The sequence below is a fragment of the Thioalkalivibrio thiocyanoxidans ARh2 genome, from assembly GCF_000385215.1.
Classification (GTDB): Bacteria; Pseudomonadota; Gammaproteobacteria; order Ectothiorhodospirales; family Ectothiorhodospiraceae; genus Thioalkalivibrio; species Thioalkalivibrio thiocyanoxidans.
In genome coordinates, this window is sequence record NZ_ARQK01000046.1 from 1 (window position 1) to 55,318 (window position 55,318).

Here is a 55,318-nt window from a genome sequence, read left to right on the forward strand (position 1 = left end):
ATGGATGGAGGCAAGGTATTCCGACATCCTGGGCACGCGCGGCCTGCGGCCCTGGCGTGCCGCGCCCGCCAGCGGGCGCCAAGACCCATCGTAGGATGTGATGAGCGCAGCGAATCGCATCAGGATTAACCCCGACGTCGGAGCGGTGCGTTTCGCTGCGCTCAACGGCACCCTACGGCATACGGGATAGCCAGAAGCGCTGGAACACGACTGGTTTTGACCTTCCCTCCCGATATGAGCCCCTTGTGGAGGGCGTGACAGGCCGGGAGAAGGCGCTGACTGTCTGAGCGGAGCGACAGCGCAGCGAGTTTCAGCGCCGCCGGCCTGGCGCGTCCGGAGCAAGGTCCCCGGGCGAATCCCGGGCGTGTTTCTTGGTTATTTCTTTGCACGAGCAAAGAAGTAACTCGGGGTGCGCTCGCGAGTGAGCGCTTGGCGGGCGGCGGACCGAAACCACCGTAAACACTGAAAGACGAACCAGGCCCAGCCCTAGAGCGCAGGGCGCGACGAAGCGCGGTCAGTCGTGGGCGGCGGCGGGCGGCAGCTGGATGAAATGCTCGCGGTAGACGCGGAGTTCGTCGATGGAGTCGCGGATGTCCTGCAGCGCCTGGTGCGAGGCGTTCTTCTGCAGCTTCGAGAGAACGTCCGGTGCCCAGCGCCGGGCCAGCTCCTTGAGCGTGGAGACGTCCAGGTTGCGGTAGTGGAAATAGGCCTCAAGCTCCGGCATCAGGCGCGCCATGAAACGCCGATCCTGGCAGATGGAGTTCCCGCACATCGGCGAGGCCCCCTTCGGAACATAGTCGGACAGGAAGTCGATGGTCTCGCGCTCGGCGGCGGCCGCATCCGTACTGCTGTGACGGATGCGCTCGATCAGGCCGGAGGCCCCATGCGTGCTCCGATTCCATTCGTCCATCGCATCCAGCACATCCGGCGGCTGGTAGATCGCGAGGACCGGCCCCTCCGCCAGGATATTCAGCTCCTTGTCGGTGATGATGGTCGCTACCTCGATGATGCGGTCGTTCTGGGGATCCAGCCCGGTCATCTCGAGGTCGATCCAGATCAGGTTTTCGGCGCTCGCTGCCATGCCCGCTCCTTTCCTGTGCGCTCGAAGTCTATCATCATGGTTCAGGTCGACGCTGACGGTATTGCGCAGCCATGCCATTCGATCGGCGTCTTCCCGGGGCCCTGCGGGCCCGCTGGACCCATCCCCACAGAGGAGGGAATCATGCGACTGATCACCACAAGCCTTGCCGCCCTGACACTGGGACTCGGACTGCCCCTGGGTACCGTGCAGGCGGATGACATCCAGAAGGGCAACAACCTGCATCAGGACAACTGCATCAGCTGTCATGCCGACATGGTCGGTGGCGACGGTACCGACCTGTACACGCGCGACAATCGGATTGTCGGCGACTACGACCACCTCGTGCGGCAGGTGAACAACTGCAACGCGCAACTGGGCACCAACTGGTTTGACGACGAGATCAACGCGGTGGTGGCCTACCTCAATTCGGAGTACTACCAGTTCGATGAGTGATCTAAAGACCAAGCACTGCCAGGCCTGCGAAGGATTTACCGAGCCGATGTCACGCGAGAGCGCCGAGCGCGGCCTCGGCCAGCTGGACGGCCACTGGGGCATCGACGAGGCCGGCCACAGCATCCAGCGAAGCTTCAAGTTCAAGAACTTCCACGAGACCATGGCATTCGTGAACGCGGTGGCCTGGATCGCACATGTCGAGGACCACCACCCGGACATGGCGGTGGGCTACAACCGCTGCTCGGTGCAGTTCTCGACCCACGCGGTGGGCGGTCTGACGGAAAACGACTTTATCTGCGCCGCCCGCATCGATGCGTTGTTCGACTAGCCCGCTGACTGGCACGAAACCGGCACCGACCGGTCCGCACTCTTGAGCCGGACCGGTCGGGTTCATGCCCGGCACAACCAGATGGCCGACATCGCGGCGCCGGAGGACGCGGAGCCGCGCCGAATCCGCCTGCACCGGCGCCTGAAGGATCTCGCCTGTGGTGATCGCGTGGAGCTGGACGCGGCCGGCGAGCAGGTTCAGCGGCGCCTGCCCCGGGATAACACCCTAGTGCGCCAGGACGGCTTTGGCCGACGCAAGGTCATCGCGGCCAACATCGACACCGTCTGGATCGTGATCGCACCCTCTCCAATGCCGGCGCGCTACCTGATCGACCGCTTCCTGGTCGCGGTGTACAACCTGCCGGCACGGCCACGGATCCTGGTGAACAAGCAGGACACGGGACCTGCCGCGCCCTCGGAGTGGCTGGCCCCCTACGCCCATCTGGACCTGGATCCCCTGCATGTCAGTGCCCGCAGCGGCTACGGACTGGACGCCCTGGCCGAGGCCGCCCGGGGGCATACCAACATCCTGATCGGGCAGTCGGGTGTGGGCAAGTCCTCGCTGATCGCCGCGCTGCTGGAGCGCCATGGCAGCGGCGAGATCAAGCTTCCGGAAACAGGGGATCTCGGCGCATCCGGCGAGGGCCGCCACACGACGGTCACGGCGCAGTGGTATCCACTGACGGGGGGTGGTGCCTGGATCGACTCGCCGGGCGTGCGCGACTTTACGCCGGAACTGGAATCCATCGACGCGCTGGTGCGCGGGTTTCCGGATATCGAGGCGCTTGGCGAGGGTTGCCGTTTCCGCAACTGCCGCCACCAGACCGAACCCGACTGCGCGGTACGGGACGCCGTTGATCAAGGCCCCCTGCCTGCTGCACGGCTCGATGCCTGGAATGCGCTATTGGAGACGCTGGAGAAACACTGATTCTCCGAGCAACCCCGGCAGAACGACTAGAACGTCAGTCCCATCTCCACGCCGACCACCGAGGATGACGGGTCGCGGGTGCTCTCGAAATCGAGGCGGTCGGACATCCAGTCGCTCGAGGTATTCAGCGAGTAGTCGTCGTAGTACAGGCTCAGCGACAGTTCGGACTGGTTCTGCAGACGCAGACGGCTGTCGATGCTGAGATAACCCGCGCTACGACCGAGCTCGCGATGACGGGTCCCGTAGCCAAAACCCAGTGCATCATCCTCGCCCGCCAGCGACTGGCGCACGCCGACCCGGAACTGGCTGTCAAAGCGGCCGGACGCAAAGGTCGGCCCAAAGCTGAAGTCGGTGAAATAGGCCGTGGACTCGCTCTCCGGGCCCAGGTCGGACCATCCCGGACGGGTCTCCATGCCCAGCCCCAGATTCAGGCCATAGCCGAATCCGGCACCCAGCTCCTGGTGATAGGCCCCTTCCACCTCGAACAGGCGGCTGGAGAGAACGCCCATACCGGACTCCTCACCGGGCAGGCCACCGGTGGTCTCGGTGCGCAGCGTCAGCTGATAGCGCCAGTCGCGACTCGCCGAGGCGGGCTCCGGGTCGGTCATCGGCAGGACGTTCGGCGCAGAGCGGCCCGCACCACCGACCGGCTCCATGCCCACCGGGTCCACCACGGTCCCGCGCTCGGATTCGTACTCGGCTTCATCGACACGATCCGGGTCGCCAAGCGTCGACTCGGTACTCGTGGGGGTATACGTCAGGGAATAACGGTCATCGGCGTGCGCCACGCTGGTCGCGGCGAAGCCGAACCACACGGCCAGCGCTAGCGGTGCCAGCGCGTACGGCACGCGAGCAGGCACCAGCCTCGGGCTGTTGCCTCGCGCTGCTTGCCTGGCTTCACCGTGATGATTCCGTCGCGTCACGCCGTATCGTCCGTGTTGTGTTCTCTCGATCAGCCCGGGGGCCAGCTCAGCGCGCGACCGCCCAGTACGTGCATGTGTACATGGTAGACCGTCTGGCCGCCGTCTTGGTTGCAGTTCATCACGGTTCGATAACCGTTTTCCGCAAATTCGCGATCGCGTGCGATCTGTGCCGCAACATGCGCCATGTGCCCAATGACCGGCGCCGTCTCGGCGGTGAGTTCGTTCAGGGTGGCGATGTGCTGTTTCGGGATCACCAGCACATGCGTCGGGGCCTGGGGATTCAGGTCTTCGAAGGCCAGAACCTGGTCGTCCTCGAACACGACCTTCGCCGGGATCTCCCCCGCGACGATCTTGCAAAAGATGCAGTCGGCCATCTTCTTCTCCTAAACGACGCGCGGATTTATATCAGGGAATGGTAATGGATTCAACGCGCCAACGGCGCAGGCGGCTCAGTACTCGCGACGCCCGGACAGGGCATGCGCAAGGGTGCCCGCATCGATGTACTCGAGCTCGCCGCCGGTAGGGATCCCCTGCGCGATGCGCGTGGCACGAATGCCGTGACGCGCGGCCATTTCGGCCAGGTAGTGCGCGGTGACCTCGCCCTCGACCGAGGTATTGGTCGCCAGGATCAGCTCGCGCACGCCATCCTCCTGCAGACGCGCTTCCAGCCGATCCAGCCCCAGCTCTTCGGGGCCAATACCGTCCAGCGGCGACAGCCGGCCCAGCAGGACATGGAAGCGGCCGGTGAAGTCGGTCGCCGACTCGATGGCCATCACATCGCCCGGACTCTCGACCACGCAGACCACGCCCGGGTCGCGCTCGGGATCGGCGCAACGAGAACAGACCTCGGCCGTGGTCAGCGTTCGGCACACCTGGCAGTGCCCGACGCGCTCGACCGCCTGATCGACTGCGCGCGCCAGCCGGCGCGCACCGTCACGGTCACGCTCCAGCAAGTGCAGCGCCATGCGCCGCGCGGATTTGGCACCGACGCCCGGCAGGCATCGCAGCGCCTGCACCAGCTCGTCGAGTTCAGCGTCCATTCGGGATCGGGACAGACGCGGTCAGAACGGCAGCTTCATCCCGGCCGGCAGGCCCATGCCCTGGGTCAGGCTGCCCATGCGTTCCTGGGTGGTGGACTCGACCTTCTGCACGGCGTCATTGATGGCCGCGGCCACCAGGTCCTCGATCATGTCGCGGTCGTCATCCAGCAGGCTGGGGTCGATCTTGACCCGACGCACCGCGTACTTGCCGGTCATGACAACGCTGACCAGACCGCCACCCGCCTGGCCCTCGATCTCCATCTCGGCCAGTTCGGCCTGCACCTTCTGCATGTCTTCCTGCATCTTCTGGGCCTGTTTCATCAGGCCACCCATGCCACCTTTCATCATGTTTTCACTCTCCTGCCCCACGCCACGCGCGGGGGTCAATCGTTCAATTTAGTGCGCCGCAGGCGGCGCCTCGCCCGACGGGGAGTCGCCCCCACAGTCCTCACGAATGCGCACCGTGCCCAGTTCGGCCCCGAAGGCCTCGCCCAGGGCCTGTACCACCGGGTCCTCGCGCATCATCGTCTCGGCGCTAGCCTGACGCTCGGCTGCGTCTGCCGCAAGCCGCGCGGCGGGCGTGGCCTCCGATGGCTGTGTCTGGTCGACAATCTCCAGCCGGACCGAGTGCCCGAGGCGTTCTTCCAGGGCCTCCTTCAGGCGCACCCGGGTCCGCTCGGTATACAGCGTACCCGGGGCCAGGGCGATCACGACGCCTTCGTCATCCAGCTTCTTCAACTCGCCGTGCCGCGCGAGTTCGCGCACCGTCCCGGTCGGCAGGCCTTCCGTAAAGCGATACCAGTCAAAGGCCCCGGAATCCGGCTCCCGGACCACGGACGGCGCAGCGGCCGCTGGCGCCGGGGACGTGGCGGGCTCGGCGTCCCGGGGCGATTGCGCAGCGGTCGGCCCGATAGCCGGGCCGGGTTCCGGCTCGCGCACCTGTTCCTGTACCCGTTCGCGCGACGATTCTGGCACGGGGGGCGGAGTCGGTCGCGCCCCCGTGGTGTCCGGCCGCGCCGCGGCCGAATCCCCACCCTGGCCGGATCGCGGCGCGGCCAGGGTCCCGCCCGGGCGCTCGTTGGGGACAGCGCCCTCACCGGGCGCTTCCGGCCGAAAGGCCAGCAGGCGCAGCAGGGTCATTTCCACCCCCATCTGCGCATCCGGCGCCCAGGGCAGATCGCGGGCACCGTGGATCAGGATCTGGTAGGTCAGCTGCACGCTCTCCGGATCCACCCGTGCGGCGGTCTCGCGCGCCCAGAGTCGGGCAGCATCCTCGTCCGTATCCACGCCATCACCGCGAACCACCTGCTCCACCGCTACGCGATGCGCCAGGCCTGCGAGCTCGTCCAGCAGGCGAGCCCAGTCGGGGCCCAATTCCTTGAGTTCCTGCAGCCCCCGCATCAGGCCCGGTCCGTCGCCGGCAAATACCGCATCCAGCAGCCCGGTCAGGCGGGTTCGCGGCAGCAGGCCCAGCATGTCGCAGGCATCGGCCTCGGTCAGGCGATCGCCACCGTAGGCGATGGCCTGGTCGGTCAGGCTCAGCGCATCGCGCATGGAGCCCTCGGCCGCCTCGCCCAGACGCAGCAGTGCGCCCGGTTCGGCCTGCAGGCCTTCGGCCTCGAGGATGCGCGTCAGGTGCTCGGCAATCAGCGCCGGCGGCATCGGCTTGAGGTTGAACTGCAGGCAGCGTGACAGCACGGTGACCGGCAGCTTCTGCGGATCCGTGGTGGCGAGCAGGAATTTGACGTGATCCGGCGGCTCCTCCAGCGTTTTCAACAATGCGTTGAAACTCTTCTCGGAGAGCATGTGTACCTCGTCAATCAGGTACACCTTGAACCGGCCTGCGGTCGGCGCATACGAGACGTTGTCCAGCAGCTCGCGGGTATCGTCCACCCGGGTGCGCGACGCGGCATCGACCTCGATGAGATCCAGATGCCGGCCCTCCGCGATCTCGACACAGGAGCGGCATTCACCGCAGGGGGTCGGCGTGACGCCTGATTCGCAGTTCAGGCAGCGCGCGAGGATGCGGGCGATCGTGGTCTTGCCCACGCCGCGCGTCCCGGCAAACAGGTAGGCATGGTGCAGACGATCCCCGCTCAGGGCATTGGCCAGGGCACGTACCACATGCGGTTGCCCGACCAGGTCCTCGAAACGACCGGGACGCCATTTGCGGGCCAGAACCTGGTGACTCATGCCTCCCCCGTCAGTGCAGTCTTGCGCGTGCCCGCGTGCGGGGCCATCACCGCAGGAATCGGGGCCGCAGGGAAAAGGTGGTGGCCCGCACCCGCCACACCCCGGCGCCCGACGCAGCTGCTACCGTTGCTCCCTTCCGGGCCTGGCGGGGTTCACAGCCTGTCGTCGCGAGGGGACTGATACGGACCACCATAACGCGGTCCACGAATCGAGATGAACTCGAAATCGGGATCGCAAGCTTCCGGGTTTGTCCGGGTTACGTCAAGCACACAAAATAGTCTTAACCTAATGACGCAATAGAAACATAAAACTGGATCAATCGAAGGCCAGCCCTTACCTTGATCCCCGTAGTCGGGAACTACCCCGACCGAACAGAAATCTGCATCCCTGACTGACGACAAGATTAAGAAGGAGGACCCCCTATGGAACTCGAGAATCGTGAAGGCCAGCGCGTACCGGAAGTCACCTTCCGCTGCCGCAAGGACAACGACTGGAACGACGTGCGCTCGGAAGACCTGTTCAAGGGTCGCAACGTGGTCGTCTTTGCCCTGCCGGGCGCGTTCACCCCGACCTGCTCCTCGGCCCACGTGCCGCGCTACAACGAGCTGGCGCCGGTGTTCAAGAAGCACGGCATCGACGAGATCGTCTGCATCTCGGTCAATGACGGCTTCGTGATGGAGGCCTGGCAGGCCGACCAGCAGGCCGACCGCGTGACCTTCATCGCCGACGGCAACGGCGAGTTCACCGAGCAGATGGGCATGCTGGTCGACAAGAGCGACCTCGGCTTCGGCTGGCGCTCCTGGCGCTACTCCATGCTGGTGCGCGACGGCGTGATCGAGAAGCAGTTCATCGAACCGGACGAGCCGGGCGACCCCTTCGTGGTCTCCGATGCCGACACCATGCTCGCCCATGTCGCGCCGGATGCGGCCTGCCCCGAAGACGTGGTCGTCTTCACCAAGCCGGGCTGCCCGTACTGCGCCAGCGCCAAGGAGATGCTGGAGAACGCCGGTCTCGACTATGAAGAGATCGTACTGGGTCGCGACGCCAGCCTGCGCAGCCTGCGCGCCGCCACCGGTGCGATGACCGTGCCGCAGGTGTTCGTCGGCGGCCACCGCATCGGCGGCTCGGACGATCTGCAGGAGTGGATCTCCCGCGAAAAGCGGGCGGCGTAAGTCGTCTCTGCCCCTCGGGGCGGGTTCTGTCCCGCCCCGGGTGGTCACCCGGAACATGGGTGGCCATCCGTGTCCGGATGCCCGCACAGACGGACGTCCGGACACGGATGGCAGATCCTGGCGCCCGCGCGAAACGCGGCCGTCATGTAACACTTTCACCGAAACCTTCAAGGAATCGAAATGGAACACTACGACATCATCGTGATCGGCGGCGGCAGCGGCGGCCTGGCAGTGGCCGAGCGCGCCGCGCCGCACGGCGCACGCGTGGCCGTGTTCGATCCGAAACCGCTCGGCGGCACCTGCGTGAACGAAGGCTGCGTGCCGAAAAAGCTTACCTGGTATGCCGCAGAACACGCCGCTCAAGCCCGCGGGGCGCATGAATTCGGCGTGGATGTCGAGATCAAGGGCATCCGCTACGCCGATCTGGCGAACCAGCGCCAGGCCATGCTGAAGGACCTGAACCAGTTCTGGGCCGGGTACCTGGAAAAGCTGGACGTAACCCACATCCCCGAGCGGGCCCGACTGGCCGACAGGAACAAGGTGGTCACTGACAGCGGTACCGAATACACAGCCGAACGCATCGTGCTGGCCATGGGCGGCGCCCCGATCGTGCCGCCGCTGGACGGCGCCGAACTGGGTGCAACCTCGGACGACTTCTTCGAGTGGACCGAGTTGCCGGCCTCCATCGCGGTGATCGGCGCCGGCTACATCGGCCTGGAAATGGCCGGGATGCTTCACTCCCTGGGCGTGAAGACCGACGTGGTCGCGATGGAAGACCGCGTACTGGAGATGTTCGACCCGATGATCTCGCACGTACTGGACCAGCACATGGAGCACCAGGGCATGGGTCGCCATCTGGGCGTGAAGGTCGCCGGCCTGGGCGGCAAGCCCGGCGCGGTGACCGTCAAGCTCGAGGGTGGCCAGGAGCTGGGCCCGTACGAGAAGGTGCTGTGGGCGGTGGGCCGCAAGCCCGTCACCGGCGATATGGGACTCGAAGACGCCGGGGTCGAACTCGCCCCTGACGGCACCGTCCCGGTGGACGAGTGGCAGGCGACAAACGTCGACGGCATCTACGCCCTGGGTGACATCATTGGCAAGGGCCCGCTGACCCCGGTTGCGATCGCGGCCGGTCGCCGACTGGCAGACCACTGGTATGCCCCGGAGAGGAAGCCGGTGCCGGTGGACTACGACCAGATCCCGACGGTCACCTTTACCCACCCGACCGCCGGCATGGTCGGGCTGACCGAGCCGCAGGCCGTGGAACGGTTCGGTAAGTCGGTGCGCGTCTACGAAACCCAGTTCGGCGGTCTGGACCGCGCATTTGCCGAGGGAGACGTCCCGCCGGTTGCGATGAAGCTGGTCTGTGCCGAAGAGAATGAAAAGGTCGTCGGCATCCACATGATCGGCGCGCACGTGGACGAGATGCTGCAGGGCTTTGCCGTGGCCGTGCGCATGGGCGCGACCAAGCGCGACCTGGACCTGACCATCCCGTTGCACCCGACCAGCGCCGAGGAACTGGTGACCCTGAAGGAGTCCCGCCCGGGCCGCCAGGAGGGACTGGCGGAGGCCGAGGCCGCTTGAACAAAAGCCCGTCCGCAAACGACAAAACGCCGCCCCTGTGCAAAGCGCCGGGGCGGCGTGCCCGTGTTGCCCTGGGATCCGGCGGTCCGGAGCTGCTCGATCGCCAATACCCGTCAGGCCTCCGTAGCGGCCTGCACTGGACTAGAAGCGCCAGCCCAGCGAAGCCGTAAAGGCGTCGACCTGGTAGTCGCTGTCGAAGTCATAGCGCTCGTACTCGGCACGAATCAGGAATGCATTCAGGTTGACCTGCATCCCGACACCGTAGACCGGATCGAACCCGTCCTGACTGCGCAGTGTACGACCCTCGTCTCCCAGGTTTCCGCGCACATCTGCGTCCCATTTCGCCGCACCGACCTTCGCGAAGGCCTCCACATACGGCCCGATCGGCAGCTTGCCAAGGACGCTGGCGCCGTAGGCCGTGGAACGGACAGTCGAGTGCGCACCGTCCTCGTCCCCGCGGAGGTGGACCTCGCCGAGGTCGGTATAAAATCCTTCGACCGCGAAGTACTCATTGAAGTTATAACCCACAAACCCGCGCCAGACATTGTCATCGTCATCGATGCTGTAATCCGACGTCCCGGAACCGATGAAATCGGCGACCTCGTCGCTATCGTTCTTCAGCGAACTGAAACCGGTACCCAGCCCCATATATACACCTGTCGTGCGGTCGCGCTCTTCTCCCGTGCGCTCCCGGTCCTGTTGCTGACCCTGCTGCTGCGCCAGCACGTTCTGGGAACCGAACAGAACGAGCGTCGACACCGCAACACTGGCAATCAGATATCGTTTCATCTTCATCTCCTTAGCGTTTGCAATTCCTGTCCGAAAACGGAAAACGAAAAACGAACGGAGATGATTCTTGACGCAATCAAGGCACTTCGAAAGGTTCGATTATTGAACCCAATCATATTAAACGACCGGACATTACGATGAGCCGCAGAATCATTGACCCAGTGCACACGGCACCTTGACTTACGATGTCCCTCGCACACATGCGGAGGCACACTGATGCGATGGCGTTCCCCATAAACGCAAAAAAAGCTGGGGCGCGGATGACCACCCGCTCGTGGCCACCCGCCCCCCAGCCTTCTGGGTTGACTCACTACGAGCTAATCAAAACGAATGGGATTGCCATCCCGGTGTTCGTCGTAGTAGTCATCTTCGTACTGCTCTTCATTCTCTTCTTCTTCGCGCTGCACGTCGTCATCGTCGTCGCGCTCATCTTCAATCCATCCGCGCGCTTCGTCACCGGATTCCTCGACCGCATCCACTGCATCTTCAACCGTCTCGTCGAAGCCGTTACCGGCGTCGTCCGCCGTATCCGGATCGGAGCAGGCCGCCAGGAACAGCAGCCCGGCGGCTGCCAGGCCCATGCCAGCCCAGCGGAGACCAGGATCCCTATGGGTTCTCTTCATTACGCACCTCGTCCATCAGCTCGTTGATCCTGGCCGCGATCTTTTCCCGGCTCTCGCCGTACTTTTCGCGGATTCGGGCGGCCAGCTCTTCCACATTGCCTTCGGCCTCCATTACTTCATCGTCAGTCAGGCGGCCCCATTCCTGTTTCAAACGCGCTTTCAGGCGCTCACTACGGCCGATCCTCTGATCTCTATTCATGCTTCGCCCTGCTGCGTTTAATGTGCGTTTTCGTCGGTGGGTACGAAAGGCTATGCCGACCATCCAAAGATGACATTAACGTGTAGACAAATGCTGCTCCGAAGATCAAAAAGTGAGAACCGAGACAAGCTGCTGGCCTCGGCCCGCGCAAAAGCGCGGACCATGCCCTAGACTTCAGGCGCGAGTACAACCGAAAAAGGAGTGGACGATGCTGGGATGGGCACTGATGTTCTTGATCGTCGGGATCGTGGCCGGCGTGCTGGGCCTGAGCGGCATTGCCGGGGCGGCGACCAACATCGCCTGGATTCTGTTCGTGGTGGGCCTGATCCTGGCGGTCATCTTCTTCATCACGGGGCGCCGCCCCCCGCTTTAGGGAGCCCCTGATTGAACCGCGCATCCGCGCTCGAGGCGAAGTGAAGCCTCGACAACGCCCGGCCTCGCGTCGGGCGTTTCGTTTTCGGGCCATGGGGCGCGAGATCAGTGCTGCCGCACCCCGTTTGCCTCGCAGTCCGCATCGGCCGGATTGAACCCGGAGAAACGCACCAGCCCGTCCAGATCATGGATGCGGATTGCCCCGTCACCGGTGCGAACGAGATCCCACTTTCGCAGCAGGCTGAACGACCGGATCACATGCACCGCGGACATGCCCAGCGCATCCCCCAGCAAACCCTGACTCATGGGGAGCCACACCTCCTGTAACGGGCGCTGCAGTCGAACCTTCATCTCGAGAATACAACCTTCCGGCAGCGTCATCGCGGACGGCTTTGTTGTTGCGCCAGGTGATCGTGTCACGCAACGAAACACGGGTGTTACCTTGCGTAACACGCATCAAGAAAGTCGTACATCCAAACGACTGATTCCCAATACTGGCCACTCTTGGCGTACTTTTTGCTAGGAATGGGTGATTTCGTGAACCCGTTCACCCAGGGAAATGCGCCACCGCCATGACCGATGCGCTTGACAGCACCCGGGAGTTCCTCAGCGCCCACGCCCCGTTCGACCAGCTCGAACCCGACGCGCTGGACTTCCTGCTGCCGCGTCTGGAGAGCCGCTTCTACGCACGCGGGGCCCGTATCACCGACCCGGATGCCGGCCCCGCACGCCGCTTCCACATCATCCGCCAGGGCCGTATCCGTGGCGAGACCCCCAGCGAAGACGAGCAGCTCTCGGGCAAGGCCTGGGAACTGATCCCCGGCGAGTGTTTCCCGATCGGCGCCCTGCTCGGCCGCCGCGCCGTCCACACAGTGCATCGCGCGGTCGAGGACACGGTCTGCCTGGAGCTGGACCTGGAGGACTTCGATCGCCTGCGTTCCCGGTCCCGCGTCTTCAACGACTTCTGCACACGACGCCTGGCCAACCTGCTGGACCGACTGCAACAGGGCCTGGACACCCTGTCCAGCCGTGACGGGGGCGCAGCCGGGCAGCTGAACACCCCGCTTGCCCTGCGCATTGCCCGCGGCCCCGTGACCTGCCGCCCGGACACGCGCCTGCGCGAGGTACTGACCACCATGCGCGACGAGCGCGTGGGCTCCGTGGTCGCGGTGGACGACGAACGGCGCCCGGTCGGCATCTTCACCCTGCATGACCTGCTGGCACGGGTCGCCCTGAAGGATGTCGGCCTCGACACCCCACTGGACGCGGTGATGACGCCCGACCCGGTCGCACTGGAGGAGAGAACACCGGGCTTCGAGGGTATCGAGGCGATGACCGAACACGGGATGACGCATCTGTGCGTGGTACGCGACGGTCGCCTGGTCGGCGTGCTCGGCGAGCGCGACCTGCTGACCAGCCAGCCCCTGACCCTGGACGGCCTGGTGCGCGAGATCCGCCGCGCCGACAGCGTGGCGGCCATTGCCGAGCGGCTGCGCCAGGTACCGCGCCTGATCGAGGCGGTCGTCGGCCAAGGGGCCGAGGCGGATCAGGTACTGCGCCTGATCACACGCCTGAACGAACACGCCACCCGCCGCGTACTGAGTCTGCTGCGTCCGCAATACGAGGCGATTGAAGGGATCGACTTCACCTGGCTGGCCTTCGGCTCCCAGGCGCGCGAGGAGCAGGCCCTGGTCACCGACCAGGACAACGGCATCCTGTTTGACGCGGAGATTGGCGATACGGACGCGATCCGCGAGCGCCTGCTGCCCTACGCCCGGGCCGTGAACGAGGCACTCGCCGAATGCGGCTTCATGCTGTGCCCCGGCAACATCATGGCGGGCAATCCGGAGTGCTGCCTGAGCGGCCCGGAGTGGGATCGGCGCTTTACCCGCTGGATCGAGCAGGGCACGCCCGAGCACCTGCTCAAGAGCACCATCTTCTTCGATCTGCGCGCGGTGGATGGCGACCACGGCCCGGTGGAGGCCCTGCGCACGCAGCTGCTGCAAAAGACCGCCTACAACAGCCGCTTTCGCCGCCAGATGGCAGCCAACCAGCAGGCCTTCCGCCCGCCGCTGGGGCTGTTCGGCGAGATCAGGAGCGGCGCGGACGGCATCGACATCAAGAAGCAGGGGCTCACCCCGTTCGTGGATGCGGCGCGCCTGATCGCGCTGGCCGCGGAGCTGCCGGCCACCCGCACCCACGAGCGTCTCGACCAGGCCGTGACCGCGGAGGTGATGCGCGAATCCGACGCCCGCGACTATCACGCCGCCCTGCGCTATCTGCAGATGCTGCGCCTGCGGGCCCAGCAAAAGGCGCTGCGAGAAGGACGCGACGACGACAACCGAATCCGGCCGGAGGAACTGGGCACCCTTGAGGGACGCATCCTCAAGGAGTCCTTCCGGCAGGCCCGCAAGCTGCAAGGCCAGCTTGAAGTGCAGTACCAGCTGTGACGAATCGCATAGACGAGTCACGGCGAACAATAAAACCTATGAGAGGAGCTACGTCATGTCACAAGAAGACCTGAGCCGGCAGGCCTACTGGCGCGCGCACCTGCGCCTGTTGGCGATCTGCCTTGCCATCTGGTTTCTCGTGTCCTTCGGGCTGGGGATCATTCTGGCCGCACCGCTGAACGCAATTTCCATCGGCGGGTATCCGCTGGGCTTCTGGTTCGCCCAGCAGGGCGCGATCTACACCTTCATCATCCTGATCTTCGTTTATGCCTGGCGCATGAACGTCCTGGATCGCAAGTACAACGTCCACGAGGAGTAAGCCTGTCATGGATCAACAGACCCTGAGTCTTCTCGTGGTCGGGGCGACCTTCGCCCTCTATATCGGCATCGCCATCTGGGCGCGTGCCGGTTCGACCAGCGAGTTCTACGTCGCCGGCCGCGGCGTGAACCCGATTGCCAACGGGATGGCCACGGCCGCGGACTGGATGTCCGCCGCCTCGTTCATCTCCATGGCCGGCCTGATCGCGTTCCTCGGCTTCACCGGGGGTGCGTACCTGATGGGCTGGACCGGCGGCTACGTGCTGATGGCCCTGCTGCTGGCCCCGTACCTGCGCAAGTTCGGCAAGTTCACGGTGCCGGAATTCATCGGTGACCGGTTCTACTCGAAGGTCGCGCGTGTGGTGGCGGTCATCTCGCTGCTTGCGATGTCCATCACCTACGTGATCGGGCAGATGCGCGGCGTGGGGATCGCGTTCTCCAACATCCTCGAGGTGCCGCTGGCCATCGGCCTGCTGTCCGGCATGGCGGTGGTGTTCATTTACGCGGTGCTTGGCGGGATGAAGGGGATCACCTACACCCAGATCGCGCAGTACGTGATCATGATCTTCGCCTACACGGTGCCCGCGATCTTCATCTCGCTCACGCTCACCGGCCAGGTGTTCCCGCAGATCGGCCTGGGCTCGACCCTGCAGGGCGAAGACACCTACCTGCTGGAGGCCCTGGACCAGACCATGGTGGATCTTGGCTTCACCATGTACTCGGCCACCGAGGGCGGCATGAGCATGCTCAACATGTTCCTGCTGACGATGGCGCTGATGATCGGTACCGCCGGTCTGCCGCACGTGATCATCCGGTTCTTTACCGTTCCGCGTGTGCGCGATGCGCGCAAGTCCGCCGGCTGGGCGCTGGTCTTCATCGGCATCCTCTACACCACCGCCCCGGCGGTCGGTGCGATGGCGATCTGGAACCTCGTCAACACCGTGCATCCGGGCGAGATCGGCACCGAGGAAGGCCACCTGGCCTACGAGGACAAGCCGGCCTGGATGGAGCGCTGGGAACAGACCGGTCTGCTGGCGTTCGAGGACAAGAACGAAGACGGCCGCATCCAGTACTACAACGAGGACAATGAAGAGTTCGCCGCGATGGCGGAAGAGGAATACGGCTGGGAAGGCTCCGAGATCGTGACCCTCGACCGCGACATCATGGTGCTGGCCAATCCCGAGATTGCCGGGCTTCCGGGCTGGGTGATCGCGCTGGTGGCGGCCGGTGGTATCGCGGCGGCCCTGTCGACCGCGGCCGGGCTGTTGCTCGCCATATCGTCAGCCATCTCGCATGACCTGCTCAAGGGCGTGTTCATGCCCAGGATCAGCGAACAGAACGAGCTGCTGGCGGGACGGATCGCGATGGCAGGCGCAATCCTGTTCGCGGGGTATCTGGGGTTGAATCCACCGGGCTTCGCGGCCGAGGTGGTAGCACTAGCCTTCGGTCTGGCTGCGGCCTCGCTGTTCCCGACCCTGATGATGGGCATCTTCATGAAGAAGATGAACAAGGAAGGCGCGATCGCCGGCATGCTGGTCGGTCTGGTGACCACCCTGCTGTACATCTTTACCTACAAGGGGTGGTTCTTCTTCTCCGGCACCGCCATGCTCCCGGATACCGAGGAGTACTGGCTGTTCGGCGTGAACCCGACCGGCTTCGGCGCCATCGGCGCGGTGTTCAACTTCGTCGCAGCCTACATCGTGATGAAGCTGACCAAGGAGCCGCCGCAGCATATCCAGGAGCTGGTGGAAAGCGTGCGTGTCCCGCGCACCGACAACCCGAGCTGACGCCGTGCCCGGTCATGCCGCCGGCATGACCGGGCCTGTCGGCCCACCATGAATGGACATGCATGACGTTCATGCAAGGAAGGGAGATAACGATCTCCCTGGGGTCGACCCGGCAGGTGCCGGGTCGACCTTTTTTCCTTCGGGGCAAGCCTGCAGCGGCCGCACTGGCCGCTGCAGGCTTGCCCTGAGTACCACCCAACCCGCGAAGACGGCTGTCCGGAACGCACATGAACGGTGAACTGGAAGAAATTCGCGAATTTCTCGAACGCTGTCCAGAGCTCGCGCGGCTGCCACCCGAGACCCGCACGAGTCTGGTTCGCCGCCTGACGCTGCGCTATCTGCGCGAGGACAGCCCGTTCCCGCCCGAGGACACGCCCCCCGGCGAGCTGTGGATCGTGCGTACCGGGGCCGCCGAGCTGTACGACGCCCGGGACCAGCTCCAGGATCGCCTGGGCGAAGGCGACCTGCTCAACACCACCCACGCCACCAACCTGCATGGTCACGTCACCGAGGATGCCCTGATCTATCAGCTGGAGGCCGATCGTGCCCGCGACCTCGCCGGCCGGGACGAGGCCTTCCGCGAATTTGTCGAGGTCAGGCCCGATCGCCTGCAGGCGCCGGCCACGACCTTGCCGGCGGGCGAGCGCAGCCTGCTGACCACTCCCGTGCGTGCCCTGATGACGCCGCGACCGATCATGTCACCAACCCGTCTCACGCTGCGCGAGGCGGCCCAGCGCATGACCGAGGCCGACATCTCCGCTTTGCTGCTGCACGACCCCGGGAAGGAAGACGTCCCGGTGGGCATCCTGACCGACACCGACCTGCGGCATGCCCTGGCCGAAGGCACCGATCCAGCCTGCAGCGTGGCCCGCTGTATGGCTCAACCGGTTGCATCGGTCAGCCGCGATACCCCAGCCTTCGAGGCGCTGCTGCACATGGCTCGCCGCGACATCCATCACCTGGCGGTCACCGATGGCGACCACGGCCCGCTGGTTGGCATCCTCTCCAGTACCGACCTGATCCGCCATCAGGGGACCAGCGCGGTATACCTGGTACGCGACCTGCGCCGCGCCGATGACCTCGACGCCCTGCGCGACGTGATGCGTGCCCTGCCCAGCCTGCAGGTACAGCTGGTTGAAGCCGGGGCCGACGCGACCCAGATTGGTCAGACCATCACTACGGTGATCGACACCCTTACGCAGTGCCTGATCGAACAGGCGGAAACGAAGCTCGGCCCCGCGCCCGCCCGGTATGCCTGGCTGGCCAGCGGCAGTCAGGGGCGCCACGAACAGACCGTACACACCGACCAGGATACGGCTCTGGTCTATGACGACACGGCACCCCCCGATGCGGACGAGTGGTTTCGGCGCCTGGCCGACGAAGTCAGCGAAGGCCTGGCAGCCTGCGGCATCCGTCGCTGCCCGGGTGATGTCGACCCAAGCCAGCCGCACTGGCGACGCTCCACCAGCGACTGGGAGCGCGAGATACGGCGGGTCATGAGCCACCCCTCCCCGCGCGATGCCATGCTCGCCGGCCATTACCTGGATCTGCGGGTCATTCATGGCCCGACGAGCCTGTTCGAACCCATGCGTCACGCGGCGCTGGAACAGGGCAGTCGCAGCGAGGCCTTACTGACCGCCCTCGCCGACCAGGCACGGGATCTGCGCCCTCCGCTGGGGTTCTTTCGCCAGTTCGTGCTCGAACGTGGGGGCGAACACGCCGACACCCTGGACCTGAAGATGCGCGGCCTGATGCCGATCGTAGCACTGGCCCGTGTGTTCGCCCTGCGCGCCGGGTCGGATGCTCGCGGCACCCTTGAAAGACTGCGGGCCGCCCGCCATGCAGGCGTTCTGTCGGCGAGCACCGGAGCCGACCTGATCGACGCCTGGCAGTTCATCGCCACGTTGCGCACACGCCATCAGGGCGCCCAGATTCGACGGGGGCTCGCCGCCGATAACGCGCTGGCTCCGAACGACCTGTCGGGACTGGAGCGCAGCCACCTGAAGACCGCCTTTCGCCTGGTGGCTCATGCCCAAAAGACCACCCTGGCCCAGGCCGAGCAGGTGCACGGATGACCCACCTCTTGCCACTCGGCGCCGGGACCGTCTGCTAATGCCCTGTCCACGACCGGAGGACACCCCGTGGGCACGCCCTATAGGACACTGGCGGTTTTGCCGACGCCGACAGCAGGCCGCCCGGCGCGCGCCAGCAGGGGCGCTGCGGGCCTGCCTGGAGTCGGCCCTGCCACCTGCCAGGCAACCCGTCGCAGAATGCCGTTTTCTCGCGGTGGACCTCGAAACCACGGGTCTCGACCCGGAACGGGATGTCATCCTGAGTATTGGCTGGGTCGCCATGGACGGCATGCATATCGACCTGGCCACCGCGGATCAACGGCTGGTACGGGCGGATTGTCCGGTCCCCGAACAAAGCGCGGTCATCCACCGCATTACCGACCGCAAAGCGGCTGGCGGAACCACCGTGGACAGCGCCCTGGACGCCCTGTTCGAGGCACTCCAGGGGCGTATTCTGGTCGCCCACCACGCCGCGCTGGAACTCGGCTTCCTGGAGGAGGCATGCCACCGCCTGTACGGTGTGCGCCCGCCACTCCCGGTAGTCGACACCCTGCGCCTGGCAGAGCGCCAGCTGCGGCGAGCGGGACGCCCGATCCCGGTGGACAGCATGCGTCTTCACACCCTGCGCACACGCTACAATCTGCCGCAGTACCGCGCGCACGATGCGCTATTCGATGCCCTGGCCGCGGGAGAGCTGTTTGCCGCCCTGGTCAGCCGGTTCTCGCCGGAAGCAAAGGTCCCGCTGGAGCGTGTGCTCTTCCGTCCCGGATGGTTCTGGTGACGCGGAAGCACACGATCGGCATGCTATTCTATCCCCCCATAATCCCGTGGTTTTCATGCCACCCCGAACCGATTCACGGAGGCCCTGATGAGCGACACCATCGAGTCCACGCTGCACGAGACCCGTCACTTTGCGCCGCCGGCGGAGTTCACGAAAAACGCCCGCCTCAAGCCCGAGGATCTCGAGGCCCTGCACAAGAGGGCCGATGCCGACTACGAGGGGTTCTGGTGTGACCTGGCGCGCGAGAAGATCGACTGGCAGACGGAGTTCACCCAGGGCCTGGACAGCACCCGCGCACCGCACTTCCAGTGGTTCGCCGACGGGCGCATGAACGTCTCCTACAACTGCATCGACCGGCATCTGGAGGTGCGTGGCAACAAGACCGCCATCATCTTCGAGGCGGAGAACGGCGAGACCCGCAATCTCACCTATCGCGACCTCTACAACGAGGTCGGCAAGCTCGCCAACGCGCTCAAGAGCATGGGCGTGGAAAAGGGCGACCGGGTCATCATCTACATGCCGATGAATGCCGAAGCCGTGATCGCCATGCAGGCCTGCGCCCGTATCGGCGCGATTCACTCGGTGGTCTTCGGGGGATTCTCCGCCGATGCCCTGCGCGATCGCGTCGTCGACTCCGGCGCGAAGCTGGTTATCACGGCGGATGGTGGCGTGCGCGGCGGCAAGACCGTGGCACTCAAGGCCAACGTCGACAAGGCACTGGACTCCAATCCAGCCGACGTCGAGAAGGTCATTGTCTGCAAGCGTGCCGGCAACGACGTAACCATGCAGGACGAGCGCGACATCTGGTGGGACGACGCCGTGGACGGCGAGTCGGTGGACTGCGAGCCGGAGTGGGTCGAGTCGGAACACCCGCTGTTCCTGCTCTATACCTCCGGCTCCACCGGAAAGCCCAAGGGCATCCAGCACTCCAGTGCCGGCTACCTGCTGGGCGCGATCATCACCAACGAGTGGGTGTTCGACCTGCAGGGCGACGACGTCTACTGGTGCACCGCGGACGTTGGCTGGATCACCGGCCATACCTACGTCGCCTATGGTCCGCTGGCGGTCGGCGCGACCCAGGTCGTCTACGAAGGCGTACCGACCGTGCCCGACGCCGGGCGCTGGTGGAAGATGTGCCAGGACCACGGCGTGACGGTGTTCTACACCGCCCCGACTGCGATCCGCGCGCTGATGAAGGCCGGCGACGAGTTCCCCGCCCAGTACGACCTGTCGAAACTGCGCCTGCTGGGCACGGTCGGCGAGCCCATCAACCCCGAGGCGTGGATGTGGTACTACCGCGTGATTGGCGGCGAACGCTGCCCGGTGGTCGACACCTGGTGGCAGACCGAAACCGGCGCCAACATGATCGCGCCGATCCCCGGCGCGACCACCCTGGTCCCCGGCTCCTGCACCCAGGCCCTGCCCGGCGTCGACGCCGATGTCGTCGACGAGAATGGCAACAGCCTGCCGGCCGACCAGGGTGGCTACCTCGTGATCAAGAAGCCGTGGCCCTCGATGCTGCGCACCGTTTGGGGCGACGATCAGCGCTACAAGGACACCTACTGGCCCAAGTTCGGCGGCAAGTACTACCTGGCCGGCGACTCCGCCCGCCGCGACTCGGAGGGCAACTTCTGGATCATGGGCCGCATCGACGACGTGCTGAACGTCTCCGGCCATCGCCTCGGCACCATGGAGGTCGAATCCGCACTGGTCGCGCACAAGGCCGTGGCCGAGGCCGCCGTGGTCGGACGTCCGCACGACGTGAAGGGCGAGTCCATCGTGGCCTTCGTGATCATGCACGGCGACCGTCCCACCGGCGACGACGCGGAAAAGCTGGTCAAGGAACTGCGCGACTGGGTGGCCGACCAGATCGGGCCGATCGCCAAGCCGGACGACATCCGCTTTGCCGACGGCCTCCCGAAGACCCGCTCCGGCAAGATCATGCGCCGCCTGCTGCGCTCCATCGCCAAGGGCGAGGAGATCACCTCGGATACCTCGACACTGGAAAACGAGGCGGTGATCCCGCAGCTCCAGGGCAAGGCCTGAGCTACGGGCCGGGGCCCGGCGCCCCGGCCCTGCTTCGACCTTGCTGTAGGAGGCCAGCCCTCTGGCCGATAGGGCGCCGGACAGGTCCGATCGGCCAGAGGGCTGGCCTCCTGCCGTTTGCACCCCTGCCGGGCACCATATCCGTTCCACCCGGGGCACCCGAGGCATGACGACACACCACTCCGATCACTCGCAAACCCCGCGCCTGCGTGTACTACTCGGCGAGGTCACGGCCATGGGCCCGGGCAAGGCCATGCTGCTGGAGGCGATCCGCGACAAGGGCTCCATCTCGGCCGCCGCGCGCAGCATCGGCATGTCCTATCGCCGCGCTTGGGACCTGGTCGAGACCATGAACCAGAGCTTTCGCCAGCCGATGGTCGAGACGGCCAAGGGGGGGGCCGGCGGAGGGGGCGCGAACGTAACAGAGTTCGGCGAACGGGTCCTGGCACGCTACCGGGAGATGGAAGCCCGCGCGACAGCAGCGATCCAGACGGATCTGGAGGACTTTAGTCGATTCCTCGTCGACACGGAAAACGCGGACTAGTCTCCTGCGGTGACCGGCCCTTCAGCCAGCAAGGCGGCAAAACGCTCGGCGGGCACCGGCCGGCTTGCCAGGTAGCCCTGGTAGTGGTCGCAGCCGAGCTCGCGCAGAGCCGCCAGTTGATCGCGGGTCTCCACTCCCTCGGCCAGCACGCACAAACCGAGGCCGTGCCCCAGTGCCACGATGGCCCGTGTGATCGACCGGTCATCGGCGACTTCCGCCCCTGCCGCCAGACCATCCACAAAGCTCTTGTCGACCTTGAGCGTATCGACCTGGAAGCGCTTGAGCTGCGCCATTGAAGAATATCCCGTCCCGAAGTCGTCAACCGCAAAGCTTACGCCGCGCTCGCGCAGCCGCTGAAGGATCCTGCGGGCGCGTTCGGGGTCGGACAGCAGCGCCGACTCGGTAATCTCCAGCTCCAGATACCTGGCCGGATAGGCATGACTCTCCAACAGATCGGCCACCTGCTGATCGATGGCGACCCGCTGGAACTGTAGTGCGGAGACGTTCACGGCCAGACGCACGGCCGGATGGCCCGCCTCGCGCCAGGCCTGCCCCTGCGCCAGCACACGGCGCAGCACCCACTCGCCCAATTCCACAATCAAGCCGGTCTGCTCGGCCACGGGAATAAAACGCCCGGGCGAGACGGGGCCCAGCCCGGGTTCATCCCACCGCAGCAGGGCCTCCGCCCCAATCAGCGCCCCGTCACGGATGCGATACTGCGGCTGGTAGTGCACCTCCAGCCGATCCTGTTCGATCGCGCGGCGCAGACGCGTGGACAAATCGATACGCTCGCGAGCGGCCCGGGTAAACTCGTCCGAGTAGTAGCGATAGCTGCCGCGGCCGTCGTCCTTGGCACGGTCCAGAGCCGTACTTGCCTGCTGCAGCAGGGTATCGGCATCGGTGCCGTGATCCGGGTACACGGCAATGCCGACGGTGACCGCGATCTCCGTCTCCACCCCGTTGCCCAGATCCGTGGAGTAGCCCACCTCGCGAATCACGTTCTCCGCCACCACGGCGGCATCGTCGGGATGCGCGAGGTTCTCCACCAGGATGGCGAATTCGTCGCTGGCCAGGCGCGCGACCGTGTCCGTACCCCGGCGCCCGCCCTGCAGCCGGTCGGCCACGATCTTCAGCAGGCGATCCCCTACCGCATGGCCCTGGCTGGCGTTGATGTCCTTGAAACGGTCGAGATCGATGATCAGCACCGCCAGATGGCCCGAGCGCCGCCGCATCAGCGAGACCGCATGGGCCAGCCGCACGCGCAGCAGGCGGCGGTTGGGGAGTTCTGTCAGCGGGTCGTGATGGGCCAGAAAATCCAGTTCTGCCTCGGAGGCCTTCTCCCGGGAGATGTCCGCGAATACCGAGACGTAATGCGTCAGACGTCCCTGGGCATCGCGCACGGCGGTAATGCTCTGCAACTCGGGGAAGATCTCGCCGTTCTTGCGCCGGTTCCAGATCTCTCCCTGCCAGTATCCCTCGGTCTCGAGCTGGCGCCGCATGTTGGCGTAGAAGGTCTGGTCGTGGCGCCCGGACTGGAACATCTTGGGCGTGCGCCCCACGACCTCGTCCTCGGTGTAGCCCATGAGCTCGGTAAAGGCACGGTTGACCGACAGGATATGCGCGGTGTCATCCGTAATGACCACACCCTCGCGGGTATTCTCGAACACCACCGATGCCAGACGCCGGCGTTCCTCCTCGTCACGGCGATCAGTGATGTCCTCGAAGGTGGCCACCACGCGGTCCACGGACCCGTCGGGCAACCGGGTACACTTCACGTCGATATCGGCCACCAGCACGCGCCCGTCGTGCCGCAGCAGGCGTTTCTCGATCTCGTATCCGTCACGCTGCCCGGCAAACATGGCGGCATCCAGCGCCACCTCGCAGCCGCGATCCTCGGGGACCGTCAGCCGGTCCCAGTCCATTCGGGCCAGTTCATCCGCGGGATAGCCCAGCATCTCGCCCAGGCAGGTGTTCACCCGCTCCCAGCCCCGCCCTCCCGGACGGGAAATCGCCATGCCAACAAACGGCATGTCGAAGAATACGCCCAGCAGGCGGTCCTGCTCGGCATGCGCCTGTACCAGATCGAGGTTGCGCCGCAGCCACTGCTGCCGCCAAAGCATCGCTCCGCCCCCCAGCACAAGCAGCCAGACCATGAGCGTCGCCCCGCCCATCCACACCGCCTGCTGCCGTGGTAGCACGGCCAGCCCTGCCAGATCCCGCTTGAGCACCAGATCCCAGCCGGGTGGCTCCAGCCGCTGCACCCCGGCGATGAATGCCGGCTCGGCCGCCTCGAAGGCTGCGACCGCGATGCCTTCGCGCTCCCCCTCGAGGAGCTCGGCACGCAGCCGGGCAAAGGCCTCGGGCGGCTCGATGATCAGGCCTCCGTTGGCGTCAATGCGGGCAATGGTGGCCTCGTCCGGTGCCTCCCGGACCACCACATGGGCGTCCGTGGACAGGGCGTCGGGACCGCCCGACAGCGTCAACAGCGGCTGCAGCCGGTCGGCACGGGCCGACAGGAGCACCAGGGCTGCCACCCGGCCCGCCTCATCGCTTCGATCGAGGACGGGCACCACCCAGCTGACCAGCGGTCTGCCATTTGCATCCGCGTGCAGTCGAGGCTGACTGACCTGTGCCGAGGACCACGCCTCGGCCAACGCTGCGTCCACCGCCACATCCAGCGGCAGCTCCTGTCCGACTTCGATCAGTGGCTCGAAGTCGGAATCCAGCAGCACTGCTGAGCGATAGTCGTAGTGGCTGCGCAGCAGGTCCAGATGATGATCGACCTGTTCACGGGCGAGGCTCGACTGCCGCTCGACCGCCGAAAGGGCAAACACCGCAAACCCGCGCGATTCGGCCAGCTGGCGCGCGTGGCCCAACCGCTCGTCCAGCCAGCCATCCAGCAGTCCGGCCTTCAGGAAGGCGGACCGCGTCAGCTCCTCCTCCGCCTGCCGCTGTGCCGAGCCGTGCTGGACATGGTAGGTCGCCAGTGCCACCCCTGTGACCGAGATGGCCACAGCCAGAACCAGCAATAGCCAGGGCTTGTAGCCGAAGTCTCCGGGGCGCGGAACGCTGGTGACCGAAGAACCCTCCAGCGGCTGGGACAGCGCCCAGCGCACCGCAAGAAAAAGCGCAGCCCCCGAGACCGCCACAAAGCCGAAGCCCTTGCCGAGATTCGCCAGCGTGAGCGCGTCGCCGACCTGCGCTCCCGTCCACCAGGCAACCACGGCATCGGAGAGCGCGATCCACAGCAGCCCCAGTACGGTGTAGATGCCCGCAATCCAGGACGCCAGGCGCAACGGGGTGCGGGCGCGTTTGTTCACAGACACCTGCCTGTTGCCGCCAACGATCTGCCGTCGCCTGGCCTAATCCCAATCACGTCCTTGCCACCCCGTCTTCCATGATGGTTGTGCCCCCCCACATTCAGCGAGCCATACCAATCCGCATTATGCCCACAAACACAAAAGGGCACGTCCCAGCGGACGTGCCCAGTTCAGTGCTTTATTCCATACGGATCGCGAAGCACCAGGCCCGAAGTCCGTACGGAGAGCCGGCCAATTACTCGGCGACGCTGCGCTCGATGATCTGCTCGATCTCGTTGCTGGAGAGTTCCATCACCTCTGCCACCTCGTCCGGCATCATCGGCAGGAACGCCGGGACGTTCATCCGCGAGATGAAGACATCCCCCTGGCTGTCCTGATAGATGCTGACACGGCAGGGCATGAGGGCCGAGACCGGGCGAAACGCGTCTTCCTCGAGGATGCGGGCGCTGTACTGCCCGCTGCAGACGTCGATGATGACCACCGGGTCCAGCGTGAAGCCGCGCTCCGAGAGCACACCCGACATGTAGTTCTTGTTCAGCACACTCCAGCCGGCATCTTTCGCCTGGGCCTCGAAGGCCTCGACCGTGTCCGGGAAGGACATCGGGCTGGGCGTGACCTTGACCATGTCCGGCTGCTCGCCACCGTGACTGCCGGCCTGCGCGACACCGGCGAGCAGCAAACCCGCGATCAACATCGCAACAATCGGCAGGAACCGCCCCCCGGTGAGCGATGTCATCTTTGTAAGTGTTCTGGTCATTGCAATTCTCCTGGCGTGAATGGGCGCAAGCTTGTGAGTAGAGGCCGCCCAGAGAGTTCCCGGACGCTAGGGGCCATTATTCAAGCACCGGCCCCGGGAGGCATTGACCCAGATCAACGGGATGCGATTCAGACGCGCTCCAGCCCCCTGCGGGCAATCCGGACGCGACCCACAAAGCCAGACGACAAGGAGCACGACATGGAGGCCACACTGAAGGGCGGGACCCTGACCCTGAAGATCGACAAGAAGACCGCCGAGAGCATCGCGGAGAACATCACCGAGCTTGAGGGCGAGATCAGCAACGGGGCCCGCGCGCTCGGCTCGGTACTGCAGCAGGGCGTCTACGAGCTGGAAAACGAGTTCCGCCAGCCGCCGCACGCCTTTGACGAGCACGCGCCCAAGCAGCCATCGATCGAGGACTGAAGAGCAGCCACTCGCACGCGCACGAACCCCGCAAGGAGGACGAGATGCATCTGGAAAAGGCCGAGAACGGCGAACTGGTGATCACGATGCCGGAGGCGGAGGCCTCCGACGCCCTGGCCACGCTGAAAAAGCGCGCCGACGAACTGGATGACTGCGAGGAACTGACCGAGGCCCTGGAAGAGGCCGGGATTCAGCTGCCCGCGGAACCCGACCACATCCGCCACGAATACATGCCCCCGGCGGACTAACGATAGGCGACCCGGCCCGCCCCCGGGCCGGGTGTTTCCTTCAGGCGTTGACCCGCTCCACGGCCCCGCGGGGGTCGTCGCACACCTCGAGGATCGTCAGGAAGCCGCTGATCTCGAACACCTCGCGGATCGGATCGCGGATCTCGCACAGCACCAGCCGCCCGCCGTTCTGCTTGACCTTCTTCGCGGTCATCAGCATCACACGCAGCCCCGCGCTGGAGATGTAGTCGACATCGCCAAACCGGATCACCAGCGAAGGGTGCTCTTCCATCCGCTGGAACAGGTGGGCCTCGAATTCCGGCGAGGTATTGCTGTCCAGACGGCCGGCCGGACTGACGACCAGCACGCCGTCGATCGTCTCTTCATTGACTTGCATCGGTGCGCCTTGCCTTTTGGTTTGCGTTGAGTAATACCCCGCCCACGCGGGCCCGAACGGGTCAGACCGGCTGCTTGCGCAAGATCAGGCGGTTGACACCATCGGCGGATCGGTAGTCGATCTCGTCCATCAGCGTCTTCATGAAATGGAGCCCCAGTCCACCGACCTGGCGCGAATCGACGTCGCCGTCGAGCTGCGCCTCGGGGGCATCGGTCAGCGGATTGAAGGCCTGGCCGTCGTCCGTGACCGTAATCGTCAGCCCGTCGTCTGCCGTGCGCAGATCCACCTCGATGGTGTGTTCCGCGTCATCATCGAAGGCATAGGCGATCAGGTTGGTCAGCCACTCGTCCAGCACCAGGTTGATCGGGTAGACCGAGGACACCGGGATCCCCGCCTCCTCGCAGAAGGCCTCCACCTGCTCGGCCAGCCGCGGGATCTCACGCAGTTCACTCTGGATCCGGAAAGCCCGCTGCATCGTGCACTCCCTGCCGGCCACCGCCGAGCGGATCGCCCCGTCGAGTCAAAAGGTGTTCGCGACGCTGGCCACCCCCGGCGCCCGCGAGCGCACCAGGCGCTCGACCACGTTCTTCAGGTCCAGGGTCGAGCGCGGGCAGCCCACGCAAGCCCCTTTCAGGCGCACCCGCACGGTACGCCCGTCGAGTTCCACGAACTCGATATCGCCCCCGTCCTGCATCAGGATGCGCCGCGCCTCCTCGATGGCGGCGCGTACCGCGTCCTCGTCGATCGGGCCGTCCGCCGGGACATCGGCGGCCTCGCGCGCGGCGAAGGTCTGGGCCCGATCCAGGCGCAGCGCCAGCTCCGGATCGAGCTCCTCGATCGCGTCCAATTCGTCCTCGCTGTACACGTGATCCGGGTCGTCGCTCAGCAGGTGGGAGACATCCACCATCACCTGTGCCTTGTCGGGTCCCGCCATGGTCGGTCCTCCGCGTGATCGCATTCGCGCCAGTATAGCAACGGCCTGTACCCACCCGGCCCGAAGCCGCACACGCCAGCCGGATTCCGGTGTCGCGACCGGCGGCCAGCGCAGGCGTACCCGCAGCCGGCGCAGGTCATCGCGGTCCATGCGCGCGGCATGCAGCCAGAGCCGCCACAGGTGCCCCCCGTCCCGTTCGCGCAGCACCAGCAGGATCATCCCGGCCAGGACCCGGCTGTCGGGCAGCAGCTCGACCCAGGTCACCTGCTCCTGGCGCAGGCCCTCGCGGGTCGCGACCCAGGTCTCCCCCTCCGGCGTCTGCCCCAGCCAGGCCCAGTCCGGTGCCGCATCGCGCCACTGCCACCACCAGCCGACGGCCGCCAGGCCCCAGACCGGCGCCAGCATCCACAACGGGCTGTAGATCAGCACAAAACCGGAGACGGCGAGGACCAGCAGGATCTGCCCGGCTAGCGCCAGCCGTGGCAGGACGGGGTCAGGGTGCAGTCTCAGCCGCAGCGGCGGCGCGGATCGCCGGGACAAGCCGGGCTATCCCGTCGTCCACCGTGGTCTGGCGACCCATGACCACATCCAGCAGCACATTGTCGGGGTAGTCGAGCAGGCGCTCGAAGGCATCGCGACCCTCCTGGTCCAGTTGCGCATATCCCTGCGCGAGAAACTGCCCGAGCAGCCAGTCGTTCTCCAGCATGCCGCGGCGGCAGCGCCAGCGGGTGCGGCTGTCGGGTTCCATCACCAAAAAGCCCGTCCAGGCCTCTGGTAGGAGCCTGCTTGCAGGCGAATGCCCCTAAAGTCGGACGCGGGCAGGGGCTTCGCCTGCAAGCAGGCTCCTGCAAGGGCTGAACCGCAGTTGTGCAGCGGGTCACTCACAGCGACTTCTTGAGCATGGTGCGGCGGATGTCGCCGATCGCCCGGCTCGGGTTCAGGCCCTTCGGGCAGACCTGGGTGCAGTTCATGATGGTGTGGCAGCGGTAGAGCTTCCAGGCATCGTCCAGCTCAGCCAGGCGGTGATCGGTGGCCTCGTCGCGGCTGTCCTGGATGAAGCGCGCGGCCTGCAGCAGCGCGGCCGGGCCCAGGAACTTGTCCGGATTCCACCAGTACGACGGGCAGGCGGCGGAACAGCAGCCGCACAGGATGCACTCGTACAGCCCGTCCAGCTGGTCGCGGTCCTCCGGGCTCTGTTTGCGCTCGACCTCCGGCTCCGGGCTGTCGTTGACCAGCCAGGGTTCGGCTCTTCGGTACTGCTCCCAGAAGTTGCCCATGTCCACGATCAGGTCGCGGATCACCGGCATCCCCGGAAACGGGCGCAGTGTGACCGGCGCCTCCAGGTCCGCCAGCGGCGTGATGCAGGCCAGGCCGTTCATGCCGTTGATGTTCATGCCGTCGGAACCGCAGACCCCGTGCTGGCAGGAGCGGCGGAAGCCCAGCGAGTCGTCCTGCTCCTTCAGCAGCAGCAGGGCGTCCAGCAGCATCATCCCCGGCTCGACCTGGTCGTCAGGCAGGGTGAAGCGCTGCATCTTCGGTAGCGTGTCCGTCTCTGGGTTGAAGCGGTAGATCGAGAATTCCAATCGTCTCTCCTGTCAGCGTTGCTACAGGTTTGTCTATTGCGATCCGGGCCCCTGAAATCGCCGCCTCCTGATCTCATACGGTCCGTGGTGCGCAGGATGTGTCAAGCCCTGCGAAATGCACCGAACGTGGTCCGATCAGGCGCCTGTTGATGCGATTCGCTACGCTCATCGCATCCTACGGCCCCACAATCCTCTATTGCAGTACCGGTCGAGCATCAATAGACACGCTCCTCCGGCGGAAACGAGGCCACGCTGGTCGGCTGGGTGCGCACCGGCTTGTAGTCGAGGCTGTCGTCCGCCAGCGAGTACAGGCTGTGCTTGAGCCAGTGCTGGTCGTCACGTTCGGGGAAATCGATGCGCGAGTGCGCCCCGCGACTCTCCTCGCGCCCCAGCGCCGAGCGGATGGTCGCGATGGCGCAGTCCATCAGGTTCTCCAGCTCCATCGCCTCCACCCGGGCAGTGTTGAAGGTGGCCGAGTGGTCCGCGATCACCGCGTGATCCAGGCGCTCGCGCAAGTCACGGACCTTCTCCACCCCCTCGCGCATCACCTCGTCGGTGCGGAACACCGAGCAGTGGTCCTCCATCACCTTGCGCAGTTCGCGTTTCAGCGGTTCGACTTGCTCGGCGGAGCCGTCGCCCGGGTCCTTGCGGTCCCAGCGCGTCAGTCGTGCCATCGCCTGCTCCACCGCCGTCTCGTCCAGCGGTCGGTGGTAGTGGTTCTCGCGCAGGTATTCGAGGATGTCGTTGGCAGCCGCACGGCCGAACACCAGGATGTCCAGCAGCGAGTTGCCGCCCAGGCGGTTGGCCCCGTGCACCGAGACGCAGGCCGCCTCCCCGGCCGCGTACAGCCCCGGCACCGGATCCTCCGGGGTGTCCTTGACCGGCGCCACCACCTGGCCGAGGCGGTTGGTCGGGATCCCGCCCATGCTGTAGTGGCAGGTCGGGAACACCGGGATCGGGGCCTCGATCGGGTCCACGCCGAGGAAGGTCATGCTCGCCTCGCGGATGCCCGGCAGGCGGCTGCGGATGGTGTGCGCGCCCAGGTGGCGCAGGTCCAGCAGCACGTGATCGGCGTTGCGCCCGCAGCCACGGCCCTCGCGCACCTCGGTGGCGATCGACCGGCTGACCACGTCGCGCGAGGCCAGGTCCTTCGCGCGCGGGGCGTAGCGCTCCATGAAGCGCTCGCCCTCGGAGTTGATCAGATAACCACCCTCACCGCGCGCGCCCTCGGTAATCAGCATCCCGCGCCCGGCAATCCCGGTCGGGTGGAACTGCACGAACTCCATGTCCTCCAGCGGCACGCCGGCGCGCAGGGCCATCGCCATGCCGTCGCCGGTATTGATCAGGGCGTTGGTGGTGGTGCGGAATAGCTGCCCCGCCCCGCCGGTCGCGATCAGTGTGGTCTTGGCCTCGATCACGATCGGCTCGCCGGTCAGGATCTCGAAGGCGAGCACACCGAGTACGAAGCCCTGCGCGTCGCGCAGCAGGTCCACCGCGAAGTACTCGTCGAAAAAGTGCGTGCGCGCGCGCAGGTTCTGCTGGTACAGCGAGTGCAGGATCGCGTGCCCGGTGCGGTCGGCCGCCGCACAGGTGCGCGCCGCCTGGTCCTGGCCGAAGTTCTGGCTCTGCCCGCCAAAGGCGCGCTGGTAGATATTGCCGTTGTCCAGGCGCGAGAACGGCACGCCGAAGTGGTCCAGCTCGTAGACCACCTTGGAGGCGGCGCGACACATGTACTCGATCGCGTCCTGATCGCCCAGGTAGTCCGATCCCTTCACGGTATCGAACATGTGCCAGTGCCAGGAGTCCGGCAGCACGTTGGCCAGCGCGGCGTTCACCCCACCCTGCGCGGCCACTGTATGCGAGCGCGTGGGGAACACCTTGGAGACCACCGCGACCTTGGCATCGCCGTTGGACAACTGCAGCGCGGCACGCAGGCCCGCGCCGCCGGCACCGATGATCAGCGCGTCGAATTTGCGCCGGGTCAGTTTCATGCAAGCCCCGTTCGAATCAGGAGGTAGAGGGCCCAAAGGCCCAGAAGGATCAAAGCGCCCGCGCCGAGGGTCAGCACGGTCAGGCGCAGCGCCATCGGCTTCACGTAGTCGAGCACGATATCGCGCAGCCCGATCCACGCATGCAACAGCAGCAGCACGACAAACAGTGCACTGCCCAGCGCCACAGCCGGGTGCGCGATCACCGCCACCCAGGCCGCGTGATCCGCCGGCGGGGCGATCAGGAAATAGGCCAGCACCACGATCACGAACAGTCCGGCATAGACGGCCGTGATCCGCTGCAGCAGCCAGGCGCCCTGTCCCGACAGCAGCCTCACAGGATCAACCCCAGCCAGACGGCAACCGTGGCGAAGATCGCGGCGTACAGGGCATCGCGGGCGGTGCGCAGCGAGCCCGCCCGGTCCTCCCCGATGCCGAACTCCATCAGCAGAAAACGAATCCCGGCGAACAGGTGGTGCAGCAGCCACCACAGCCCGATCAGCAGCAGCGCCAGCCCGACCGGGTGCTGGATGATCGCGGCCACCTGGGCAAAGCCCTCGGGGCTCGCCAGCGAGCGGTCCAGCAGCCACAACAGTACGGGGATGGCGAGAATCAGGAGAATCCCGGTAATACGGTGCAGGATGGAAACCACGGCATTCAGCGGTAGGCGGATCTTGCGCAGATCCAGAAAAACGGGCCGTGCCGGAGAACGCATGCCACCCCCAAAACCGGATGATGAAAAATGTCGGGCTGACACCCTGCAAGAGGTTCGTCTACTATCGACCCGCTTGGTTCAGCCGGTCGCCCGACCTGTGTTGAGCTTACCACCTCAATCCGCCGCCGTGGGTCCCCGAGGCCACCAGCCGAACGGACACACGACGCGCGCTGCCACGGGAGAGTTTTCGATGCGCGAAGACTGGAAGAATCACCTGATCGACGCCGGGGCCGAGTTCGAGGACGACGACCTCGTGCACTATGGCAACCCCGAGCGCGAACGCCGCATGGCCATCAATGGCGAGGTGATCTGCGATCTCTCCCACCGGGGCCTGCTGGAGGTCCGTGGCGAGGACGCGACCGACTTCCTCCAGGGCCAGTTCGGCAACGACATCACCCAGGTCGATGCCAGCCACAGCCAGCTCTCCAGCTATTCCAGCCCCAAGGGACGCGCCTACGCGGTGTTCCGGGTCCTGCGCACCGCGGACAGCTACCTGCTGGAGATGCCAGTCGACCGCATCGAGGCCATCGCCAAGCGGCTGCGGATGTTCGTGCTGCGGGCCCACGTGGTGATCGAGCGCGCCGACGACTCGCGCATCCACTTCGGGCTCTCCGGCCCCGACGCCGAAACCGAGCTGAACAACGCACTGGGCGCCTGTCCCGCGAACGTGGATGACGTAGTCGAGAAAGACGGTGTGACCATCGTGCGCGTGCCCGGGGTACACCCGCGCTTCGAGCTGTTCGGCGAGTTCGAGCCGATGCGCAACGCCTGGGACAAGCTGAACGTGCGCTCGGGCCCGGTCGGGCCGCGCGAGTGGGCGTTGCTCGACATCCTCGCCGGGATGCCGACCGTGGTGGAGGCGACCAGCGAGATGTTCGTGCCGCAGATGCTGAATCTGCATGCACTGGGGGCGATCAACTTCGAGAAGGGCTGCTACCCGGGACAGGAGGTGGTGGCCCGCATGCACTACCTCGGCAAGCTGAAGCGGCGCATGTTCCGCCTGGCGATCCACGCCACGGAACCGCCAAAGCCGGGCTCGCCGGTATTTCGCGCCGAGGGCAAGCCGGAGCAGTCGGATGGCGAGATCGTGGCCGCCGAGCTGCACCCGGACGGGCTCTACTCGGCCCTGGCGGTGGTGCAGGTGGCGGCCGCCGAGGGTGAGCTGCGCTGGGGGTCGCCGGATGGCCCGCGGGCGGAGGTCGTCGGCCTGCCCTACGCGGTACCGGAAGGAGCCTGAGCCATGCGATTCCTGTTCTTCTTTTTCGTCCTGATCCTGCTGGCGCTGTGGGCGGCCTTCTTCAGTCGCCCGAACAACCCGACGCTGTCCAACTGGCTGTACGTGCTGGCCGGGGTCCTCGCCGTGCTGTTCCTGATCGGCTACCTGCGCCTGGACGGGGTGATATAGCGCGGACCAGCACGAAGAGGGCCCTGCGCTATTCGTGCCCCGCCCTATTCGTGAATGTAGTCGACCACCTCGAGCCCGAAACCGCCCAGGCCGTGGAAGCGCTTGGGCGCGGACATCAGCTTCATGCGGCCCACGCCACAATCCGCCAGGATCTGTGCGCCAATGCCGTACATGCGCCACTCGGCCGAGTTCTCGCGCCCGCCGCGCTCCTCCTGCGGCGGCTGCCCGATCTGCTCCAGGCGCTGCGCCAGGGCCTCGGCGCTCTCGTGCTTGCGCAGCACCACCACGACCCCCTCCCCCGCCTCGTCGATGCGGCGCAGGGCGTCGTCCAGCGGCCAGCCACGATCGGGGCCGGCATAGCCCAGCGTGTCGTGCAAGGTGTTCTCCAGATGCACGCGCACCAGGGTGTCCTGCTCCGGCTTCGGCTCGCCGCGTACCAGCGCAAAGTGCAGCTCGTGGTCGACCTCGTCCTGGAATGACAGCAGGCGGAATTCGCCGTGCGCGGTCGGGAACGGGCGCTCCGAGACACGCTGCACGGTCTTTTCGTTCTCGATGCGGTAGCGGATCAGGTCCTCGATCGTCCCCATCTTCAGGTCGTGCTCGGCACAGAAGCGCTCGAGGTCCGGGCGCCGCGCCATGGTCCCGTCCTCGTTGAGGATCTCGACGATCACCGCGGCCGGCTCGGCACCGGCCAGGCGCGCGAGGTCGCAACCGGCCTCGGTGTGGCCGGCGCGCACGATCACCCCGCCCGGCTGCGCCATCAGCGGGAAGACATGCCCCGGCTGGACGATGTCGCCCGGCTGCGCATTAGGCGCCACGGCGGTGCGGATGGTGTGCGCGCGGTCGTAGGCGGAGATGCCGGTGGTCACGCCCTCGGCGGCCTCAATGGACAGCGTGAAGTTGGTGCCGTGCACGTCGTTGGTGTCGGTCACCATCAGTGGCAGCGCGAGCTGCTTGCAGCGCTCGCGGGTCAGCGTCAGGCAGATCAGTCCGCGGCCGTACTTGGCCATGAAGTTGATGTCCTCGGGGCGCACATGCGAGGCGAGCATCAGGAGGTCGCCCTCGTTCTCGCGGTCCTCGTCGTCGACGATGACCACCATGCGCCCGGCCTTCAGTTCCTGGAGGATGGTTTCGGTATTGGAGAATTCCATGCGTGCCTTCGGTCGGGGGCCGCGCGCTCAGTCGCGCGGCCCGGAATGATTGGGAAAGCCCTGTTCGGCCAGCCAGGCCTCGGACAGATCGCCTGCGCCCACGCCCGGCTCCGCCGCGCGCTCGCCCAGCATCAGGCGTTCCAGGTAGCGGGCGATCAGGTCCACCTCCAGGTTTACCGGCGTACCCACGGCGTAGACGGAGAAGCGCGTCAGCGACCAGGTGTGGGGGATGATGTTGACCTCGAACTCGGCCCCGTCGACCCGGTTCACGGTCAGGCTGGTGCCATCGATGGTGATCGAGCCCTTCGCGGCGATGTAGCGCGCCAGCGCGGCGGGGGCACGAAAGCGCACGCGGGTGGAGCGTGCGTCCGGCTCCATCGCGACCACCTCGCCCACGCCATCGACATGGCCCGAGACCATGTGGCCACCGAGGCGGTCGCCCAGGGCCAGCGCCCGCTCCAGGTTGACCCGGTCACCGGGCCCCAGCCCGCCCAGCGTGGTCACATTCAGGGACTCGCGCGAGACGTCGGCGGCGAAGCCCGCGGCCGTCAGGTCGGTCACGGTCAGGCATACGCCATTGACCGCGATGGAGTCGCCCAGACGCGTGTCTGACAGGTCCATCCTGGGGGCATTCACGTACAGGCGCACGTCGCCGCCGCTGGGCATCAGGCGATCCAGGCTGCCGAGGGTCTCGATGATTCCGGTAAACATGGGCCTTGTTTCGGTTACAGGCCGCCCCGGGAGGGGGCGCCGCGAGCCGCCCATCTTAGGGAAACGCGAAGGACTTCGCACCACGTGACGGCGGGCGTATGGGTTTGGCGCCCCAAAGGGGCTGGGCGATCAGCGCCTGGGTGTTTCTCTCAAGCGCGCGGGCGGGCGCGCAGACGCAGGCTGTCGCCGACCCAGCGGCTCTCGAGAATCTCCAGCTCCGCGCGCTCGTCCATGCGCGCCAGCGGCCACTCCACCAGCGGGCGGGCACTCGAGCCGAGCAGCAACGGCGCCTGGTACAGCAGCCACTCGTCCACCCAGCCCCCGCGTGCCAGGGCCCCGGCGAGGCCCGGGCCGGACTCCACATGCAGTTCGTTGACCTCGGCCCGCGCCAGCTCCGCCAGCACCTCGCCGAGATCCAGCCCGCCCTCGGGCGAGTCGCTGGCCAGCGCGATCGGACGCACGTCCGCGCCATGCCCGCGCAAGGTATCGGCCGCCGGCGACCGGGCCGCGTCCGGCCCGGTCAGGATCCACACGGGGCCGCTCTGCAGGATCTGGGCGCCGGGGGGCGTGCGCAGCCGGGCATCCAGGATCACCCGCAGCGGCTGCCGAACCGGCAGGTCCGAGTAGTGCGGGTCATCGGGAAAGCCAGCCTGGGCGGCCAGCTGGTGCGGCTTCATGCGCACGTTCAGGCGCGGGTCGTCGGCCACCACGGTACCGCTGCCGGTCAGGATCGCCCCGGCGCGCGCCCGCCACAGCTGCACATCGCGACGCGCGGCCTCGCCGGTAATCCAGCGTGACTCGCCCGAGGCCATCGCCGTGCGCCCGTCCAGGCTCGCGGCCAGCTTGATCCGGACCCACGGGCGTCCCTGCTCCATACGCTGGACAAAGCCCGGGTTCAGCGCCCGCGCCTCGGCCTCGAGCACGCCGGTTTCGACCTCGACCCCGGCCGCGCGCAGGGCCTTCATACCGCCACCACAGACCCGCGGATTCGGGTCCTGCATCGCGATCACGACCCGGGCCACACCGGCCTGGATCAGCGCCTCGGTACAGGGAGGGGTGCGGCCATCATGGCTGCACGGCTCGAGCGTCACGTAGACGGTACCCCTGCGCGCGGCTTCGCCGGCCGCGCGCAGGGCGTTCACTTCGGCGTGCGGCTCGCCGGCACGCCAGTGCAGCCCCTCTCCGACGATCTCGCCATCACGTACCAGCACGCAGCCCACACGCGGGTTGGGGTCGGCGCTGAAGCGACCGCGATCGGCCAGCTCCAGCGCCCGCGCCATGTGGCGTCGATCCTCCACTGCCTGCTCGTGTCCCGGCTGTGCCATCAGCTGCCCTCCTGCGAATCCCCCGGGGCGGCGGCATCCGTGTCGGCGAGTCCCTCATCGATCAGGCGCAGCTGTGAACGGCGCATCTCCGGCGTCAGGTCATCCTCGAGCCGCTCGATGGCCTCGCGGAAGGACTGCACGCTGGCAAAGCTCAGATAGATGGAGGCAAACCGGATATAGGCCACGTGGTCCAGGGCATGCAAGGCCGCCAGGACCATTTCGCCAATGCGATCGGACTTCACCTCGGGGGCCGCCAGGGAGGCGAGCTGACGCTTGATGTCGTCGATCACGCGCTCGACATCTTCGGTCTTCACCGGGCGCTTGTGCAGCGCCCGGCGCAGACCACTGCGCAGCTTGTCCTCATCGAAGGCGACGCGCTCGCCGGAGCGCTTGACCACCCGCGGCAGGCTGAACTCCGCCCGCTCGAAGGTGGTGAACCGCGCCCGGCACTCGCGGCACTCGCGCCGGCGCCGGATCTGCTCCTGCTCCGGGCCGGCCACCCGCGAGTCGACCACGCGGGTATCGTGGGCGCCACAGGCCGGGCAGCGCATGGCAGGCCGCCGCTACGCCGCGTTATTCGGACGCGCCGTAGACCGGGAAGCGGCGGCAGATCTCGACGACCTTGTCGCGGGTCGCGTCGATCACCTGCTCGTTCTCGTGGTCGTCCAGCACGTCGGCGATCCAACCGGCCAGCTCGCGCGACTCGGCCTCGGTGAAGCCACGGGTGGTCAGCGCGGCGGTGCCGATGCGGATGCCGGAGGTCACGAACGGGGACTGCGGATCGTTCGGCACCGCGTTCTTGTTGACCGTGATGTTGGCGCGGCCCAGGGCGGCATCCGCGGCCTTGCCGGTCATGCCCTTGGACACCAGGCTCAGCAGGAACAGGTGGTTGTCGGTGCCACCGGAGACGATGTCGTAGCCGCGTTCGACCAGGACCTCGGCCATCGCGCGGGCGTTGGCAATCACCTGCTTCTGGTAGGTCTTGAATTCCGGCTCCAGGGCCTCCTTGAACGCCACCGCCTTGCCGGCGATCACGTGCATCAGCGGGCCACCCTGAGTCCCCGGGAAGATCAGCGACTGGAACTTCTTGTTCAGCTCCGGCTGGCCCTTGGTGATGATGAAGCCGCCACGCGGCCCGCGCAGGGACTTGTGCGTGGTCGAGGTGACCACGTGGGCGTGGTCGATCGGGTTCGGATATTCGCCGGCGGCGATCAGGCCGGAGACGTGGGCCATGTCCACCATCAGGTAGGCGCCCACGGAATCGGCGATCTCGCGGAAGCGCTTCCAGTCGACCACGCGCGAGTAGGCGGAGAAGCCGGCGACGATCATCTTCGGCTGGTGCTCGGTGGCCAGGCGCTGGACCTCGTCGTAGTCGATCAGGCCCTCGTCGGTGATGCCGTACTGCACCGCGTTGTAGATCTTGCCGGAGAAGTTCGGCTTGGCGCCGTGGGTCAGGTGACCGCCGGCGTCCAGGCTCATGCCGAGCACGGTGTCATGCGGCTGCAGCAGGGCCATGTACACCGCCGCGTTGGCCTGCGAGCCGGAATGCGGCTGCACGTTCGCGTAGTCGGCGCCGTAGAGCTCCTTGAGACGGTCGATCGCGAGCTGTTCGACGATATCCACGTACTCGCAGCCACCGTAGTAGCGCTTGCCCGGATAGCCCTCGGCGTACTTGTTGGTCAGGACGGAGCCCTGGGCCTCCATCACGCGCGGGCTGGTGTAGTTCTCGGAGGCGATCAGCTCGATGTGCTCTTCCTGGCGCTGCGCCTCCTTGCTGATCGCGCCCCAGAGTTCGTCGTCGTAGCCGTGGATGCTCATGTCGATCGAAAACATTCGGATCTCCCGTTTCATTCATTCGTGGATTCGGTCTCCCGGCGCGCCGACTCGCCAGCGCAGGCCTGGGAAGGGGGAAACAAAGACGCGTAATGATAGGGGATGCGGGGCATTTTTTCAGGCCGCCGCCACGGCACGGCCCCGCCCCGGGTCCAATGGCGCTTGGCGCCGGACCGCGAATATTGCCTGTTTTTCATGCAGATAAACCGTATCCCCGCGTTCCCGAAAGCTCGACGGGACCGCAACGATGTCCGGCGCATACAACCCCGTGTCCCATTTCTTTACACCCGGCCCCGGCCGGGGAATCCCCGCCGACCGCGGCCCTCGACGCGTGCGGGGCACCACTCGCCCGAACAGGGGGCAAGCAAGGTGTCGCACATTTTTACGCCACCCCCCAGTCCAGTGCTGTGCGGCAGCGGGAGTAAGGGGTCTATCCATCTGTTTTTACGGATGCGTTCCCGAGACCAGCCCGGGTGGCATCGTTTCTGCATAGTCCTGGATGCAAAAGGATCCGGATGGGCCGGATCCGCGCAAGCCACCCAGGGGGCCCCTACCCAGGGAAGGTAAATTGAATGAAACCAACACGCTTCACACCCTATTTCGCGAGTGCGGCCCTGTTGCTGGGCCTGGGACTGTCCGGCGCCACACAGGCTTCCACGATCGACCCGCTGCTGGAGTGCTCCAGCCTGGACGGAGGCGTTGAAGATCGCGTCACCACCAACATTGGCTGTCAGATTCTCTCGCCGCTGGACGGGCATGCGAACGATCCCGTGGGGGGCGACCCCTCGAACTGGATCGTCAACACGGCCGGTGGCACGGGTTTTTTCGGCATCAGCAACTGGCAGTTCGACGGCCGCTGGGAGGATCCGAAGAAGGAAAATGACGAGAATAACGGAAACGATGAACCGCAGCCCCTGGAGTTCGACCCGGCCGATCCGACCCTTAACCTGGTCACGATGAACGGCGACGCCCAGGGCGGGACCTGGACGCTCGATCCGAGCTTTGTCTACGGCGACCTGTTGTTCCTGTTCAAGGACGGCGGCAGCACCAATCTGACCGGGTTCCTGATGACCGGCTACAGCGGCAGCTATCTCTCGCCGTTTATCGAACCGCCGTTTGACTTCCCGGGCGCAAGCCCCAGGGACATCTCCCACGTGAGCATCTATTACCGCCCCAACGGGGACATACCGGAACCCCACACCCTGCTCCTGCTGGGACTGGGACTGGGCCTGCTGGGTCTCGCCCTGCAGCGGAAATCGCGCAGGCGTTCGCAGGGCTCCCTGACAACCTGACGACACCCAACCAACACACCCCATCCATGATGGCGCCCATGTGGCGCCATCATTTCGTTTAGCCCCTCCTGGCGACGGTCAACGGCCGGTCGCATCTGCCTCTGTCGGCTTTCTTTACACCTCGACCACGCCCCGTGGTCAGCGATATCCCGCGCAGGGCGCCAACCTGCTGTTTTGCGAAGCCAATCACTGCGAACGAGCCAATCTGGCACAGGACATGCTGGATATCGCTTTCGATGAGTGATGGCACTTTCGGGCGAAGTCGGCCACGGCCGCATTCATTAGGGAAACACTGATGCATGCGCATGCCCGCGCTGGTACTCCAGGTTTCCCGCGAAACCACGGAGGGACTTTCGTCCCATGGAGGTAAGCCCGAATGTCATCCAAGCCTTTGCCCACGTTCCTGGCCGGGATCCTGCTCATGCTGAGTCTGTCGCTTTCCGGGACCACCCACGCCACACTTCTCGATTGCAATGTCCTGCCCGGCAGCGTCGGCGACGCGGTCACCAGCAATCTCGGCTGTCAGATCCTGTCACCACTGGATGGCGCGGCCACCGACGCCACCACCGGGGACCCCTCGCACTGGCTGGTCAATACGGCGGGGAACACAGGATTCTTCGGGATCAGCGACTGGGGGTTCGATGGCCGCTGGACCTCTCCCGGGATGAACAGTTCAAGCCTCGCCAGCTTTGACGGCAACCGCCACCGAGGACAGTGGACCCTCGATACCGAGTGGGATTATGGCGACCTGCTGTTCGTCTTCAGGCATCGCACCGGCACCAACCTCGTCGGGTTTTTGATGACCGGCATGAGTGGCGAATACACCTCTCCTTTCACCAAACCGCCATTCAGTTTCCCGGGTGCGGCCACGCGCAACATCTCGCATATCAGCGTGTACTATCGGCCGAGCGAGACCCGCACCGTGCCCGAACCACAGACGATGCTGCTCCTGGGTGCCGGACTTGGCTTGCTGGCGTTCATGCTGCGCCGGGGCAAGCGGCAGCGGCCCCGTCCTGCACTTTAGGGAGACGCCTTACGCCAGGGAGACGCCTTGCGCCTCCTCAGGGGCACGCCGAACAGGCGTGCCCCTGAGCTGGAACGACGGCCGTCATGCACCCCGTCTCGGGTTTCCCTAGAATCCTCGTCATTGCCGCGAATTCATTGCCGGCATAGTACCGGAGGGCGTATGCATCGATTCAGTGTGCTGAGGACCGACCGGCGGTGGCTGCGCCGACCAGGGGCAGTTCTCGCCTTGGCTGCGCTGCTTCTGGCCACCACGGCGCAAGCCGAATCGCGATTCATCAATATTGGCACCGGCGGGGTGACCGGCGTGTACTACCCGGCGGGCCAGCACCTGTGTCGCCTGTTCAACACGCGCCGCGACGAGCACGGGATGCGCTGTACGGCGGAGAGCACCGGCGGCTCCGTGTTCAATCTCAACATGATCCGCTCGGGCGACATGGACTTCGGCGTTGCGCAGTCTGACCTTCAACACCACGCCTACCGCGGTACCGGGCGCTTCGAGGAATACGGGCCCACCACCCATTTGCGTGCGGTCTTCAGCCTGCACGCCGAACCGCTTACCCTGGTGGTACGCCCCGATGCGGGCATCGAGGGGCTGGACGACCTGCCCGGCAAGCGCGTCAACATCGGCAACCCCGGTTCCGGTCAGCGCATCCTGATGGAAGAACTGATGGAAGCACTGGGCTGGGACCATGACAGCTTCCGCCGGGTCGGCGAGCTGCCTTCCCGCGAACAGGCGCAGGCCCTGTGCGACAACCGCATCGACGCCTTTGTGTTCTCCGTCGGCCACCCCTCGGCCGCGATCCAGGAACCCATTGCAACCTGCGACGCTCGGCTGGTCTCGATCGAGGGCTCGACGATCGACCAGCTGGTGAAGGAGACGCCCTATTACCTGCGCGCGGTAATTCCGGCCGGTACCTACCCGAACCAGGACGACGACATCCACACCTACGGCGTCGGCGCCACGCTGGTCACCTCGTCCCGCACCTCGGACCGCGCCGTCTACGAGATCACCCGTGCGGTGTTCGAGAACTTCGAGACCTTCCGCGGTCTGCACCCGGCGTTCGGGCCTCTGGAGCGCGAGACGATGGTGGACGAAGGATTGTCGGCCCCGCTGCATCCGGGGGCCCAGCGCTACTTCCGTGAAGCGGGGCTGATCGAATGAGCGAGACCAGGGGGACAACCGGGGAGACCACGGAACCGCCAAACAACGCGGCCGAGACCGCTCAAGAGCTGGAGTTCGGCGCACGCCACCCGGGACGTCCCACGCGCACTCTCATCTGGCTGACCGCAGTCGCCTGGTCGCTGTTCCAGATCTGGATCGCCTCGCCCCTGGCCGACTGGCTGGACGTCTTCGTGGTCTCGGATACCGAAGCGCGTTCAATCCATCTGGCGTTTGCGATATTCCTGGCCTACCTGCTCTTTCCCGCGATCCGCCCGGGTACGCGCCACACGAGCTGGCCGCGCGCTATCGGGGTGACCTATGCCCTGGGCGGGCTGTTGCTGATGGCGCTCGGGGTCTGGCAGCTGCTGGGCCTGGAGCGCCTGGCCGAGGTCTACGTAGTCATCGGACTGGGCCTGCTGGTGGTTGCATTGCCGCTGCTGCGCGGCCGGGACCCCATCCACCATGTGCCCCTGACCGACTGGATGTTCGCGGCGATCGCGGCCTTCAGCTCGCTGTACCTGTACCTGTTTCACGCCGAACTGGCCGATCGTCCCGGCGCCCCAACAGACGTCGACCTGATCGTTGCCGGGCTCGGCCTGATCCTGCTGCTGGAGGCCACCCGCCGGGTGCTGGGCCCGGCGCTGACGATCATCGCCGCGATCTTCCTCTTCTACACCTTCGCGGGCCCGATCATGCCCGACCTGATCGCCCATCGCGGAGCCAGCTACCCGCGCGCAATGGCCCAGCAGTGGCTGTCCAACGAGGGGGTCTTCGGCATCGCGCTCGGGGTCTCGACCAGCTTCGTATTCCTGTTCGTGCTGTTCGGCGCACTGCTGGAACGAGCCGGTGCGGGCGACTACTTCATCCGGGTGGCATTCTCCCTGCTCGGGCACATGCGCGGTGGCCCGGCCAAGGCCGCGGTGATGGCCTCCGGGATGACGGGCGTGGTCTCGGGCTCCTCGATCGCCAACGTGGTCACGACCGGGACCTTCACCGTGCCCCTGATGAAGCGGGTGGGCTTTGCCCCGCACAAGGCGGGGGCCGTGGAGGTTGCCAGCTCCGTGAACGGCCAGCTGATGCCGCCGGTAATGGGTGCCGCCGCGTTCCTGATGGTCGAGTACGTCGGCATCCCCTACGTCGAGGTCCTCAAGCACGCGATCCTGCCCGCCCTGATCGCCTATATCGCGCTGATCTACATCGTGCACCTGGAGGCCTGCAAGAACGGCATGGAGGGCCTCAGGCGCGCCACTGTCACCACCTGGCGCGGCCGCCTGATCAGCTTCGGGATTACCGTCTCCAGCCTGATCATCCTCGCCGCCGCGGTGTACTGGGGGCTCGGCTGGATCAAGGACCTGGCCGGCGACGCCGCCGCCTGGATCATCGCCGGTTTGCTGTTTACCGCCTACCTGGTGCTGTTGTGGATTGCCGCCCACGAGCCGGAGGCGGAGCCGCTGGATACCGAGCGTCCCCTGCCGCGCGTGCTGCCCACGGTGCTGGGCGGCCTGCACTACGTGCTGCCGCTGGTCGTGCTGGTCTGGGCCCTGGTCGTGGAACGCCTGTCGCCGGGGCTTTCGGCCTTCTGGGCCGTGGCGTTCATGATCTTCATCGTGCTGACCCAGCGGCCGCTGGTCGCGCTGTTCCGGGGCCAGGGCCGGCTCGCCCAGGCAACCTGGGTCGGCGTCTGGGAGCTGTTCCAGGGCTTCGAGACCGGCGCGCGCAACATGATCGGCATCGGTGTCGCAACGGCCGCGGCCGGGATCATCGTCGGCACGGTCGCGATGACCGGGGTCGGACTGGTGCTGACCGACCTGGTCGACACCCTCTCCGGCGGCAACCTGCTGCTGGTGCTGCTGCTGACCGCGCTGATCAGCCTGATACTGGGTCTGGGTCTGCCGACCACCGCGAACTACATCGTGGTCGCAACCCTGATGGCCCCGGTCATCGTGGAGCTGGGCGCGCAGAACGACATCCTGATCCCGCTGATCGCCGCACACCTGTTCGTGTTCTACTTCGGCATCATGGCGGACGTGACGCCGCCCGTGGGGCTGGCCTCGTTCGCCGGCGCGGCCGTCGCGAAGGCGGACCCGATCCGCACCGGGATACAAGCCTTCGCCTACAGCCTGCGCACCATCGCGCTGCCCTTCTTCTTCATCTTCAACAGCCAGTTGCTGCTGATCGGCGTGGACAACGTGTTCCAGCTGCTGCTCGTCTTCTTCGGCTCGCTGGCGGGCATCCTGCTGTTTACCGCGGCCACCCAGGGCTGGTTCCTGGCCCGCAGCCGACACTGGGAGTCGGCATTGCTGCTGGTCAGCGCATTCGTGCTGCTGGCCCCGACCGTACTGATGGATCGGGTGGCCGAGCCCTACGAGCGCGTGCCGGCAGAACAGCTGTTCGAGGTCGTGGAGACCATCCCGGATCGCGAATCGCTGCGGGTGGAGGCCATCGGCATCGACCTGGAGGGCCGCGAGATCACCCGCACCGTGATGTTCCCTCTGGGCGACCCGGACCTGGAGCCGCGCGAACGCCTGTCCGATGCCGGGCTCGACGTAACCTTCGACGAGGAGACGGAAAAGGCCCGTATCCAGACGGTTGCTTTTGGCAGCCCGGCCGGCCGGGTAGGCTTGGAGGGTGGCTGGACGATCACCAGCGTGCTCGTGGAAACGGACCGGCCGAGCCCCTACTGGTGGTACCTCCCGGGCCTGCTGCCGGCACTGCTGGTGGCCTGGAACCAGCGCCGGCGCGAGCCGCCCACCGGGCCCACTGCGACGGCACCCGCGCTCAGCGCCTGACGATCCACGCGACAGGAAACCTGCACCATGGAACAACCCAAATACGGCTTTAACGTGCTCGTGAATGCCCCGATGGATACGACCATCGAGCGCACGACGGCGGCACTGGGCGAGGAGGGCTTCGGCATCCTCAGCGAGATCGACGTGGCCGCCGCCTTCAAGAAGAAGCTGGATCTCGATCATCGGCCCTACCGCATTCTCGGCGCCTGCAACCCGCACCTCGCGCGCCAGGCCATAGAGGCCGATCCCAACATTGGCCTGCTGCTGCCCTGCAACGTGCTGGTGCAGGACAACCAGGATGGCACCTGCACGGTCGGCTTCATGGACCCCGTGGCGGTCATGGGACTGGTGGACAAACCGGGCGTCGAGGCCCTCGCCAGTGATGTCCGGCAGCGCCTCGAGCGGGTGCGTCTGGCGCTGGAAACCGGCTAAGCCCCGCGCGCAGTGAGAGACGCCAGGGACCATGCTCCCGCCCTCGCGGAGACCGTCCGCGAGGCCAGTGTCACAGGCACACGGATCGCCGTGCGCGGCGGGCGCCGGCATTACGCTCAGGCCTTCCCGGCCGGCGTTCCCTCCGGCGTGTTCGAGCTGGAGTGCCGCAATCACCGCGGCATCGTGACCCTGGAGCCCAGCGAGCTGGTCGTCACAGTGCGCAGCGGCACCCCCGTGGTCACGCTGGACCAGGCCCTGGCCGAAGTCGGCATGATGCTCCCCTTCGAACCCGCGCTGGGTGCACCAGAGGCCAGCGTCGGTGGCATGGTCGCGCTGGGGCTCTCGGGCCCACGCCGTCCCTGGGCGGCCGCGCTGCGCGACGCCGTGCTGGGCACCCGGATCGTGAACGGGCGCGGCGAGATCCTGCAGTTCGGCGGGCAGGTGATGAAGAACGTCGCGGGCTTCGATGTCTCCCGCCTGATCTGCGGCAGCCTGGGCGGACTCGGGCTGATCCTGGAGACCAGTTTCAAGCTGCTGCCGCGACCGGCCTGCGAGCGCTACCTGCAACGCGAGGATGATGCCGAGTCGTTCATCGCGCGCTGCAGCGCCTGGGGGCGCACCGGGTGGCCATTCTCGGGGATCGCCTGGCACGACGGCGTCACCCATATCCGTCTCGGCGGCGGCGAGGAGGCGGTTGACGAGGCCATCCAGCGCATCGATGCCGAGCCCGGCGACCCGGCCCGGGGATTCTGGGACGCACTGCGTGACCGCAGCCTGCCCTTTTTCGTTGACGAGCTGGCCACCAACGCCCGGCTGTGGCGGATCAGCCTGCCGCCGGCGACAGAACCGCTCGCACTGTCCGGCGAGTGGCTGATGAGCTGGGCCGGCGCGGAGCGCTGGCTGCGCACGACAGAACACCCGGAGACCGTGCGTCGCGCCGTGACCGCGGCCGGGGGGCACGCCCGCCTGTGGCTCGGCGATGCCCCGGGCGTGCCCCGCCTGCACCCGCGGGGCGAGGCCCTGGAGGCCCTGGAAGGCCGCCTGCGCGAGGCCCTGGACCCGGACGGTGTCTTCTTCGCCCCCCTGCTGCCGAACCCCCGTTCCCGCCGGCCGCGCACGACCTGAGCCATGGAGACACGGCTGCACGAACGCTTTGCGAACGACCCGGCCGCGCGCATCGCGGAGGATGCGCTGCGCGCCTGCGTGCACTGCGGCTTCTGCAACGCGACCTGTCCGACTTACCAGGAGCTGGGCGACGAGGTCGACGGCCCGCGCGGCCGCATCTACCAGATCAAGGAAATCCTCGAATCCGGCGAGGCCAACCCGACCGCGCGCACCCACCTGGACCGCTGCCTGACCTGTCTCAACTGCATGACCACCTGCCCCTCCGGGGTGGATTACAACCACCTGGTCGCCTATGGCCGGGAGGTGATCGAGCATGACCTCGACCGAAACTGGCGCGAGCGGGCCCTGCGCGGCCTGCTGTCCCGCGCGCTGCCCGCGCGCTGGCCGTTCCGAATGGCCCTGGGGCTGGGGCGCCTGGTCCGCCCTGCCCTGCCCGCGGCCCTGCGCCGCCGCGTACCCGAGCGGCACGGCGCCAGGAAGGCGGCACAACCGGCCCCTTCGCAAGTACTGGAAGGTTTTCCCCACGGGCGCATCCTGCTGCTGGCTGGCTGCGTGCATGACGCAATCGACGCGCGCACCAACGCCTCGCTGAAGAACCTGCTTGGTCGCCTTGGTATCGAGGTCGTGGAAGTCGGTGAAACGCGTTGCTGCGGCGCAGTCGAACACCACTTGGCCTTCGAGGATCGGGCCCGGCAACGGGTACGCGCCAACCTCGGCGCCTGGAAAGGCGTGCTCGACCAGGGCGTGGACGCGGTGGTCAGCACCGCCAGCGGCTGCGGCGTGATGCTGCGCGACTACGGCCACCTGCTGGCTGGCGACCCCGACTACGCGGAACGCGCACGCGACGTCTCCGAGCGCGTACGCGATCCGGTGGAGCTGTTCACACCGGCTGCCATCGAGAAGCTGGGCATCCGCGCGCCGCAGGGCCACGACCCGATCGCCTGGCACGCCCCCTGCACCCTGCAACATGGCCAGCGCCTGGCCGGGCGTGTGGAGCCGTTGCTGCAGGCGGCCGGTTTCGAACTGTCACCCACGGGGGAACCTCACCTGTGCTGCGGCTCGGCGGGGACCTACTCGATCACCCAGCCGGCGATGGCCGCCCGGCTGCGTACCCGCAAGCTGGACAATCTGGAGGCCACCGCGCCCGCGCGCATCGTGACCGCCAACGTCGGCTGCCAGACGCATCTGCAATCCGGCACCGACACCCCGGTCGAGCACTGGCTGACGCTGCTCGAACGCCATTGCCCGGCAACTCCCGCCGGTGCGTAGGGGCGCTTGCCCGGGCTCCTGCGGCGATCTAGATTCCCCCTTTTCCAATCCGGTAGACGCATCCATGCAGGCAAAATCCTTTCTCCCCCCGCAGCGCACCCTGATGGGCCCCGGCCCCTCCGACGTGAACCCGCGCGTGCTGAGCGCGATGAGCCGCCCGATCATCGGCCACCTGGATCCGGTGTTCGTCGGCATGATGGAGGAGATGAAAAGCCTGCTGCAGTACGCCTTCCAGACCGAGAACGCGCTGACCCTGCCGGTCTCCGCCCCCGGTTCCGCCGGCATGGAGACCTGCTTCGCCAACCTGGTGGAGCCGGGCGACAAGGTGATCGTCTGCATCAACGGCGTGTTCGGCACGCGCATGAAGGAGAACGTCGAGCGCTGCGGCGGCACCGCCGTGGTGGTGGAGGACGACTGGGGCGCCCCGGTCTCCCCGGAGAAGGTCGCGGACGCGCTGAAGGGCAACCCGGACGCGAAGGTCCTGGCCTTCGTGCATGCCGAGACCTCCACCGGTGCCTGCTCCGATGTCGAGACCCTGTGCCGGATGGCCCGCGAACACGACTGCCTGACCATCGTGGACGCCGTCACCAGCCTGGGCGGCAGCCCGCTGAAGGTCGACGACTGGGGTGTGGATGCGATCTACTCCGGCAGCCAGAAGTGCCTGTCCTGCACCCCGGGCCTGTCGCCGGTCAGCTTCAGCCAGCGCGCGGTGGACCGCATCCAGGCGCGCAGCCACAAGGTGCAGAGCTGGTTCCTCGACCTGAACCTGGTGATGGGCTACTGGGGTGGCGGCGGCAAGCGCGCCTACCACCACACCGCGCCGATCAACGCCCTGTATGCGCTGCACGAGTCGCTGGTCATCCTCGCCGAGGAAGGCCTGGAGAACAGCTGGACCCGCCACGCCCGCCACCACACGGCACTGCGCGCGGGCCTCGAGGCGATGGGGCTGAAATTCCTGGTCGACGAGGCCCACCGCCTGCCGCAACTTAACGCCGTGCACGTCCCCGAAGGCGTGGACGAGGCCGCGGTGCGCGCGGAGCTGCTAGAGCGCTACAACCTCGAGATCGGCGCCGGGCTCGGCCCCTATGCCGGCAAGGTCTGGCGCATCGGTCTGATGGGCCATGGCGCGAACGAGCGCAACGTGTCGCTGTGCCTGTCCGCACTGGAGGCGGTGCTGGCCGACATGGGCGCGGTGAAGCCGGGCCAGGCCCTGGCCGCCGCCCGTGCGAGCTACAAGCAAGCGTAGCGCTGGACCACCCGAGCCGATAACGAAACCTGCGGGAGACGCAACATGACGCTTTCCGAACTACTGCAGTACCTGGACGAGAACATGGACGGGGTCTTCCTGGACGGCGACTCCGCCAGCACCCTGGAGAAGGCCCGCAGCGGCGAGCACCGCAATCCAATCGCGGCCGAGGTGCTGACCACGCTGATGGACGGTGCCGGTGCCGACGGCCCGGACACCACCCTGGAGCGCGCCGAGGCGGTCAAGGCCATCGGCCCGCTGCGCCTGAAGTACATGGCCGACGACGCCCCGGTCGAGGGCTTCCGCCTGGTGGAAAAGACCATCGTCACCATCGACGCGGCCTACAACGACGAGGCCCTCTCCTCGCGCGGCTGACACCCCTCGACCCAGTCATCCTCCCGGATCACCGCTTCACTGCCTCCGGGATCGCGCTGCCTGGTTCGGTGGGTAGAGCCGGGTTGCGTGCTGGCCGTTGTGGTCAGTGCGCCTTTCTTCGTCGTTTCGCGGCGGGTGGATCCAGAGGCTCGGCCGGCAGCCCCAGTCGGTCGACGATCGCGGACCGCGAGGCCTCGGCCAGCGAGCGACGATCCTCGTCAGCGGTTTCGATCGGCTCCAGGAAATGCACCTGCACGCGGGTCTCGCGGCGGCACAGCAGGCGCCAGGCATTCACAAGCAGGCGGTCGTCGTCGGAATAGGCGACGGGAACCGGACCGCCCTCGGGGCGCTCGTAGTCCAGTGCCACCGGCTGCACCGGATGGCCGTTCTCGGCCACCGCGGCAAACAGGCGCGGGTGGAAGCGGCGCACGCCCTGCCCGCGGCTGGTCGTCCCTTCCGGGAACACCACGAAGTGCCGGCCCTCGTCGAGGCCCTCGCGCATGGCCTCGATGTGGGCGTTTGCCTCGCCCGCGCCGCGGCGGATGAAACGCGTGTCGTGCTGGCGCGCCAGCCAGCCGATCACCGGCCAGCGGGCAATCTCGTCCTTGGACAGAAAACACGGATCCACGGCCGCGCCAATCAGCGGGATGTCCAGCCACGACACGTGGTTGGCCACCACCAGCGAGGCCCGCCCCGGCGGCGTACCGGCAAGCCGAAAACGCACCCCTGCCAGCCACAGCGCGCGGTCGTACCAGTCGCGGCGGATGCGGCTGCGCGTCTCGAAGTCATCGCCCCGGCGCGACATGCGCCAGCTCAGCCAGACGCCCTTCAGCAGGTGCAGGAGAATGCGCATCAGCCTACCCGATGCGCGCAGGCTTCCCGTCATATCGCAATCCCCGGCTGGCGAGTGCGTGGCTGCACCCGGAAAACATCGATCCTGGTCCCGGCGATCCGCAAGACCCCTGGCCGGCATCCGCCACGCCCCAGCGAACAGGCCATGCAGGTCGGCCGCAAGGGGTGCCTTACGGCAGCTGACCGGTATAGGCGCCGGACTCCACCGGCAGGTCCTCGGCCTCCCAGCCCTTGATGCCACCGGCCACGTTCACGACCTGGCCAAAGCCCATCTCGCGCAGCCGCTGCACCGACATCGCGGCGCGTCCGCCCGTGGCGCACATCACGGCCACCGGCTTCTCGCGGGCGTTGACCAGCGCATCGATGCGATGCGGGGTGTTCGGATCCGCCGCCCCTTCCAGCAGGCCGCGCGGGATCAGCAGCGAGTTCGGCACATGGATCTTTTCGTATTCGTACGGTTCGCGCACATCCACCAGCAGCCAGTCCTCGCCGGCTTCCATCTTGTCGGAGAGTTCCTCGGGGGAGATCTCCTCGACGTGCTGGCGCGCCTCGGCGACGAAATCCATCAGCTTCTTCTCGCTCATTCGAACATTCCCTTTGCAGTGAACAGAAAACGGATACGACGGTACTTCAAACTGTGGCCGCAAACGAGGTCTTCAACCCTGATCCAGTGCGTTTGCCAGGGCATCCGGGGCCGTTACCGGCGCCTCGCAGTGCAGGCCGCGGCAGACATAGGCGCATACGCCGGCCTCCGGCGGCGCCTTCTCCGCCAGGGCCGCCAGCAGCCCATCGGCATCGCCCGGGATGGCGAAGCCCCACACCGGGCGGTTCTGTGACCGCAGGCGCTGCTCCCAGGCCGGCAGCTCGTCCACCTTGCCGCGCAGTACGACCAACGGCGGCGGCTGATGGTGCATGTCCAGCGCGATCAACAGGCTCATGTGGCCCAGCGGGGCCTGCTCGATCATCGGCCCGGCGTTGGCCAGCGTGCGTTCGGCGGCTTCCAGGTAGCGCGGCTCGGCCAGCAGCAAGCCGAGTTTCTGCAACGCCTGCGCGGCAATGCCGTTACCGGCGGCCATCGCGTCGTCGGCGTAGACCTTGGGCCGCTGGATCAGCGCCTCGTGATCGCGCGCGGTGTAGAAGAACCCGCCGTGCTCGGTATCCTCGAAGTCGGCCAACAGGGCCTCCGCCAGGGTCGTCGCCCAGCCCACCAGGTCGCTGTCCCACTCGGCTTCCAGCAGCGCCAGCGTGGCCTCCAGCAGCAGGGCGTGGTCGTCCAGATAGGCCCGTGGCAGCTCGCCGGTCGCCCCTTCGCGGTAGCTGGCAAACAGCCGGCCATCGCGCCAGAGCCGTTCGCGAACCGCATCCATCGCCGCGCGGGCCAGTCCCAGCCAGTCGGGCCGCTCTAGCGCACGCGCGGCGCGGGCGAGCCCGGTGATCATCAGCGCGTTCCAGGCGCCCAGGATCTTGTCGTCGCGATGCGGCCGCACGCGCTGCTCCCGCGCGGCCAGCAGGCGCTCGCGGGCGCGGCCCAGGCGCGTGTTCGCCTCGGACTCGTCAATGCCCAGGGCATCGGCTACGGTCGCGATCGGGACCAGCTCGTGCAGGTGCCAGCGACCCTCGAAGTTGGCCGGGCCGTTCAGCCCCCAGACCCGGCTGGCGACCGCCCATTCGTCCTCCGCCAGCAGGCCCTCGACCGTCTCCGGATCCCAGACGTAGAAGCGGCCTTCCTCCCCTTCGGAATCGGCATCGAGACTGGAGTAGAACGCGCCGGAGGGGTCGCGCATCTCGCGCTCCAGCCAGGCGACCGTCTGTTCGGCCACGCGCCGTGCACGGTCGTCACCGGCGGCCGCACGCTCGGCATACAGGCCCAGCAGCGGCCCGTTGTCGTAGAGCATCTTTTCGAAGTGCGGGATCATCCAGCGCGCATCCACCGAGTAGCGGCAGAAGCCACCGCCGACCTGGTCGAAGATCCCGCCGGCGGCCATCGCCGCGAGCGTCCGCTCGAGCATGCGGTCGGCCTCGGCATCATTGTGGCGCGCCGCATGCCAGGCCAGCCATTCGAGCGTGGCCGGATGCGGGAACTTGGGCGCATCGCCGAAGCCCCCGAACTGCTCGTCGAAGGTCTGCGCGAGTTCCGCCCGCGCCTTGTCCATTACACCGATCGCCGGGATCGCCCCGCCCGCCGGCCGGTAGATGCGGGAGAGCGCCTGCTGCAGGGATTCATTCTGGCGCTGGATCTCGTCCGGGTGCTCCGCCAGGAAATCGGCCACCCGGTTCATCAGGTCGACGAAAGACGGAAGCCCGTGGCGCGGGGTGCTGGGGAAGTACGTGCCGGCAAAGAACGGCACCTGGTCCGGGGTCAGGAACACCGTCAGCGGCCAGCCGCCCGGGCGCTGGGACAGCAGCATGTGGGCGTTCTGGTAGATACGGTCGAGGTCGGGGCGTTCCTCGCGGTCCACCTTGATGTTGATGAAGCGGCGGTTCATCACCTCGGCGGTGGCCGGGTCCTCGAACGATTCATGCGCCATCACGTGACACCAGTGACAGGCAGAATAGCCGATCGACAGCAGGATCGGCTTGTCCTCGCGGCGGGCGCGCTGCAGCGCCTCCTCGCCCCAGGGATACCAGTCCACCGGGTTGTCGGCATGCTGTAGCAGATACGGGCTGCTGGCCCCGGCCAGTCGATTCATCGCACGACCTCCCTGGAAATCGGATTCGCCCCGACGGGTACAGGTGCACGCCAGGGCTAGGCCGGGTAGCATGTGCAGCCGATTTTCCATCCGCAAGCGACCATGCCCACGCACCCGTTTATCGATCCGGTAGCCCTGTCGCTGGGGCCCCTGACCCTGTACTGGTACGGGCTGATGTACCTGATCGGCTTCGTGGCCTTCTGGGCACTGGGGGCCTGGCGTGCGCGCACGCAGGGCTGGGCGCCCCTGCAACCGGCTCAGGTCGGCGATCTGCTGTTCTGGGGCGCGATCGGCGTAATCATCGGCGGCCGCCTGGGCTATGCCCTGTTCTACAACCTGGATGCGACGCTGGCCGACCCGGTCAGCCTGTTCCGCGTCTGGGAGGGCGGCATGGCCTTCCACGGCGGGCTGGTCGGGGTGCTCGTAACCTCCTGGCTGTATGCACGCCGACTGGGCGTGGGCTTCTTCCGCCTGACGGACTTTGTCGCCCCGCTGGTGCCGATCGGCCTGGGCGCGGGGCGCATCGGCAACTGGATCAACGGCGAGCTGTGGGGCAAGCCCACCGACCTGCCCTGGGCGATGATCTTCCCGGCTGCGGACTACGTGCCGCGCCACCCGTCGCAGCTCTACCAGGCGTTCCTCGAGGGGCTGGTGCTGTTCGTGGTGCTGTGGATCGTGTCGCGTCATCCGCGCCGTACCGGCCTGATCTCCGGGCTGTTCCTGACGCTCTACGGCGGCTTCCGCTTCCTGGTCGAATTCGTGCGCGTGCCGGATGCGCATATCGGCTATCTCGCCTTCGACTGGCTGACGCTCGGCCAGGTATTGAGCCTGCCAGTCATCCTGTTCGGGATCGGCCTGATCGTCTGGTCGCGCAGGAACCCCGTACCGGAAGCCCGCCCGAACGCCGAGAAACCCTGACATGCAGCAATACCTCGACCTCGTCCGCCATATCCGCAAGCACGGCACCGACCGCCCGGACCGAACCGGCACCGGCACACGCTCGGTGTTCGGCTACCAGATGCGCTTCGACCTGGCCGCGGGCTTCCCGCTGGTCACCACCAAGCGCACCCACCTGCGCTCGGTGATCCACGAACTGCTGTGGTTCATCCGCGGCGAGACCAACATCGGCTATCTCAAGGAACACAAGGTCCGTATCTGGGACGACTGGGCGACCGAGGATGGCGATCTGGGCCCGATCTACGGGGCGCAGTGGCGCAACTGGGCCGGGCACGACCAGCTGGCCGAACTGGTGGGCAACCTGAAGCACCGGCCCTATTCGCGGCGCCACATCATCAGCGCCTGGAACGTGGCCGACCTGCCGGACGAGTCCGTCTCGCCGCAGGAGAACGCGAACGCCGGGCGCATGGCGCTGGCCCCCTGCCACACCCTGTTCCAGTTCTACGTCGCCGACGGCCGGCTGTCCTGCCAGCTCTACCAGCGCAGTGCCGATGTCTTCCTGGGCGTGCCGTTCAACATCGCCAGCTATGCCCTGTTCACGCACATGCTGGCGCAGGTGGCCGGCCTGGAACCGGGCGACTTCGTGCACACCTTCGGCGACGCCCACCTCTATCACAACCACGAGCAGCAGGTGGACGAGCTGCTGGGCCGCGAGCCCCTGCCACTGCCCACCCTGCACCTGAATCCCGAGGTCACGGACCTGTTCGCCTTCACCTTCGATGACATCGAGGTACGCGACTACCAGTCACACCCGCCGATCAAGGCGCCAGTGGCGATCTGATGGCGACCCCCGAGATCCACCTGATCGTCGCGCTGGACCCGGACCATGTGATCGGGCGCGACAACGATCTGCCCTGGCACCTGCCGAAGGACCTGCAGCACTTCAAGCGCGTGACCGACGGGCACCCGATAATCATGGGACGGCGCACGTTCGAGTCCATCGGCCGCCCCCTGCCGAAACGCCGCAACCTGGTGCTCACGCGCCAGGCCGACTGGCAGACGGACGGCGTGGAGGTCTATCCGGATCTGGACAGCGCCCTGGCCTCCATCCCCGAGGGCCCCGCCTTCGTGATCGGCGGTGCCGGGCTGTTCGCCGAGGCCCTGCCCCGGGCCTCGGTGCTGCACCTGACCCGCGTGCACGAACCCCATGCCGGGGACACCTGGTTCCCGGCTATCAACCCCGATGACTGGGACTGCGTCTGGTCCGAACACCACGCACCCGACGACCGCCACGCCTGCGGCTTCACCTTCCAGCGTCTGGAACGTCGCCGCTAACCCCCACCCTGCCATGGGACACTGTGCCGGCCCGGAAAGCCTTCGCGGGCAGGCCGCACCACTCGTGCCTATACTCGGTAGAACCACCCGGGACCGCAGGCTGCCCTGTCGGCGCTGCACCCGATGGTCCCGGACCGGCAAGCTCACCAGCGGCGCGCTGTTGGTCGAGCCCGGTCGATATCCGACAGCTTCGCGCGGAGGGATGCCATGCTGCGCAAGACGACCTACACGATCCTTGCGGCCGGGGCGCTTGCCCTTTCCGGCTGCGCACACTACGGGGGACAGGAGCAGGCCGGCATGGTGATCGGCGGTGCCCTGGGAGGCCTGCTGGGCGCCGAGGTCGGCGCGGGGCGTGGCCGCACCGCCGCGATCATCGCCGG

General features: G+C 66.7%; 58 protein-coding genes and 1 other RNA gene (1 of these 59 cut by a window edge). 30 read left to right on the top strand and 29 right to left on the bottom strand.

What is annotated here, in order from left to right; genetic code table 11:
• Positions 1–514: 514 nt before the first annotated feature.
• Complete coding sequence (gene orn / locus G372_RS0105480) at positions 515–1,081, bottom strand: oligoribonuclease (RefSeq protein ID WP_018863720.1); 567 nt, start codon at positions 1,079–1,081, stop codon at positions 515–517.
• Positions 1,082–1,222: 141 nt separating this feature from the next.
• Between orn and G372_RS0105485 the strand changes: the two genes are divergently transcribed.
• The 3 genes from G372_RS0105485 (at position 1,223) to rsgA (ending at position 2,789) form a co-directional block, all read left to right on the top strand.
• Positions 1,223–1,534 (top strand): c-type cytochrome, encoded by a 312-nt coding sequence (locus G372_RS0105485; RefSeq protein ID WP_019624629.1) that lies wholly within the window; start codon positions 1,223–1,225, stop codon positions 1,532–1,534.
• The gene (locus G372_RS0105490; protein WP_026340431.1) at positions 1,527–1,862 is read left to right on the top strand and encodes a 4a-hydroxytetrahydrobiopterin dehydratase; all 336 of its coding nucleotides are present in this window, start codon (positions 1,527–1,529) and stop codon (positions 1,860–1,862) included. The genes G372_RS0105485 and G372_RS0105490 overlap by 8 nt, the downstream gene beginning before the upstream one ends.
• A gap of 81 nt (positions 1,863–1,943) precedes the next feature.
• Complete coding sequence (gene rsgA / locus G372_RS0105495; RefSeq protein ID WP_019624631.1) at positions 1,944–2,789, top strand: ribosome small subunit-dependent GTPase A; 846 nt, start codon at positions 1,944–1,946, stop codon at positions 2,787–2,789.
• A 26-nt stretch (positions 2,790–2,815) separates the two neighbouring features.
• Here rsgA and G372_RS0105500 read toward each other — a convergent pair whose 3' ends face one another.
• The 6 genes from G372_RS0105500 to ffs all read right to left on the bottom strand — a co-directional run bounded on the left by G372_RS0105500 (position 2,816) and on the right by ffs (position 7,127).
• Entirely contained in the window at positions 2,816–3,637 is an 822-nt protein-coding gene (locus G372_RS0105500) for a hypothetical protein (protein WP_019624632.1), read from the bottom strand.
• Between the two features lie 104 nt (positions 3,638–3,741).
• Entirely contained in the window at positions 3,742–4,086 is a 345-nt protein-coding gene (locus G372_RS0105505) for a histidine triad nucleotide-binding protein (protein WP_019624633.1), read from the bottom strand.
• Positions 4,087–4,161: 75 nt separating this feature from the next.
• The gene (recR, locus tag G372_RS0105510) at positions 4,162–4,752 is read right to left on the bottom strand and encodes a recombination mediator RecR (RefSeq protein ID WP_019624634.1); all 591 of its coding nucleotides are present in this window, start codon (positions 4,750–4,752) and stop codon (positions 4,162–4,164) included.
• A gap of 21 nt (positions 4,753–4,773) precedes the next feature.
• Entirely contained in the window at positions 4,774–5,100 is a 327-nt protein-coding gene (locus tag G372_RS0105515; RefSeq protein WP_018863714.1) for a YbaB/EbfC family nucleoid-associated protein, read from the bottom strand.
• Between the two features lie 48 nt (positions 5,101–5,148).
• Positions 5,149–6,945, bottom strand: a complete 1,797-nt coding sequence (gene dnaX / locus G372_RS0105520) for a DNA polymerase III subunit gamma/tau (RefSeq protein ID WP_019624635.1) — start codon at positions 6,943–6,945, stop codon at positions 5,149–5,151.
• Between the two features lie 85 nt (positions 6,946–7,030).
• An RNA gene (gene ffs / locus G372_RS13880) (signal recognition particle sRNA small type) lies at positions 7,031–7,127 on the bottom strand.
• A 240-nt stretch (positions 7,128–7,367) separates the two neighbouring features.
• Here ffs and G372_RS0105525 point away from each other — a divergent pair.
• The gene (locus G372_RS0105525) at positions 7,368–8,117 is read left to right on the top strand and encodes a glutathione peroxidase (RefSeq protein ID WP_018863712.1); all 750 of its coding nucleotides are present in this window, start codon (positions 7,368–7,370) and stop codon (positions 8,115–8,117) included.
• Positions 8,118–8,297: 180 nt separating this feature from the next.
• A complete protein-coding gene (gene gorA, locus G372_RS0105530; RefSeq protein ID WP_019624636.1) occupies positions 8,298–9,698 on the top strand; it encodes a glutathione-disulfide reductase in 1,401 nt (466 codons plus the stop codon).
• Positions 9,699–9,839: 141 nt separating this feature from the next.
• On the opposite strand, the gene G372_RS0105535 is transcribed toward gorA, so the two are convergent.
• The 3 genes from G372_RS0105535 to G372_RS0105545 form a co-directional block, all read right to left on the bottom strand.
• Positions 9,840–10,487, bottom strand: coding sequence for an outer membrane beta-barrel protein (locus tag G372_RS0105535; RefSeq protein WP_019624637.1), 648 nt, complete (start codon positions 10,485–10,487; stop codon positions 9,840–9,842).
• Positions 10,488–10,804: 317 nt separating this feature from the next.
• Positions 10,805–11,068, bottom strand: coding sequence for a hypothetical protein (locus G372_RS0105540; protein WP_018863709.1), 264 nt, complete (start codon positions 11,066–11,068; stop codon positions 10,805–10,807).
• A 25-nt stretch (positions 11,069–11,093) separates the two neighbouring features.
• On the bottom strand, positions 11,094–11,309 hold the full coding sequence (locus tag G372_RS0105545; RefSeq protein WP_026278933.1) for a CsbD family protein: 216 nt from the start codon (positions 11,307–11,309) through the stop codon (positions 11,094–11,096).
• 208 nt (positions 11,310–11,517) lie between these two features.
• Here G372_RS0105545 and G372_RS14540 point away from each other — a divergent pair, with 208 nt between their 5' ends.
• Positions 11,518–11,682: a DUF1328 domain-containing protein gene (locus G372_RS14540; protein ID WP_012983227.1), complete on the top strand. Its 165-nt coding sequence runs from the start codon at positions 11,518–11,520 to the stop codon at positions 11,680–11,682.
• Positions 11,683–11,786: 104 nt separating this feature from the next.
• Here G372_RS14540 and G372_RS0105555 read toward each other — a convergent pair whose 3' ends face one another.
• A complete protein-coding gene (locus G372_RS0105555) occupies positions 11,787–12,062 on the bottom strand; it encodes a helix-turn-helix domain-containing protein (protein ID WP_341853128.1) in 276 nt (91 codons plus the stop codon).
• Between the two features lie 191 nt (positions 12,063–12,253).
• Between G372_RS0105555 and G372_RS0105560 the strand changes: the two genes are divergently transcribed.
• The 7 genes from G372_RS0105560 to G372_RS0105590 all read left to right on the top strand — a co-directional run bounded on the left by G372_RS0105560 (position 12,254) and on the right by G372_RS0105590 (position 21,679).
• The gene (locus G372_RS0105560) at positions 12,254–14,131 is read left to right on the top strand and encodes a DUF294 nucleotidyltransferase-like domain-containing protein (RefSeq protein WP_019624638.1); all 1,878 of its coding nucleotides are present in this window, start codon (positions 12,254–12,256) and stop codon (positions 14,129–14,131) included.
• A 55-nt stretch (positions 14,132–14,186) separates the two neighbouring features.
• Positions 14,187–14,450 (top strand): DUF4212 domain-containing protein, encoded by a 264-nt coding sequence (locus tag G372_RS0105565; RefSeq protein WP_019624639.1) that lies wholly within the window; start codon positions 14,187–14,189, stop codon positions 14,448–14,450.
• A 7-nt stretch (positions 14,451–14,457) separates the two neighbouring features.
• Complete coding sequence (locus tag G372_RS0105570) at positions 14,458–16,236, top strand: sodium:solute symporter family protein (protein ID WP_019624640.1); 1,779 nt, start codon at positions 14,458–14,460, stop codon at positions 16,234–16,236.
• Positions 16,237–16,463: 227 nt separating this feature from the next.
• Entirely contained in the window at positions 16,464–18,311 is a 1,848-nt protein-coding gene (locus tag G372_RS0105575; RefSeq protein ID WP_019624641.1) for a putative nucleotidyltransferase substrate binding domain-containing protein, read from the top strand.
• A gap of 37 nt (positions 18,312–18,348) precedes the next feature.
• Positions 18,349–19,089: an exonuclease domain-containing protein gene (locus G372_RS13500; RefSeq protein WP_038070652.1), complete on the top strand. Its 741-nt coding sequence runs from the start codon at positions 18,349–18,351 to the stop codon at positions 19,087–19,089.
• Between the two features lie 87 nt (positions 19,090–19,176).
• On the top strand, positions 19,177–21,135 hold the full coding sequence (gene acs / locus G372_RS0105585) for an acetate--CoA ligase (RefSeq protein WP_019624643.1): 1,959 nt from the start codon (positions 19,177–19,179) through the stop codon (positions 21,133–21,135).
• A 166-nt stretch (positions 21,136–21,301) separates the two neighbouring features.
• Positions 21,302–21,679: a winged helix-turn-helix domain-containing protein gene (locus G372_RS0105590; protein WP_019624644.1), complete on the top strand. Its 378-nt coding sequence runs from the start codon at positions 21,302–21,304 to the stop codon at positions 21,677–21,679.
• Here the strand turns inward: G372_RS0105590 and G372_RS0105595 are convergent.
• Together G372_RS0105595 and G372_RS0105600 are read right to left on the bottom strand one after the other, a co-directional pair.
• Complete coding sequence (locus G372_RS0105595) at positions 21,676–24,999, bottom strand: EAL domain-containing protein (protein WP_019624645.1); 3,324 nt, start codon at positions 24,997–24,999, stop codon at positions 21,676–21,678. The genes G372_RS0105590 and G372_RS0105595 overlap by 4 nt on opposite strands.
• A 235-nt stretch (positions 25,000–25,234) precedes the next feature.
• Complete coding sequence (locus G372_RS0105600) at positions 25,235–25,735, bottom strand: DUF302 domain-containing protein (protein ID WP_019624646.1); 501 nt, start codon at positions 25,733–25,735, stop codon at positions 25,235–25,237.
• Positions 25,736–25,954: 219 nt separating this feature from the next.
• Between G372_RS0105600 and G372_RS0105605 the strand changes: the two genes are divergently transcribed.
• Both G372_RS0105605 and G372_RS0105610 read left to right on the top strand, forming a co-directional pair.
• Positions 25,955–26,179, top strand: a complete 225-nt coding sequence (locus G372_RS0105605) for a hypothetical protein (RefSeq protein ID WP_018863698.1) — start codon at positions 25,955–25,957, stop codon at positions 26,177–26,179.
• A gap of 44 nt (positions 26,180–26,223) precedes the next feature.
• Complete coding sequence (locus tag G372_RS0105610; protein ID WP_019624647.1) at positions 26,224–26,427, top strand: hypothetical protein; 204 nt, start codon at positions 26,224–26,226, stop codon at positions 26,425–26,427.
• Between the two features lie 40 nt (positions 26,428–26,467).
• Here the strand turns inward: G372_RS0105610 and G372_RS0105615 are convergent, their stop codons facing one another.
• The 8 genes from G372_RS0105615 to sdhC form a co-directional block, all read right to left on the bottom strand.
• Positions 26,468–26,803 (bottom strand): STAS domain-containing protein, encoded by a 336-nt coding sequence (locus G372_RS0105615; RefSeq protein ID WP_018863696.1) that lies wholly within the window; start codon positions 26,801–26,803, stop codon positions 26,468–26,470.
• Positions 26,804–26,864: 61 nt separating this feature from the next.
• Positions 26,865–27,278 (bottom strand): ATP-binding protein, encoded by a 414-nt coding sequence (locus G372_RS0105620; protein ID WP_018863695.1) that lies wholly within the window; start codon positions 27,276–27,278, stop codon positions 26,865–26,867.
• A 45-nt stretch (positions 27,279–27,323) separates the two neighbouring features.
• Positions 27,324–28,277 carry a NifU family protein gene (locus tag G372_RS0105625; RefSeq protein WP_019624648.1) on the bottom strand — a complete coding sequence of 318 codons (954 nt, stop codon included), beginning with the start codon at positions 28,275–28,277 and terminating at the stop codon, positions 27,324–27,326.
• Positions 28,231–28,485: an FAD assembly factor SdhE gene (locus tag G372_RS0105630; RefSeq protein ID WP_018175480.1), complete on the bottom strand. Its 255-nt coding sequence runs from the start codon at positions 28,483–28,485 to the stop codon at positions 28,231–28,233. The genes G372_RS0105625 and G372_RS0105630 overlap by 47 nt, the downstream gene beginning before the upstream one ends.
• Positions 28,486–28,618: 133 nt before the next feature.
• Entirely contained in the window at positions 28,619–29,320 is a 702-nt protein-coding gene (locus G372_RS0105635; protein WP_019624649.1) for a succinate dehydrogenase iron-sulfur subunit, read from the bottom strand.
• 215 nt (positions 29,321–29,535) lie between these two features.
• On the bottom strand, positions 29,536–31,311 hold the full coding sequence (sdhA, locus tag G372_RS0105640) for a succinate dehydrogenase flavoprotein subunit (protein ID WP_019624650.1): 1,776 nt from the start codon (positions 31,309–31,311) through the stop codon (positions 29,536–29,538).
• Complete coding sequence (sdhD, locus tag G372_RS0105645; protein ID WP_019624651.1) at positions 31,308–31,646, bottom strand: succinate dehydrogenase, hydrophobic membrane anchor protein; 339 nt, start codon at positions 31,644–31,646, stop codon at positions 31,308–31,310. Before sdhD ends, sdhA begins: the two co-directional genes overlap by 4 nt.
• Entirely contained in the window at positions 31,643–32,023 is a 381-nt protein-coding gene (gene sdhC, locus G372_RS0105650; RefSeq protein ID WP_018863690.1) for a succinate dehydrogenase, cytochrome b556 subunit, read from the bottom strand. The genes sdhD and sdhC overlap by 4 nt, the downstream gene beginning before the upstream one ends.
• 190 nt (positions 32,024–32,213) lie before the next feature.
• Between sdhC and ygfZ the strand changes: the two genes are divergently transcribed.
• Positions 32,214–33,260, top strand: coding sequence for a CAF17-like 4Fe-4S cluster assembly/insertion protein YgfZ (gene ygfZ / locus G372_RS0105655; protein ID WP_019624652.1), 1,047 nt, complete (start codon positions 32,214–32,216; stop codon positions 33,258–33,260).
• Positions 33,261–33,263: 3 nt separating this feature from the next.
• The gene (locus tag G372_RS14325) at positions 33,264–33,428 is read left to right on the top strand and encodes a hypothetical protein (protein WP_012983248.1); all 165 of its coding nucleotides are present in this window, start codon (positions 33,264–33,266) and stop codon (positions 33,426–33,428) included.
• Positions 33,429–33,472: 44 nt separating this feature from the next.
• On the opposite strand, the gene ribBA is transcribed toward G372_RS14325, so the two are convergent.
• From ribBA to glyA, 5 genes are all read right to left on the bottom strand, one after another.
• The gene (gene ribBA / locus G372_RS0105665) at positions 33,473–34,579 is read right to left on the bottom strand and encodes a bifunctional 3,4-dihydroxy-2-butanone-4-phosphate synthase/GTP cyclohydrolase II (protein WP_019624653.1); all 1,107 of its coding nucleotides are present in this window, start codon (positions 34,577–34,579) and stop codon (positions 33,473–33,475) included.
• A 27-nt stretch (positions 34,580–34,606) separates the two neighbouring features.
• Entirely contained in the window at positions 34,607–35,290 is a 684-nt protein-coding gene (locus G372_RS0105670; protein WP_019624654.1) for a riboflavin synthase, read from the bottom strand.
• A 149-nt stretch (positions 35,291–35,439) separates the two neighbouring features.
• On the bottom strand, positions 35,440–36,615 hold the full coding sequence (gene ribD, locus G372_RS0105675; protein ID WP_019624655.1) for a bifunctional diaminohydroxyphosphoribosylaminopyrimidine deaminase/5-amino-6-(5-phosphoribosylamino)uracil reductase RibD: 1,176 nt from the start codon (positions 36,613–36,615) through the stop codon (positions 35,440–35,442).
• Complete coding sequence (nrdR, locus tag G372_RS0105680) at positions 36,615–37,166, bottom strand: transcriptional regulator NrdR (RefSeq protein ID WP_019624656.1); 552 nt, start codon at positions 37,164–37,166, stop codon at positions 36,615–36,617. Before nrdR ends, ribD begins: the two co-directional genes overlap by 1 nt.
• A gap of 22 nt (positions 37,167–37,188) precedes the next feature.
• Positions 37,189–38,448, bottom strand: a complete 1,260-nt coding sequence (glyA, locus tag G372_RS0105685) for a serine hydroxymethyltransferase (protein ID WP_018863684.1) — start codon at positions 38,446–38,448, stop codon at positions 37,189–37,191.
• 572 nt (positions 38,449–39,020) lie between these two features.
• Between glyA and G372_RS0105690 the strand changes: the two genes are divergently transcribed.
• The 9 genes from G372_RS0105690 (at position 39,021) to G372_RS0105730 (ending at position 49,164) form a co-directional block, all read left to right on the top strand.
• Positions 39,021–39,740 (top strand): PEP-CTERM sorting domain-containing protein, encoded by a 720-nt coding sequence (locus G372_RS0105690; protein ID WP_018863683.1) that lies wholly within the window; start codon positions 39,021–39,023, stop codon positions 39,738–39,740.
• A 391-nt stretch (positions 39,741–40,131) separates the two neighbouring features.
• Entirely contained in the window at positions 40,132–40,764 is a 633-nt protein-coding gene (locus tag G372_RS0105695) for a PEP-CTERM sorting domain-containing protein (RefSeq protein ID WP_019624657.1), read from the top strand.
• A 162-nt stretch (positions 40,765–40,926) separates the two neighbouring features.
• Positions 40,927–41,928, top strand: a complete 1,002-nt coding sequence (locus G372_RS0105700; protein WP_026340432.1) for a TAXI family TRAP transporter solute-binding subunit — start codon at positions 40,927–40,929, stop codon at positions 41,926–41,928.
• Positions 41,925–44,717, top strand: coding sequence for a TRAP transporter permease (locus G372_RS0105705; RefSeq protein WP_018863680.1), 2,793 nt, complete (start codon positions 41,925–41,927; stop codon positions 44,715–44,717). Before G372_RS0105700 ends, G372_RS0105705 begins: the two co-directional genes overlap by 4 nt.
• A 27-nt stretch (positions 44,718–44,744) precedes the next feature.
• Positions 44,745–45,149 (top strand): DUF302 domain-containing protein, encoded by a 405-nt coding sequence (locus tag G372_RS0105710; protein ID WP_018863679.1) that lies wholly within the window; start codon positions 44,745–44,747, stop codon positions 45,147–45,149.
• A gap of 12 nt (positions 45,150–45,161) precedes the next feature.
• Positions 45,162–46,274 (top strand): glycolate oxidase subunit GlcE, encoded by a 1,113-nt coding sequence (gene glcE, locus G372_RS0105715; RefSeq protein ID WP_026340433.1) that lies wholly within the window; start codon positions 45,162–45,164, stop codon positions 46,272–46,274.
• 3 nt (positions 46,275–46,277) lie between these two features.
• On the top strand, positions 46,278–47,543 hold the full coding sequence (gene glcF, locus G372_RS0105720; RefSeq protein WP_019624660.1) for a glycolate oxidase subunit GlcF: 1,266 nt from the start codon (positions 46,278–46,280) through the stop codon (positions 47,541–47,543).
• Positions 47,544–47,607: 64 nt separating this feature from the next.
• Positions 47,608–48,789 (top strand): pyridoxal-phosphate-dependent aminotransferase family protein, encoded by a 1,182-nt coding sequence (locus G372_RS0105725; RefSeq protein WP_196800082.1) that lies wholly within the window; start codon positions 47,608–47,610, stop codon positions 48,787–48,789.
• Positions 48,790–48,834: 45 nt separating this feature from the next.
• Positions 48,835–49,164: a hypothetical protein gene (locus tag G372_RS0105730; RefSeq protein ID WP_018863675.1), complete on the top strand. Its 330-nt coding sequence runs from the start codon at positions 48,835–48,837 to the stop codon at positions 49,162–49,164.
• A 103-nt stretch (positions 49,165–49,267) separates the two neighbouring features.
• Here G372_RS0105730 and G372_RS0105735 read toward each other — a convergent pair whose 3' ends face one another.
• From G372_RS0105735 to G372_RS0105745, 3 genes are all read right to left on the bottom strand, one after another.
• Entirely contained in the window at positions 49,268–50,017 is a 750-nt protein-coding gene (locus tag G372_RS0105735; protein ID WP_018863674.1) for a lysophospholipid acyltransferase family protein, read from the bottom strand.
• 169 nt (positions 50,018–50,186) lie between these two features.
• A complete protein-coding gene (locus G372_RS0105740) occupies positions 50,187–50,600 on the bottom strand; it encodes a rhodanese-like domain-containing protein (RefSeq protein ID WP_018863673.1) in 414 nt (137 codons plus the stop codon).
• 72 nt (positions 50,601–50,672) lie between these two features.
• Positions 50,673–52,706: a thioredoxin domain-containing protein gene (locus tag G372_RS0105745; protein WP_018863672.1), complete on the bottom strand. Its 2,034-nt coding sequence runs from the start codon at positions 52,704–52,706 to the stop codon at positions 50,673–50,675.
• A 72-nt stretch (positions 52,707–52,778) separates the two neighbouring features.
• On the opposite strand from G372_RS0105745, the gene lgt reads away from it, so the two are divergent.
• From lgt to G372_RS0105765, 4 genes are all read left to right on the top strand, one after another.
• Positions 52,779–53,624 (top strand): prolipoprotein diacylglyceryl transferase, encoded by an 846-nt coding sequence (lgt, locus tag G372_RS0105750; RefSeq protein ID WP_019624662.1) that lies wholly within the window; start codon positions 52,779–52,781, stop codon positions 53,622–53,624.
• Between the two features lies 1 nt (position 53,625).
• Entirely contained in the window at positions 53,626–54,444 is an 819-nt protein-coding gene (locus G372_RS0105755) for a thymidylate synthase (RefSeq protein ID WP_018863670.1), read from the top strand.
• A complete protein-coding gene (locus tag G372_RS0105760; protein ID WP_019624663.1) occupies positions 54,444–54,938 on the top strand; it encodes a dihydrofolate reductase in 495 nt (164 codons plus the stop codon). The genes G372_RS0105755 and G372_RS0105760 overlap by 1 nt, the downstream gene beginning before the upstream one ends.
• Before the next feature lie 207 nt (positions 54,939–55,145).
• Positions 55,146–55,318: the start of an RT0821/Lpp0805 family surface protein gene (locus G372_RS0105765; protein ID WP_018863668.1), read on the top strand. Its footprint extends 286 nt past the window's final position; the window shows 173 of its 459 coding nt (coding positions 1–173); its start codon is at positions 55,146–55,148; its stop codon lies off the right edge, out of view.

Excerpts from the sequence above, each read along its gene's own strand:
- orn (WP_018863720.1), bottom strand. The coding sequence starts at position 1,081 with ATGGCAGCGAGCGCCGAAAACCTGATCTGGATCGACCTCGAGATGACC.
- G372_RS0105485 (WP_019624629.1), top strand. The coding sequence starts at position 1,223 with ATGCGACTGATCACCACAAGCCTTGCCGCCCTGACACTGGGACTCGGA.
- G372_RS0105490 (WP_026340431.1), top strand. The coding sequence starts at position 1,527 with ATGAGTGATCTAAAGACCAAGCACTGCCAGGCCTGCGAAGGATTTACC.
- rsgA (WP_019624631.1), top strand. The coding sequence starts at position 1,944 with ATGGCCGACATCGCGGCGCCGGAGGACGCGGAGCCGCGCCGAATCCGC.
- G372_RS0105505 (WP_019624633.1), bottom strand. The coding sequence starts at position 4,086 with ATGGCCGACTGCATCTTTTGCAAGATCGTCGCGGGGGAGATCCCGGCG.
- recR (WP_019624634.1), bottom strand. The coding sequence starts at position 4,752 with ATGGACGCTGAACTCGACGAGCTGGTGCAGGCGCTGCGATGCCTGCCG.
- G372_RS0105515 (WP_018863714.1), bottom strand. The coding sequence starts at position 5,100 with ATGATGAAAGGTGGCATGGGTGGCCTGATGAAACAGGCCCAGAAGATG.
- dnaX (WP_019624635.1), bottom strand. The coding sequence starts at position 6,945 with ATGAGTCACCAGGTTCTGGCCCGCAAATGGCGTCCCGGTCGTTTCGAG.
- G372_RS0105525 (WP_018863712.1), top strand. The coding sequence starts at position 7,368 with ATGGAACTCGAGAATCGTGAAGGCCAGCGCGTACCGGAAGTCACCTTC.
- gorA (WP_019624636.1), top strand. The coding sequence starts at position 8,298 with ATGGAACACTACGACATCATCGTGATCGGCGGCGGCAGCGGCGGCCTG.
- G372_RS0105535 (WP_019624637.1), bottom strand. The coding sequence starts at position 10,487 with ATGAAACGATATCTGATTGCCAGTGTTGCGGTGTCGACGCTCGTTCTG.
- G372_RS0105540 (WP_018863709.1), bottom strand. The coding sequence starts at position 11,068 with ATGGGCCTGGCAGCCGCCGGGCTGCTGTTCCTGGCGGCCTGCTCCGAT.
- G372_RS0105545 (WP_026278933.1), bottom strand. The coding sequence starts at position 11,309 with ATGAATAGAGATCAGAGGATCGGCCGTAGTGAGCGCCTGAAAGCGCGT.
- G372_RS14540 (WP_012983227.1), top strand. The coding sequence starts at position 11,518 with ATGCTGGGATGGGCACTGATGTTCTTGATCGTCGGGATCGTGGCCGGC.
- G372_RS0105555 (WP_341853128.1), bottom strand. The coding sequence starts at position 12,062 with ATGACGCTGCCGGAAGGTTGTATTCTCGAGATGAAGGTTCGACTGCAG.
- G372_RS0105560 (WP_019624638.1), top strand. The coding sequence starts at position 12,254 with ATGACCGATGCGCTTGACAGCACCCGGGAGTTCCTCAGCGCCCACGCC.
- G372_RS0105565 (WP_019624639.1), top strand. The coding sequence starts at position 14,187 with ATGTCACAAGAAGACCTGAGCCGGCAGGCCTACTGGCGCGCGCACCTG.
- G372_RS0105570 (WP_019624640.1), top strand. The coding sequence starts at position 14,458 with ATGGATCAACAGACCCTGAGTCTTCTCGTGGTCGGGGCGACCTTCGCC.
- G372_RS0105575 (WP_019624641.1), top strand. The coding sequence starts at position 16,464 with ATGAACGGTGAACTGGAAGAAATTCGCGAATTTCTCGAACGCTGTCCA.
- G372_RS13500 (WP_038070652.1), top strand. The coding sequence starts at position 18,349 with ATGCCCTGTCCACGACCGGAGGACACCCCGTGGGCACGCCCTATAGGA.
- acs (WP_019624643.1), top strand. The coding sequence starts at position 19,177 with ATGAGCGACACCATCGAGTCCACGCTGCACGAGACCCGTCACTTTGCG.
- G372_RS0105590 (WP_019624644.1), top strand. The coding sequence starts at position 21,302 with ATGACGACACACCACTCCGATCACTCGCAAACCCCGCGCCTGCGTGTA.
- G372_RS0105600 (WP_019624646.1), bottom strand. The coding sequence starts at position 25,735 with ATGACATCGCTCACCGGGGGGCGGTTCCTGCCGATTGTTGCGATGTTG.
- G372_RS0105605 (WP_018863698.1), top strand. The coding sequence starts at position 25,955 with ATGGAGGCCACACTGAAGGGCGGGACCCTGACCCTGAAGATCGACAAG.
- G372_RS0105610 (WP_019624647.1), top strand. The coding sequence starts at position 26,224 with ATGCATCTGGAAAAGGCCGAGAACGGCGAACTGGTGATCACGATGCCG.
- G372_RS0105615 (WP_018863696.1), bottom strand. The coding sequence starts at position 26,803 with ATGCAAGTCAATGAAGAGACGATCGACGGCGTGCTGGTCGTCAGTCCG.
- G372_RS0105620 (WP_018863695.1), bottom strand. The coding sequence starts at position 27,278 with ATGCAGCGGGCTTTCCGGATCCAGAGTGAACTGCGTGAGATCCCGCGG.
- G372_RS0105630 (WP_018175480.1), bottom strand. The coding sequence starts at position 28,485 with ATGGAACCCGACAGCCGCACCCGCTGGCGCTGCCGCCGCGGCATGCTG.
- sdhA (WP_019624650.1), bottom strand. The coding sequence starts at position 31,311 with ATGAAACTGACCCGGCGCAAATTCGACGCGCTGATCATCGGTGCCGGC.
- sdhC (WP_018863690.1), bottom strand. The coding sequence starts at position 32,023 with ATGCGTTCTCCGGCACGGCCCGTTTTTCTGGATCTGCGCAAGATCCGC.
- ygfZ (WP_019624652.1), top strand. The coding sequence starts at position 32,214 with ATGCGCGAAGACTGGAAGAATCACCTGATCGACGCCGGGGCCGAGTTC.
- G372_RS14325 (WP_012983248.1), top strand. The coding sequence starts at position 33,264 with ATGCGATTCCTGTTCTTCTTTTTCGTCCTGATCCTGCTGGCGCTGTGG.
- ribBA (WP_019624653.1), bottom strand. The coding sequence starts at position 34,579 with ATGGAATTCTCCAATACCGAAACCATCCTCCAGGAACTGAAGGCCGGG.
- G372_RS0105670 (WP_019624654.1), bottom strand. The coding sequence starts at position 35,290 with ATGTTTACCGGAATCATCGAGACCCTCGGCAGCCTGGATCGCCTGATG.
- ribD (WP_019624655.1), bottom strand. The coding sequence starts at position 36,615 with ATGGCACAGCCGGGACACGAGCAGGCAGTGGAGGATCGACGCCACATG.
- nrdR (WP_019624656.1), bottom strand. The coding sequence starts at position 37,166 with ATGCGCTGCCCGGCCTGTGGCGCCCACGATACCCGCGTGGTCGACTCG.
- glyA (WP_018863684.1), bottom strand. The coding sequence starts at position 38,448 with ATGTTTTCGATCGACATGAGCATCCACGGCTACGACGACGAACTCTGG.
- G372_RS0105690 (WP_018863683.1), top strand. The coding sequence starts at position 39,021 with ATGAAACCAACACGCTTCACACCCTATTTCGCGAGTGCGGCCCTGTTG.
- G372_RS0105700 (WP_026340432.1), top strand. The coding sequence starts at position 40,927 with ATGCATCGATTCAGTGTGCTGAGGACCGACCGGCGGTGGCTGCGCCGA.
- G372_RS0105705 (WP_018863680.1), top strand. The coding sequence starts at position 41,925 with ATGAGCGAGACCAGGGGGACAACCGGGGAGACCACGGAACCGCCAAAC.
- G372_RS0105710 (WP_018863679.1), top strand. The coding sequence starts at position 44,745 with ATGGAACAACCCAAATACGGCTTTAACGTGCTCGTGAATGCCCCGATG.
- glcF (WP_019624660.1), top strand. The coding sequence starts at position 46,278 with ATGGAGACACGGCTGCACGAACGCTTTGCGAACGACCCGGCCGCGCGC.
- G372_RS0105725 (WP_196800082.1), top strand. The coding sequence starts at position 47,608 with ATGCAGGCAAAATCCTTTCTCCCCCCGCAGCGCACCCTGATGGGCCCC.
- G372_RS0105730 (WP_018863675.1), top strand. The coding sequence starts at position 48,835 with ATGACGCTTTCCGAACTACTGCAGTACCTGGACGAGAACATGGACGGG.
- G372_RS0105735 (WP_018863674.1), bottom strand. The coding sequence starts at position 50,017 with ATGCGCATTCTCCTGCACCTGCTGAAGGGCGTCTGGCTGAGCTGGCGC.
- G372_RS0105740 (WP_018863673.1), bottom strand. The coding sequence starts at position 50,600 with ATGAGCGAGAAGAAGCTGATGGATTTCGTCGCCGAGGCGCGCCAGCAC.
- G372_RS0105745 (WP_018863672.1), bottom strand. The coding sequence starts at position 52,706 with ATGAATCGACTGGCCGGGGCCAGCAGCCCGTATCTGCTACAGCATGCC.
- G372_RS0105755 (WP_018863670.1), top strand. The coding sequence starts at position 53,626 with ATGCAGCAATACCTCGACCTCGTCCGCCATATCCGCAAGCACGGCACC.
- G372_RS0105760 (WP_019624663.1), top strand. The coding sequence starts at position 54,444 with ATGGCGACCCCCGAGATCCACCTGATCGTCGCGCTGGACCCGGACCAT.